The 57,671-nt window shown below is 68.4% G+C and carries 53 protein-coding genes, 1 other RNA gene and 1 pseudogene (1 of these 55 running past the window's edge); 28 read left to right on the forward strand and 27 right to left on the reverse strand.

The window, feature by feature from the left end:
* Together rarD and OVA31_RS01040 are read right to left on the reverse strand one after the other, a co-directional pair.
* On the reverse strand, positions 1-688 hold the 5' portion of the coding sequence (gene rarD, locus OVA31_RS01035; RefSeq protein ID WP_267629296.1) for an EamA family transporter RarD. Its footprint begins 263 nt before the window's first position; only the first 688 of its 951 coding nucleotides appear in the window; the start codon lies at positions 686-688; its stop codon lies off the left edge, out of view.
* 6 nt (positions 689-694) lie between these two features.
* Entirely contained in the window at positions 695-1,786 is a 1,092-nt protein-coding gene (locus tag OVA31_RS01040) for a glycerate kinase (RefSeq protein ID WP_267629297.1), read from the reverse strand.
* Positions 1,787-1,892: 106 nt separating this feature from the next.
* On the opposite strand from OVA31_RS01040, the gene OVA31_RS01045 reads away from it, so the two are divergent.
* Genes OVA31_RS01045 through OVA31_RS01055 form a run of 3 tightly spaced genes read left to right on the forward strand, consistent with a single transcriptional unit; the run spans position 1,893 to position 5,147 of the window.
* Positions 1,893-2,585 carry a DUF3043 domain-containing protein gene (locus tag OVA31_RS01045; RefSeq protein ID WP_267629298.1) on the forward strand — a complete coding sequence of 231 codons (693 nt, stop codon included), beginning with the start codon at positions 1,893-1,895 and terminating at the stop codon, positions 2,583-2,585.
* A gap of 5 nt (positions 2,586-2,590) precedes the next feature.
* Entirely contained in the window at positions 2,591-4,357 is a 1,767-nt protein-coding gene (cobT, locus tag OVA31_RS01050; RefSeq protein WP_267629299.1) for a nicotinate-nucleotide--dimethylbenzimidazole phosphoribosyltransferase, read from the forward strand.
* A gap of 7 nt (positions 4,358-4,364) precedes the next feature.
* Positions 4,365-5,147 carry an adenosylcobinamide-GDP ribazoletransferase gene (locus tag OVA31_RS01055; RefSeq protein WP_267629300.1) on the forward strand — a complete coding sequence of 261 codons (783 nt, stop codon included), beginning with the start codon at positions 4,365-4,367 and terminating at the stop codon, positions 5,145-5,147.
* A 19-nt stretch (positions 5,148-5,166) separates the two neighbouring features.
* On the opposite strand, the gene OVA31_RS01060 is transcribed toward OVA31_RS01055, so the two are convergent.
* Positions 5,167-6,273 carry a branched-chain amino acid aminotransferase gene (locus tag OVA31_RS01060; protein WP_164309240.1) on the reverse strand — a complete coding sequence of 369 codons (1,107 nt, stop codon included), beginning with the start codon at positions 6,271-6,273 and terminating at the stop codon, positions 5,167-5,169.
* A 100-nt stretch (positions 6,274-6,373) separates the two neighbouring features.
* Entirely contained in the window at positions 6,374-7,483 is a 1,110-nt protein-coding gene (gene gcvT / locus OVA31_RS01065) for a glycine cleavage system aminomethyltransferase GcvT (RefSeq protein WP_267629301.1), read from the reverse strand.
* A 96-nt stretch (positions 7,484-7,579) separates the two neighbouring features.
* Between gcvT and OVA31_RS01070 the strand changes: the two genes are divergently transcribed.
* Complete coding sequence (locus OVA31_RS01070) at positions 7,580-9,124, forward strand: leucyl aminopeptidase (protein ID WP_267629302.1); 1,545 nt, start codon at positions 7,580-7,582, stop codon at positions 9,122-9,124.
* Positions 9,125-9,140: 16 nt separating this feature from the next.
* Here the strand turns inward: OVA31_RS01070 and OVA31_RS24655 are convergent, their stop codons facing one another.
* Positions 9,141-9,437, reverse strand: coding sequence for a hypothetical protein (locus tag OVA31_RS24655; protein ID WP_324290226.1), 297 nt, complete (start codon positions 9,435-9,437; stop codon positions 9,141-9,143).
* Between OVA31_RS24655 and OVA31_RS01080 the strand changes: the two genes are divergently transcribed.
* From OVA31_RS01080 to OVA31_RS01105, 6 genes are all read left to right on the forward strand, one after another.
* Entirely contained in the window at positions 9,360-9,668 is a 309-nt protein-coding gene (locus tag OVA31_RS01080; protein ID WP_267629303.1) for a hypothetical protein, read from the forward strand. The two genes, OVA31_RS24655 and OVA31_RS01080, sit on opposite strands and share 78 nt — an antisense overlap.
* Before the next feature lie 165 nt (positions 9,669-9,833).
* Positions 9,834-11,606 (forward strand): 2-oxoglutarate dehydrogenase, E2 component, dihydrolipoamide succinyltransferase, encoded by a 1,773-nt coding sequence (sucB, locus tag OVA31_RS01085; RefSeq protein WP_267629304.1) that lies wholly within the window; start codon positions 9,834-9,836, stop codon positions 11,604-11,606.
* A gap of 6 nt (positions 11,607-11,612) precedes the next feature.
* On the forward strand, positions 11,613-12,497 hold the full coding sequence (locus tag OVA31_RS01090) for a TIGR01777 family oxidoreductase (RefSeq protein WP_267629305.1): 885 nt from the start codon (positions 11,613-11,615) through the stop codon (positions 12,495-12,497).
* Positions 12,490-13,194: a lipoyl(octanoyl) transferase LipB gene (lipB, locus tag OVA31_RS01095; protein WP_267629306.1), complete on the forward strand. Its 705-nt coding sequence runs from the start codon at positions 12,490-12,492 to the stop codon at positions 13,192-13,194. The genes OVA31_RS01090 and lipB overlap by 8 nt, the downstream gene beginning before the upstream one ends.
* The gene (gene lipA / locus OVA31_RS01100; RefSeq protein WP_190265455.1) at positions 13,191-14,225 is read left to right on the forward strand and encodes a lipoyl synthase; all 1,035 of its coding nucleotides are present in this window, start codon (positions 13,191-13,193) and stop codon (positions 14,223-14,225) included. Before lipB ends, lipA begins: the two co-directional genes overlap by 4 nt.
* Positions 14,226-14,276: 51 nt before the next feature.
* Positions 14,277-15,017 carry a DUF4191 domain-containing protein gene (locus tag OVA31_RS01105; protein ID WP_267629307.1) on the forward strand — a complete coding sequence of 247 codons (741 nt, stop codon included), beginning with the start codon at positions 14,277-14,279 and terminating at the stop codon, positions 15,015-15,017.
* A 14-nt stretch (positions 15,018-15,031) separates the two neighbouring features.
* Here OVA31_RS01105 and OVA31_RS01110 read toward each other — a convergent pair whose 3' ends face one another.
* Genes OVA31_RS01110 through OVA31_RS01130 form a run of 5 tightly spaced genes read right to left on the reverse strand, consistent with a single transcriptional unit; the run spans position 15,032 to position 20,074 of the window.
* On the reverse strand, positions 15,032-15,781 hold the full coding sequence (locus OVA31_RS01110; RefSeq protein WP_267629309.1) for a FadR/GntR family transcriptional regulator: 750 nt from the start codon (positions 15,779-15,781) through the stop codon (positions 15,032-15,034).
* Between the two features lie 7 nt (positions 15,782-15,788).
* The gene (locus tag OVA31_RS01115) at positions 15,789-16,574 is read right to left on the reverse strand and encodes a 3-oxoacyl-ACP reductase (protein WP_267629310.1); all 786 of its coding nucleotides are present in this window, start codon (positions 16,572-16,574) and stop codon (positions 15,789-15,791) included.
* Entirely contained in the window at positions 16,571-17,956 is a 1,386-nt protein-coding gene (locus OVA31_RS01120) for an aldehyde dehydrogenase family protein (protein WP_267629311.1), read from the reverse strand. Before OVA31_RS01120 ends, OVA31_RS01115 begins: the two co-directional genes overlap by 4 nt.
* Positions 17,953-18,669: a gamma-glutamyl-gamma-aminobutyrate hydrolase family protein gene (locus tag OVA31_RS01125; RefSeq protein ID WP_267631358.1), complete on the reverse strand. Its 717-nt coding sequence runs from the start codon at positions 18,667-18,669 to the stop codon at positions 17,953-17,955. Before OVA31_RS01125 ends, OVA31_RS01120 begins: the two co-directional genes overlap by 4 nt.
* A 43-nt stretch (positions 18,670-18,712) precedes the next feature.
* Positions 18,713-20,074, reverse strand: coding sequence for a glutamine synthetase family protein (locus OVA31_RS01130; protein ID WP_267629312.1), 1,362 nt, complete (start codon positions 20,072-20,074; stop codon positions 18,713-18,715).
* A gap of 220 nt (positions 20,075-20,294) precedes the next feature.
* On the opposite strand from OVA31_RS01130, the gene OVA31_RS01135 reads away from it, so the two are divergent.
* Complete coding sequence (locus OVA31_RS01135) at positions 20,295-21,839, forward strand: amino acid permease (protein ID WP_267629313.1); 1,545 nt, start codon at positions 20,295-20,297, stop codon at positions 21,837-21,839.
* A 187-nt stretch (positions 21,840-22,026) separates the two neighbouring features.
* Here OVA31_RS01135 and OVA31_RS01140 read toward each other — a convergent pair whose 3' ends face one another.
* Complete coding sequence (locus OVA31_RS01140) at positions 22,027-22,527, reverse strand: RDD family protein (protein WP_267629314.1); 501 nt, start codon at positions 22,525-22,527, stop codon at positions 22,027-22,029.
* 341 nt (positions 22,528-22,868) lie between these two features.
* Between OVA31_RS01140 and glnA (OVA31_RS01145) the strand changes: the two genes are divergently transcribed.
* From glnA (OVA31_RS01145) to OVA31_RS24735, 3 genes are all read left to right on the forward strand, one after another.
* Positions 22,869-24,302 carry a type I glutamate--ammonia ligase gene (glnA, locus tag OVA31_RS01145; protein WP_267629315.1) on the forward strand — a complete coding sequence of 478 codons (1,434 nt, stop codon included), beginning with the start codon at positions 22,869-22,871 and terminating at the stop codon, positions 24,300-24,302.
* Between the two features lie 154 nt (positions 24,303-24,456).
* Entirely contained in the window at positions 24,457-24,642 is a 186-nt protein-coding gene (locus tag OVA31_RS01150; protein ID WP_267629316.1) for a hypothetical protein, read from the forward strand.
* Between the two features lie 145 nt (positions 24,643-24,787).
* Positions 24,788-24,994, forward strand: a complete 207-nt coding sequence (locus tag OVA31_RS24735) for a GlsB/YeaQ/YmgE family stress response membrane protein (protein ID WP_420714184.1) — start codon at positions 24,788-24,790, stop codon at positions 24,992-24,994.
* On the opposite strand, the pseudogene OVA31_RS01155 reads toward OVA31_RS24735, so the two are convergent.
* A pseudogene (locus OVA31_RS01155) lies at positions 24,914-26,494 on the reverse strand (MFS transporter); the annotation flags it as partial. The gene OVA31_RS24735 and the pseudogene OVA31_RS01155 sit on opposite strands and share 81 nt — an antisense overlap.
* A gap of 103 nt (positions 26,495-26,597) precedes the next feature.
* Between OVA31_RS01155 and OVA31_RS01160 the strand changes: the two are divergent.
* Positions 26,598-27,344: a TetR/AcrR family transcriptional regulator C-terminal domain-containing protein gene (locus OVA31_RS01160; RefSeq protein WP_267629318.1), complete on the forward strand. Its 747-nt coding sequence runs from the start codon at positions 26,598-26,600 to the stop codon at positions 27,342-27,344.
* Positions 27,345-27,410: 66 nt separating this feature from the next.
* Positions 27,411-27,821, forward strand: coding sequence for a phage holin family protein (locus OVA31_RS01165; RefSeq protein ID WP_267629320.1), 411 nt, complete (start codon positions 27,411-27,413; stop codon positions 27,819-27,821).
* Between the two features lie 41 nt (positions 27,822-27,862).
* Here OVA31_RS01165 and OVA31_RS01170 read toward each other — a convergent pair whose 3' ends face one another.
* The 5 genes from OVA31_RS01170 to OVA31_RS01190 form a co-directional block, all read right to left on the reverse strand.
* Entirely contained in the window at positions 27,863-28,522 is a 660-nt protein-coding gene (locus OVA31_RS01170) for a heme oxygenase (biliverdin-producing) (protein ID WP_267629321.1), read from the reverse strand.
* Positions 28,519-29,466 (reverse strand): endonuclease/exonuclease/phosphatase family protein, encoded by a 948-nt coding sequence (locus OVA31_RS01175; RefSeq protein WP_420714185.1) that lies wholly within the window; start codon positions 29,464-29,466, stop codon positions 28,519-28,521. Before OVA31_RS01175 ends, OVA31_RS01170 begins: the two co-directional genes overlap by 4 nt.
* Entirely contained in the window at positions 29,466-32,480 is a 3,015-nt protein-coding gene (locus OVA31_RS01180; RefSeq protein ID WP_267629322.1) for a bifunctional [glutamine synthetase] adenylyltransferase/[glutamine synthetase]-adenylyl-L-tyrosine phosphorylase, read from the reverse strand. The genes OVA31_RS01175 and OVA31_RS01180 overlap by 1 nt, the downstream gene beginning before the upstream one ends.
* Before the next feature lie 49 nt (positions 32,481-32,529).
* Entirely contained in the window at positions 32,530-33,870 is a 1,341-nt protein-coding gene (gene glnA, locus OVA31_RS01185) for a type I glutamate--ammonia ligase (protein ID WP_190265467.1), read from the reverse strand.
* An 84-nt stretch (positions 33,871-33,954) separates the two neighbouring features.
* Positions 33,955-35,481 (reverse strand): alpha/beta hydrolase, encoded by a 1,527-nt coding sequence (locus tag OVA31_RS01190; protein WP_267629323.1) that lies wholly within the window; start codon positions 35,479-35,481, stop codon positions 33,955-33,957.
* A 162-nt stretch (positions 35,482-35,643) separates the two neighbouring features.
* Here OVA31_RS01190 and panB point away from each other — a divergent pair, with 162 nt between their 5' ends.
* From panB to OVA31_RS01205, 3 genes are all read left to right on the forward strand, one after another.
* Complete coding sequence (panB, locus tag OVA31_RS01195) at positions 35,644-36,507, forward strand: 3-methyl-2-oxobutanoate hydroxymethyltransferase (RefSeq protein ID WP_267629324.1); 864 nt, start codon at positions 35,644-35,646, stop codon at positions 36,505-36,507.
* 29 nt (positions 36,508-36,536) lie between these two features.
* Positions 36,537-37,508, forward strand: coding sequence for a prolyl aminopeptidase (gene pip, locus OVA31_RS01200; RefSeq protein ID WP_267629325.1), 972 nt, complete (start codon positions 36,537-36,539; stop codon positions 37,506-37,508).
* 74 nt (positions 37,509-37,582) lie between these two features.
* The gene (locus tag OVA31_RS01205; RefSeq protein WP_267629326.1) at positions 37,583-39,079 is read left to right on the forward strand and encodes a CYTH and CHAD domain-containing protein; all 1,497 of its coding nucleotides are present in this window, start codon (positions 37,583-37,585) and stop codon (positions 39,077-39,079) included.
* A 181-nt stretch (positions 39,080-39,260) separates the two neighbouring features.
* Here the strand turns inward: OVA31_RS01205 and OVA31_RS01210 are convergent, their stop codons facing one another.
* The 6 genes from OVA31_RS01210 to cobC form a co-directional block, all read right to left on the reverse strand.
* Complete coding sequence (locus tag OVA31_RS01210; protein WP_267629327.1) at positions 39,261-40,730, reverse strand: RNB domain-containing ribonuclease; 1,470 nt, start codon at positions 40,728-40,730, stop codon at positions 39,261-39,263.
* Between the two features lie 17 nt (positions 40,731-40,747).
* Positions 40,748-41,183, reverse strand: an RNA gene (gene rnpB, locus OVA31_RS01215) — RNase P RNA component class A.
* Positions 41,184-41,218: 35 nt separating this feature from the next.
* A complete protein-coding gene (locus OVA31_RS01220; protein WP_267629328.1) occupies positions 41,219-41,887 on the reverse strand; it encodes a bifunctional RNase H/acid phosphatase in 669 nt (222 codons plus the stop codon).
* A complete protein-coding gene (locus OVA31_RS01225; protein ID WP_267629329.1) occupies positions 41,887-42,624 on the reverse strand; it encodes a zinc ribbon domain-containing protein in 738 nt (245 codons plus the stop codon). The genes OVA31_RS01220 and OVA31_RS01225 overlap by 1 nt, the downstream gene beginning before the upstream one ends.
* Before the next feature lie 145 nt (positions 42,625-42,769).
* Complete coding sequence (locus tag OVA31_RS01230) at positions 42,770-43,906, reverse strand: Nif3-like dinuclear metal center hexameric protein (protein ID WP_267629330.1); 1,137 nt, start codon at positions 43,904-43,906, stop codon at positions 42,770-42,772.
* Positions 43,906-44,958: an Rv2231c family pyridoxal phosphate-dependent protein CobC gene (cobC, locus tag OVA31_RS01235; protein ID WP_267629331.1), complete on the reverse strand. Its 1,053-nt coding sequence runs from the start codon at positions 44,956-44,958 to the stop codon at positions 43,906-43,908. Before cobC ends, OVA31_RS01230 begins: the two co-directional genes overlap by 1 nt.
* Positions 44,959-44,997: 39 nt before the next feature.
* On the opposite strand from cobC, the gene OVA31_RS01240 reads away from it, so the two are divergent.
* Complete coding sequence (locus OVA31_RS01240) at positions 44,998-45,705, forward strand: HAD hydrolase-like protein (protein WP_267631360.1); 708 nt, start codon at positions 44,998-45,000, stop codon at positions 45,703-45,705.
* Complete coding sequence (locus OVA31_RS01245) at positions 45,698-46,180, forward strand: low molecular weight protein-tyrosine-phosphatase (protein WP_267629332.1); 483 nt, start codon at positions 45,698-45,700, stop codon at positions 46,178-46,180. Before OVA31_RS01240 ends, OVA31_RS01245 begins: the two co-directional genes overlap by 8 nt.
* Before the next feature lie 22 nt (positions 46,181-46,202).
* Here OVA31_RS01245 and OVA31_RS01250 read toward each other — a convergent pair whose 3' ends face one another.
* Complete coding sequence (locus OVA31_RS01250) at positions 46,203-47,204, reverse strand: zinc-binding metallopeptidase family protein (protein ID WP_267629333.1); 1,002 nt, start codon at positions 47,202-47,204, stop codon at positions 46,203-46,205.
* Between the two features lie 82 nt (positions 47,205-47,286).
* On the opposite strand from OVA31_RS01250, the gene OVA31_RS01255 reads away from it, so the two are divergent.
* Positions 47,287-48,261, forward strand: a complete 975-nt coding sequence (locus OVA31_RS01255) for an SURF1 family protein (protein WP_267629334.1) — start codon at positions 47,287-47,289, stop codon at positions 48,259-48,261.
* Here OVA31_RS01255 and OVA31_RS01260 read toward each other — a convergent pair.
* Complete coding sequence (locus OVA31_RS01260; RefSeq protein WP_420714127.1) at positions 48,239-49,219, reverse strand: cobalamin biosynthesis protein; 981 nt, start codon at positions 49,217-49,219, stop codon at positions 48,239-48,241. The two genes, OVA31_RS01255 and OVA31_RS01260, sit on opposite strands and share 23 nt — an antisense overlap.
* 61 nt (positions 49,220-49,280) lie before the next feature.
* Between OVA31_RS01260 and OVA31_RS01265 the strand changes: the two genes are divergently transcribed.
* The gene (locus tag OVA31_RS01265; RefSeq protein ID WP_267629335.1) at positions 49,281-50,087 is read left to right on the forward strand and encodes a spermidine synthase; all 807 of its coding nucleotides are present in this window, start codon (positions 49,281-49,283) and stop codon (positions 50,085-50,087) included.
* A 177-nt stretch (positions 50,088-50,264) separates the two neighbouring features.
* Positions 50,265-51,455, forward strand: a complete 1,191-nt coding sequence (locus OVA31_RS01270; RefSeq protein WP_267629336.1) for a winged helix DNA-binding domain-containing protein — start codon at positions 50,265-50,267, stop codon at positions 51,453-51,455.
* A gap of 34 nt (positions 51,456-51,489) precedes the next feature.
* Here OVA31_RS01270 and OVA31_RS01275 read toward each other — a convergent pair whose 3' ends face one another.
* Both OVA31_RS01275 and OVA31_RS01280 read right to left on the reverse strand, forming a co-directional pair.
* Positions 51,490-52,317, reverse strand: coding sequence for a maleylpyruvate isomerase family mycothiol-dependent enzyme (locus OVA31_RS01275; RefSeq protein WP_267629337.1), 828 nt, complete (start codon positions 52,315-52,317; stop codon positions 51,490-51,492).
* 59 nt (positions 52,318-52,376) lie between these two features.
* Positions 52,377-53,708 carry a family 1 glycosylhydrolase gene (locus OVA31_RS01280; protein ID WP_420714186.1) on the reverse strand — a complete coding sequence of 444 codons (1,332 nt, stop codon included), beginning with the start codon at positions 53,706-53,708 and terminating at the stop codon, positions 52,377-52,379.
* Positions 53,709-53,827: 119 nt separating this feature from the next.
* On the opposite strand from OVA31_RS01280, the gene OVA31_RS01285 reads away from it, so the two are divergent.
* The 4 genes from OVA31_RS01285 to OVA31_RS01300 are packed head-to-tail and all read left to right on the forward strand — an operon-like array spanning position 53,828 to position 57,550.
* Positions 53,828-54,820, forward strand: coding sequence for an alpha/beta hydrolase family esterase (locus OVA31_RS01285; RefSeq protein ID WP_267629339.1), 993 nt, complete (start codon positions 53,828-53,830; stop codon positions 54,818-54,820).
* A gap of 28 nt (positions 54,821-54,848) precedes the next feature.
* A complete protein-coding gene (locus OVA31_RS01290) occupies positions 54,849-55,727 on the forward strand; it encodes an aldo/keto reductase (RefSeq protein ID WP_267629340.1) in 879 nt (292 codons plus the stop codon).
* A 57-nt stretch (positions 55,728-55,784) separates the two neighbouring features.
* Complete coding sequence (locus tag OVA31_RS01295; protein WP_267629341.1) at positions 55,785-56,771, forward strand: helix-turn-helix transcriptional regulator; 987 nt, start codon at positions 55,785-55,787, stop codon at positions 56,769-56,771.
* Between the two features lie 5 nt (positions 56,772-56,776).
* Complete coding sequence (locus OVA31_RS01300; protein WP_267629342.1) at positions 56,777-57,550, forward strand: putative protein N(5)-glutamine methyltransferase; 774 nt, start codon at positions 56,777-56,779, stop codon at positions 57,548-57,550.
* Positions 57,551-57,671: the final 121 nt, after the last annotated feature.

A 57,671-nucleotide genomic window follows, 5' to 3' on the forward strand; every position in this document is an offset into this window, starting at 1 on the left:
TCACGCCTGCCAGGGCGAGCAGCACAGCATGTCCGGGGCCCGCGGAACCCATCGTCAGACCGGTGGTCAGGCCGACGACGACCAACTGGCCGACCGCGAGCGGAGCCAGCCACAGCGATTCCAGCGTCAATCCGCTCGTCACGTCGACCGACGGCCCGATGTGCTTCTTGACCAGTCCGTACAGCCCGAAGGAGAACGCCACGCCGAGCGCCAGCGACGGAAACGCCCCGTAGCCCACGACGATCACCAGCGTCGCCGCCACCGCCAGCCCCACGGCGAGCCATTGCATGGGCCGCAGCCGCTCGCGCAGCACGACGACCCCGAGCAAGACCGTGACGATCGGGTTGATGAAATATCCGAGACTCATCTCGATCACGTGCCCGGTGAGGGTGGCGATCAGGAAGATCTGCCAGTTGAGGTAAATCAGCAGGCCCGCCACCGCGGTCCAGACCACCAGGCGCCGGTCGGCCATGACCGCCCGCAGTCGCGGCCAACCGCCGACGACGGGGACCAGCACCGCATAGAACGCCAGGGACAACAGAATCCGCCAGGCCACCACCTCCCACGGGCCCGTCGGCTCCAGCAGCAGGAAGTAGAGCGGCAGGAACCCCCACAACGCGTAGGCGCCCACGGCATACGCCGCGCCGGACATCCCGAGAGTGCGCAGGCCGCCCTCCTGCCCGGTCACCGACCGTCACGCACCGCGGACCCCCGCCGACTCGTCGTCTCCGGCCCAGTCCGCCGCCACCTGCTGCGCCAACCGTGACAACTGATTCGCCGCGTCGGTCATCGCCACCTCGACCGACCCCGCCACATCGACGATCGCGTATGCGGCCGCGATCCCGGCCGCCGCGATCTCCTCGGGTGGCAGAGCCACCTGGCCGGCGAAGACGAGGGTCGGGACACCGGCAGCGGCCGCCGATGCGGTGAGCGCGGCGACGACCTTGCCCCGCAACGTCTGGGTGTCGAATCTGCCCTCGCCGGTGATCACCAGCTGCGAGGACGCCACATCGGCGTCTCGTCCGGTGGCCTCGGACACCACGGTGGCCCCGGAGACCCGGGTACCGCCCAACGCCAGGAGAGCCGCGCCGAGGCCGCCCGCGGCGCCCGCACCCGGTTCGTCGGAGACGTCACGTCCGGCCATCCCGGCCAGCACCCGTGACCACTGCGTCATCCGTTCTTCCAATCGCAGGACGGTGGTCGGATCGGCCCCCTTCTGCGGTCCGAACACCGCGACCGCGCCGAGGTCGCCGAGCAGGGGGTTCTCCACATCGGATGCGACGACCAGCTCGACGCCGTCGAACCTTTCGGCGGCCTCACCGGGGCCACCCAGCGCATCGATCAGGCCCCGACCCCCGTCGTTGGTCGCGGAGCCGCCGAGGCCGACGACGATCCGCCGGGCACCCGCCGCGAGCGCCTCGGCGACCAGGAACCCGACTCCTGTGGTGTCGGCCGCCAGCGCTGTACGCGGGGTGGGCCGGCCACCGAGCTGGTGCAGGCCACATGCCTGCGCACACTCGATATACGCCGCCGGTTCGGGCCCGCGATCGTCGAACAGCCAGGTCGCGCTCACCGACGCACCGAGCGGGCCGGGGACCTCCGCGGTCCGCATCGACCCGAACCGCGAGGCCAGGACGTCGACGAAACCGGGGCCGCCGTCGGACTGCGGCGCCTTCTGGACCACGTCCATCGGGCGCGTCGCCGACCACCCGCGGGCGATCGCCTCGGCCGCCGCCACTGCGGACAGGGTGTCCCCGAACGAGTCCGGCGCGATCAGGATCTGCATGTCGACCTCACCGATCCGTCATCCGCCGGCAGCGCGCTCGTCCCATGGGCGAAGTATAGGGAGGTCGGAGAACCTCGGCAGCGCGGAATCACCTAGGCTCGAAGGTGTGAAGTTGCCATGGAAGTCAGATGACGACGCGACCGCTGAGAGCGCCGACACCGAGGTGTCCACCGCCCCGGATGACGAGTCGTCCGCCAGCGCGAGCAACGGCTCCAAGGGCACCGCGTACACGGCGGCCAAAGGCCGCGCGACACCGTCGCGGCGAGAGGCCGAGGGCCGCCGCCGCGGTCCGGTCGCGCCCCCGCCGACCACGCGGTCCGAGGCGCGCGCACGCAAGAAAGAGCTGAAGTCGAGCATGTCGCGCGAGGACAAGCGCAAGCTCTCCGACGATCGTCGCTCGCAACGCACCGAACAGCGCGAGAAGATGATGGCGGGCGACGAGCGCTATCTGATGCCCCGCGACAAGGGGCCTGCCAAGCGGTTCACCCGCGACATCGTGGACTCTCGTCGCAACTTCGCCGGGCTGTTCATGCCCTTCGCGGTGGTGCTGATCGTGGTGATGTTCGTGCCGCAGATCGCAGTGTTCGCCAACATGCTGCTGTTGGTCTTCGTGGTCTTCATGGCAATCGACGCGTTCATCCTCGGCCGCCTCGTGAATCGGCGTGTACGCGAACGCTTCCCCGACGTCGATCCGTCGCAGACCGGGTTCCGTCTGGGCTGGTATTCATTCACCCGCGCCATGCAGCTCCGCATGATGCGCGCTCCCAAGCCGCAGGTGTCGCCGGGCGACGAGGTCTGATACCGGTGGGATCTCGGGGCACCCGCACACTCATCCTCGGCGGAGTGCGGTCGGGTAAATCCGGCCATGGGGAATCTCTGCTGCTCGACTGTCCGTCAGTGCGTTACCTGGCGACCGGTCCGACCACCTCGTCGGACGCCGACTGGGTCGCCCGCCTGACCGCACATCGTGCTCGCCGCGACGACCGGTACACCACCGTCGAGACGATCGACGTTGCCGCGGCGCTGCGATCCGACCAGACCCCGACGTTGCTCGACGACCTCGGGAACTGGCTCGCCGCGCAGCTCGACGCAATCGGCGGGTGGGGTGACGCGCCGGTCGATCTCACCTCCGTCCGCACCGAGATCTGCTCTGCCATCACGGATTTCACCGGCGAACTGGTCATCATCAGCCCGGAGGTCGGGTTGTCCGTGGTTCCTCCGACTCCGGCAGGCCGCCGTTTCCAGGATGAGTTGGGCGCCCTCAACGAAGCCGTCGCGGCGGTCTGCGACCGCGTCGTCCTGACGGTCGCCGGCCGTGTGCTCGACCTCCCGGCAGCACCGGCGACGCCCACGCCCACCTCGACAGCAACCGATCCCACGCCGACAGCAACCGTCCTGTCGTCGACAGCAACCGATCCCGCGCCGACGGCACCAGAGGAGCCGGTCGCGGCGGCCACCCTGGCGCCGACGACGGGTGAACCGGTTGACCCGACCGACGCCGAGAACTTCCCGCCGGTCGAGCCGCCGGATATCGCCACGGCCGCGGAAGCGCGCGCACGACACCTCGATCTCACCAAACCGCCGGGCTCGCTCGGGCGCCTCGAGGAGCTCGGGGTCTGGCTTGCCTCATGCCAGGGCGCCTGTCCCCCACGCCAACTGACCGCACCGCGAGTGGTGGTGTTCGCCGGCGACCACGGCGTCGCACAGTCCGGGGTGTCGGCGTTCCCGCCCGAGGTGACGGCCCAGATGGTGGCCAACATCGCCTCCGGCGGTGCCGCGGTCAACGTCCTCGCCCGGCGTGCCGGCGCCACGGTGCAGGTCATCGACATGTCCGTCGACGCCGATACCGCACCCGAGGTCTCCCGCTACAAGGTGCGGCGCAGCAGCGGAGACCTGCGCATCACCGATGCCATCACGGTCGCCGAGGCACGGGAGGCTCTCGCGGCCGGCCGGGCAATCGCCGACGAGCTCGTCGACTCGGGGGCCGACCTTCTCATCGGCGGCGAGATGGGGATCGGCAACACCACTCCGGCGACCGTGCTGATCGGCACCTTGACACGGCGTGAGCCGGTCGAGATCATCGGGCGCGGAACAGGTATCGACGACGCCGGGTGGATTCGCAAGACGGCGGCCATCCGTGACGGCATGCGCCGGGCGCGACGTCACGTGCACGACCCGCTCTCGTTGCTCGCCGCCGTCGCGGGCGCCGACCTCACCGCGCTTGCCGGGTTCCTCGCACAAGCGGCCGTGCGCCGGACCCCGGTGATCCTCGACGGCATGGTCGTCACCGCCGCGGCGATGGTCGCCAACGAGCTCGCCCCGGGTGCGACGCGCTGGTGGGTCGCAGGCCATCGCTCCGTCGAACCCGCGCACACCGTCGCTCTGGAACACCTCGATCTCGAGCCGGTTCTCGACCTGTCGATGCGCCTCGGCGAGGGCAGCGGAGCTCTCACCGCGCTGCCGATCGTCGCGTCGTCGGTCGACATCCTGACGTCGATGGCGACCTTCGCCGAAGCAGGCGTCAGTGACAAGGACGAACCGGCCGGCGCCTTGGCCGCCGACAGATCCTGATCGTCGAGTGTCGACGCACACGCCGCTGCGGGCCGTCCATGTCGCACTCAGCTGGCTGACGGTGCTCCCGGTCCCCCAGCCCCGCGTGACCATGGACCGCGCGGTCGGCGGAGCCGTGATGAGCGCGGTCCCCGTGGTCGGCGCGGTTCTCGGGGCGCTGGCCGCCGGGGTGGCGGCACTCCTGTCTGTCACCGACCTGCCCGACACATTGATCGGTGCCATCGTGGTCGTCGTGCTGGCCCTGCTCACGCGTGGCATGCACCTCGACGGCCTGGCCGACACGGCCGACGGACTCGGCTGTTACGGACCGCCGGAGCGGGTCGCCGAGGTGATGCGTAGTGGGTCGGCCGGACCTTTCGGCGTGGCCACGATCGTTGCGGTGATGCTCATCCAGTCGGTCGGCTTCGGCGCCCTGGCCGGCGAACACCGTTGGTACGACATCGGTTTCGCCATCGCCCTCGGACGGCTGGTCGCGGTGGTCGGGGCCAGGCGCGGCCTGCCCGCGGCGCATCCCGAAGGCTTCGGCGCGCTCGTCGCGAACAGCCAGCGCATGTCGGTCGCGGTGTGGGGCGGACTCGCGATCGTCGGCGCGCTCGCCACCGGCTGGGGAGCCGACGGGTTCTCCGCCGGGCAGGCCGTCCAGTCGGTGATCGTGGCCGGTGCCGTCACCGCGTTCGGGTGGTGGTTCACCCGGCACTGCGCCCGCCGGATCGGCGGCATCAGCGGCGACATCCTGGGTGCGGGTATCGAACTGGGGGTGACACTCTCGGTGGTCGGCCTGCTCGTCTGAGCGAGACACGCCAACCGGTCTACCGGCGGTAGAGCTCGGTCATCCAGCCGTGCGTGTCGGCGAAGGTGCCGCGCTGGATCCCGGTCAACGTGTCACGCAACGCCTGGGTCACCTCGCCCGCCGAACCGTCGCCGATCATGTAGTCCTCGGTGTCGCCCTTCACCCGACCGACGGGTGTGATGACGGCCGCGGTCCCACAGGCGAAGACCTCGGTGATGTCGCCCGTGGCCACACCCTTCCGCAGTTCGTCGGTCGTGATGCGACGTTCCTCGACGGCGAAGCCCGCGTCGGTTGCCAACTGCAGCAAGGACTCCCGGGTGATACCGGGCAGCAACGAACCGCTCAGCTCCGGGGTCACGAGCCGCGCGTCCGCGCCGGACCCGAACACGAAGAACAGATTCATGCCGCCCATCTCCTCGATGTAGCGGCGCTCGATGGCGTCGAGCCAGACGACCTGGTCGCAGCCGTGCTGGGTGGCCTGCGCCTGCGCGAGGAAGGCGGCCGCGTAGTTGCCACCGCATTTGGCGAATCCGGTACCGCCCGGCGCCGCGCGCACGTACTCGGTGGAGAGCCAGACGCTGACCGGCTTGATGCCGCCCGAGAAATACGCCCCGGCCGGTGACGCGATGACCGAGTAGATGTACTGATTCGACGGCGCGTTGACGCCGAGGCCGGCCTGCGACGCGAACATGAACGGACGCAGATAGAGGGCCTCCTCGCCGCCGGCGGCGGGCACCCACTCGTTGTCGGCGTCGAGGAGCACCCGCAATGACGCGATGAAGTCCTCGACGGGCAGCGGGGGCATCGCCAAACGCTCGGCGGAACGTTGCATCCGCAGGCCGTTGGCCTCCGGCCGGAATGCGGCGATCGAGCCGTCGGGCTGACGGTAGGCCTTGAGCCCCTCGAAGACCTCCTGGCCGTAGTGCAGCACCATCGCCGACGGATCGAGCGCGATCGGGGCGTAGGGGCGGACCTGCGCGTTGTGCCACCCGCGATCCACGTCGTAGTCGACCATCACCATGTTGTCGGTGAAGAATTTGCCGAAACCGGGGGCGGAGAGGATCTCCGACCGACGATTCTCCGACACCGGGTGGGGATGCTCGGTACGCGTGAACTGCAAGGTCATTGGCCAATCGTACCGCCGCACCGCAAACGGGTTGTCGCCCGCCGTCACCGTCGTGACGCGGCCCGGGTCCGCGGGGTTGGCGGCCGGGCCGACCCCGAGGTCAGACGTGCGGCGTCACGAACGGCGGCGCGACGACCTCGCACGCCAGCGCCCGCCCGCGGACGTCCACCACCACTTCGTCCCCGACGGCGATCCCGGCATCGGTGGCCAGCAGCGCGAGCGCGATGCCCTGCTTGAGCGTCGGCGAGAAGGTCCCTGATGTGCACGTGCCGATCTGTGCGCCGCCGGGCCCCGCCAGCACCGCGCACTCCGCCCGCGGTACACCGCGCCCGATCGCCTTCAGTCCGTGGAGCCTGCGGACCGGGCCGGCGGCCTTCTCCGCGATGAGCGACTCACGGCCGAAGAACTCGGGCTTCTTCCAGCCGACCGCCCAGCCCGACCGGGCCTGCACGGGCGTGATGTCGGTGCTCAGCTCGTGTCCGTGCAGCGCGTAGCCCATCTCGGTCCGCAGGGTGTCGCGGGCACCAAGACCCGCGGGCTGACCGCCGAGTTCGGTGACCGCCGCCAACAGCGCGTCGAACACCGGCCCGGCGTCGTCCCAGCGCGGGAGGAGTTCGTACCCGCGCTCCCCCGTGTACCCGGTCCGGCACACGCGCACCGGCAGCGTTCCTGCCTCGGTCGCCAACTCTGCGTCGGTGAAGGCCATGTACTCCATCTCGGTGGGCAGGCCGACGAGCGCCAGGGCGTCGGGGGCCTTCGGCCCCTGCACAGCGAACACGGCGTATTCGCGATGGCGATCCGTCACGGTGACACCCTGGGGTGCCGCCGAGACCAGTCGTTCGACCACGCTCGCGGTGTTCGCCGCATTCGGGATCAGGAACACCTCGTCGTCGCTCACCAGATAGGTGATGAGGTCGTCGACGACACCGCCGGATTCGTTGCAGCACAGCGTATATTGCGCCTTGCCCGGTGCGATCTTGGCGAGGTCGTTGGTCAAGGTGCGATTCACGAGGTCCGCCGCCCCCGGACCCGCGACGACGGCCTTCCCGAGATGGCTCACGTCGAAGATGCCGACGCTCTCGCGGACGGCGGTGTGCTCGGCGACGGTTCCCGCATAGGAGACGGGCATGTCCCAGCCACCGAAGGCGGCGAAGGTGGCGCCGAGAGCACCATGGCGGTCGGCGATCGGGCCCGCAAGGAGTTCACTCATGGACACCTACCGTACTGGGCCGAAGCGACGTGACCGCGAAGCCGCACGCCCCGTCGCCCTCCGTCGCACCCGCAGGCCCTGTGGCAGAGTTGTGCCGTGAGCAAGAACGAGACGACTGACCGCGTACGCGGCCCGGAACTGGAGTTGGCGACCACCCTCGACAAGGCCGACAAGGCCCTGGTGATCGGCCTGATCAAACCCGAGAACAGTGAGAAGGAGGGCGGCGGCACCGACGCCGAGCCCACCCTGGTGATCGGCGACGGGATCTTCGACGACGCGCAGGCCGAGTTCGTCGGCGCGGCCGCCCGCCGCCTCGGCGCGACCGGCTCGCACGGCGAGATCACCCGGCTACCGGCACCCGAGGGCCTCGATGTCGACATCATCGTCGCGGTCGGGCTCGGCACCACCGACAACCTCGATGACCCGGAACAGATCCGGCAGGCCGCCGGGATCGCGGCGCGTGAACTCGACGGCCACCCGCAGGCGGCCACCACCTTGTCGGCAGTGAACCTGGGCGCCGCGGCCGAGGGATTCTTCCTGGGCGCGTACCGATTCGACACGTTCCGGTCGGAGAAGACACGTCCCAAGAAGTCGCTCCCGACGACGATCACGCTGCTCGTCGACGACAAGAGTCGAACGGCCAAGGCCGAGTTGGCCCACGCGGCCGCGGTGGCCGATTCGGTGGCCATCGCCCGCGACTTCGTGAACACCCCGCCGAGTCACCTCTATCCCGAAGAGTTCGCCGAGCGCGCCCGTGTGCTCGGCAGCGCCGTCGGCCTCAAGGTCGAGGTGCTCGACGACACCGCGCTGGAGAAGGCCGGATACGGCGGCATCATCGGCGTCGGCAAGGGCTCGTCGCGTCTGCCGCGGCTGGTGCGTCTCGTCCACACCGGCAAGAAGGACGCCAAGAGGGTGGCGCTCGTCGGCAAGGGCATCACCTTCGACACCGGCGGCATCTCCATCAAGCCGGCGGCCAACATGGACCACATGACCTCGGACATGGGTGGCGCGGCCGCAGTCATCGCGGCCACCATCCTGGCCGCGCGACTCGATCTCGACGTCTCGGTGACGGCGACCGTGCCGATGGCGGAGAACATGCCCTCGGCAACCGCGCAGCGACCGGGCGACGTCCTCACCCAGTACGGCGGCACCACCGTCGAGGTGCTCAACACCGACGCCGAGGGCCGACTGATCCTGGCCGACGCGATCGTGCGGGCCTGTGAGGACGAACCCGATTACCTCATCGACACCGCAACGCTGACCGGTGCGCAGATGGTCGCCCTGGGGGCGCGCACCCCGGGCGTGATGGGCACCGACGAGTTCCGTGATCGCGTCGCGGCGTTGTCGCGCGAAGTCGGCGAGAACGGTTGGGCGATGCCGCTGCCCGCCGAGTTGCGTGGTGACCTCAAGTCGCGGGTGGCCGACCTGGCGAATGTGACCAACCACCGCAACGGCGGCATGTTGTCGGCCGGACTGTTCCTCAAGGAGTTCGTCGCCGAGTCCGTCGGATGGGCCCACATCGACATCGCGGGTCCGGCGTTCAACACGTCCGGCCCGTGGGGCTACACGACCAAGGGCGGCACCGGCGTGCCGGTCCGCACCATCGCCCGGGTCCTCGAGGACATCGCCGACCGCGGCTGAGCACACCGCGGGTCGATCAGGGTTGATCTGGTCGCGGACCCGTGACCGTGCGCTGGGCGCCGAGGACGATTGCGAGCGCGAGCCGCTCGGCGTCCTCGGTGCCGGGCTCCGCGGTGTAGATCAGGATCCGGATGTCGTCGGCGGCGACGATCATGGTGTCGCAGTCGAGTGTGATCAAGCCGACGTCCGGGTGGTCGATCGTCTTTCGCCTCCCGGGATCCGGTCGAGCCGGCCCGTGCCGCTGACCCCGTGCCGCGGCCCCCCGACGTCGACGGCCCGCGAGGCGGCAGGCGTCGCCTACTCCGACTCCCAGATCGGCCGCGCGATCGAACGGATCCCGGGCGTCTCGTCCCCCAGGAGGTCCGGTCCGGCACTCGCGTCGATCGTCCTCGATGACCGCTGGGCACGCCTCGAGGACGGCGCGTTCGTGGTCGTCGATGCCGAACGCGACGTGAAACCCTTCGCGACCGATCCGGCCCGCGAGGCGAGGTTATGGGAGGCCACAACAGAACTCCTGAACGCCGCCGAGCGGGCCGGCGCATGACGCGCAGCAAATGTCCGGGCACACCCGGTCCGTGTGACGCGTGCCGGGTAGGGTAGCTCAGGGACGGACGGCTCACCCGCCACAGCCCGTCTCCGTGCACCGACGGCGCACACACCGCGGCGCGCAGACCTAGTGACCACACGTCGAGTTCAGGAGTCAACAACGATGGCCTTCTCCGTCCAGATGCCCGCCCTGGGTGAAAGTGTCACCGAAGGGACAGTCACCCGGTGGCTGAAGGAGGAGGGCGACACCGTCGAGGCCGACGAGCCATTGCTCGAGGTGTCCACGGACAAAGTCGACACCGAGATCCCCGCCCCCACTTCGGGTGTGCTGACGAAGATCGTCGCCCAGGAAGACGACGTCGTCGAGGTCGGCGGCGAACTCGCGCTCATCGGTGAGGCCGGCGAGCAGTCCGGTGGCGACAGTGGCGCCGACTCGAGCGGTGGCGACGAGCCGACCGACGCAGGCGAGCCCGAGCAGGCCGACGAGGCCCCGTCGACCGACGCGGAAGCACCGGCCGAGAAGCCTTCGGGAGAATCGACGAAGGGTGGCGGCTCCGCCGAGGGCACCGACGTGGTGATGCCCGAACTCGGCGAGTCGGTCACCGAGGGAACCGTGACCAACTGGCTCAAGGCCGTGGGTGACGAGGTCGCCGCCGACGAGCCGCTCCTCGAGGTGTCGACGGACAAGGTCGACACCGAGATCCCGTCGCCGGTCGCCGGCACCTTGCTCGAGATCGTCGCCGAGGAGGACGACGTCATCGAGGTCGGTGGCAAACTCGCCGTGATCGGGGACGCATCGGCCGCGCCGAGCCAGAAGTCTGCCCCGGAACCAGAAGCCGAGAAGGCACCCGAGCCGGAGCCCGAACCAGAACCCGCGCCCGAGCCGGAGCCGGAGCCGGCGAAGCCTGCATCGGCCCCCGAGCCCGCACCGGCCGCGCAGTCCGAGAAGCCGGCCTCGTCCGAGCCCAAGACGGTCGAGTCGACCCCGTATGTGACACCGCTGGTGCGAAAGCTGGCTGCGGAGAACGACATCGACCTGAACAGCATCAAGGGCACCGGTGTCGGCGGCCGCATCCGCAAGCAGGACGTGCTGGCCGCGGCCGATGCCGCGAAGGCTCCTGCCGAGACGGCTGCGCCCGCCGCGTCGGCTCCGGCTGCCCCGCAGGCACCCGCCGCGTCGGCGGCGCCGGAGGTCAAGCCCGAGCTGGCCGCACTGCGTGGAACCACACAGAAGATCAATCGGATCCGGCAGATCACCGCCAAGAAGACCCGGGAATCGCTGCAGACCAGCGCACAGCTCACCCAGGTCTTCGAGGTCGACATGACCAAGATCGTGACGCTGCGCAAGCAGGCGAAGGAGTCGTTCAAGGCGTCCGAGGGTGTCAATCTCACCTTCCTGCCGTTCATCGCGAAGGCCGTCGTCGAGGCACTCAAGGCGCACCCGAATGTCAACGCGTCGATCGACGAGGACAAGAAAGAGATCACCTACTACGACAAGGTGCATCTCGGCATCGCGGTCGACACCGAGCAGGGCCTGCTGTCGCCGGTGATCCACAATGCCGACGACCTGTCGATCGCCGGGCTCGCCCGTGCGATCGCCGACATCGCAGGCCGTGCCCGGACCAACAAGCTCAAGCCCGACGAGCTGGCAGGCGGCACGTTCACCATCACCAACATCGGCAGCCAGGGCGCGCTGTTCGACACCCCGATCCTGGTGCCGCCGCAGGCGGCGATGCTCGGTACGGGCGCCATCGTGAAGCGCCCGGTGGTCATCTCCGGTGACGACGGTTCGGAGTCGATCGCGGTGCGGTCGATGTCGTATCTGCCGCTCACCTACGATCACCGCCTGATCGACGGTGCGGACGCGGGCCGCTTCCTCACGACAGTGAAGAAACGCCTCGAGCAAGCCGCGTTCGCCGCAGATCTCGGCCTCTAGGACGCGATGCGGGTAGCCGTCGCCGGCTCGCAGGGGTTGATCGGCTCCGCGGTGGTGTCCGCGTTGCGCAACGCCGGCCACACCGTGGTCCGGCTGGTCCGTCGCGAGGCCCTGTCCGATGACGAGTTCTCCTGGGACCCCGAGACTTTCGGGGTCCCCGAGGAGAGCCTGCGGGACGTGGACGCGGTGATCGGCCTCGGCGGGGTCGGCGTCGGCGACCACCGCTGGACCGGGCGTTTCAAGCAGGAACTCCGGGATTCCCGCATCACCCCGACCGAGGTGCTCGCCGAAGCGGTCGCGCGGGCCGGCGTGCCGACCTTCATCAGCGCCTCGGCGAGCGGCTTCTACGGTGACACCGGAGATCGGGCGGCCGACGAATCCGCTGCCGCCGGAGAAGGATTCCTCGCCGGACTGGTCACCGACTGGGAACACGCGGCGACCGCGAACGCCGGTAACGACACCCGCGTGGTGTTGTTGCGCACTGCGCCGGTGCTCTCACGCAGGGGCGGATTGTTGTCCCGCCTGCAGCCGGTCTTCTGGCTCGGGCTGGGTGGGGCCATCGGTGACGGCACCCAGTACTTCTCATGGATCAGCCTGCCGGACGAGGTCCGCGCCATCGCGTTCCTGCTGGAGTCGACGATCAGCGGGCCGGTCAATCTGTCCGCGCCCGGGGCCGTGCCGTTCGCCGAGTTCGCATCCGCTCTCGGCCGCGCAATGCACCGGCCGACCGTGCTCAAGGTGCCGGCGTTCGCGGCCAGACGTGTCGGCGGAGAGATGGCCGAGGAAATGATTCTGTTCAGTCAGCGCGTTGTACCAGGTGTGCTGACCGACAACGGCTTCTCGTTCACCCATCCACAGATCGACGACGCCCTGGAGTACACCCGTGCGTGACCGATCCATCCGCAGCTCCGCGGCACCGATCGAGGTGCGCCATCTGGGCACGCTCGACTACCGGGCGGCCTACGACCTGCAGCACCGGCTCGCCGCCGACCGCGCCGACGGCACGCTCGACCACGACGTCCTGCTGCTGCTCGAACATCCGTCCACGTACACCGCGGGCAAACGCACCGAGGACTCCGACCGGCCCACCGACGGCTCGCTGGTGATCGACGTGGACCGCGGTGGCCGCATCACCTGGCACGGGCCGGGACAGCTGGTGGGGTATCCGATCGTCCGTCTCGCCGAACCACTGGACGTGGTCGAGTACGTCCGCCGGCTCGAGGAGGCACTGATCACGGTGTGCGCCGACCTCGGCGTGACCACGGGGCGGGTCGACGGCAGGTCCGGTGTGTGGGTGACCGACCACAGCGGAGAACGCAAACTCGGGCAGATCGGCATCCGGGTGGCACGTGGCGTTGCGCTGCACGGCTTCGCCCTGAACATCGACCCGGACATGTCGGCGTTCGAGTCGATCGTGCCGTGCGGCATCGCCGATGCCGGCGTGACCTCGCTGAGCCGCGAACTCGAACGGCCGATCACCGTCGGCGAGGCACTCGCACCGGTCGCCGCGGCCGTGCAGTCGGCACTCGACGACGACCACCGCGCACTCGATGCACGAACAACCGCAAGCGTAGGATCTGTGCAGTGACCGCGTCTCCCATCACCCCCTCAGACCCCGCCCCCAACGGCCGCAAGCTGCTGCGCCTCGAGGTGCGGAACGCGCAGACTCCCATCGAGCGCAAGCCGAAGTGGATCAAGACGCGCGCGACGATGGGCCCTGAGTACACCGAACTCAAGGGCCTCGTGAAGCGCGAGGGTCTGCACACGGTGTGCGAGGAAGCGGGCTGCCCCAACATCTACGAATGCTGGGAGGATCGCGAGGCCACGTTCTTGATCGGTGGCGAACAGTGCACGCGCCGTTGCGATTTCTGCCAGATCGACACCGGCAAGCCCGCCGAGCTCGACCGCGACGAGCCGCGCCGGGTCGCCGAGAGCGTGCAGGCGATGGGCTTGCGCTACTCGACCATCACGGGCGTCGCCCGCGACGACCTGCCGGACGAGGGCGCCTGGCTCTACGCCGAGACCGTCCGCGCCATCCACCGGCTCAACCCGGGCACCGGTGTGGAGAATCTCATCCCTGATTTCCACGCCAAGCCGGATCTGTTGGCCGAGGTGTTCGAGGCCCGGCCCGAGGTACTGGCCCACAATCTGGAAACGGTGCCGCGGATCTTCAAGCGCATCCGCCCGGCGTTCCGCTACGAGCGCTCCCTCGACGTCATCACCCAGGCCCGCGACTTCGGCCTGGTGACCAAGTCGAACCTCATCCTCGGCATGGGTGAGACACCCGAAGAAGTGCAGAGCGCCATCGTCGATCTGCACGAGGCCGGCTGCGACATCCTGACCATCACGCAGTACCTGCGTCCCTCGCCGCGTCACCACCCCGTCGAACGGTGGGTGAAGCCCGAAGAGTTCGTCGACCACTCCGAGTTCGCGACGGAGGTCGGGTTCGCGGGCGTCATGGCGGGCCCGCTGGTGCGCTCCTCGTACCGCGCCGGACGTCTGTACGCCCAGGCCATGGCTCGTCACGGTCGGGAACTCGCCCCGGCGATGGCCCACCTGGCCGACGGCGGCTCGGCCAGCCAGGAGGCCACGAGCCTGCTGGAACGACTCGCGCGATAGAGATCGACCGCCGGGTCCGACGCCCGAAACCTGCGACGTAAACTGGTCAGCATGGCAAAGGCGCAAGACAAAGAGGCGAAGGCCGAAGCGAAGAAGGCCCGCAGGCAGGCGTCCCGGGAACGCTACAAGCAGCTGTGGCAGGCCTTCCAGATGCAGCGCAAGGAAGACAAACGGCTGATCCCGTACATGGCCGGGCTGTTCGTCCTGATAGTCGCGGTCTTCGTGGTCCTCGGCCTGATCTTCGGTTCGGTCTGGCTGCTGCTTCCGCTGGGCATCGTCCTCGGTCTGCTCGCCGCCTTCATCCTGTTCGGACGGCGCGTACAACGCACCGTCTACACCAAGGCCGAGGGGCAGGCGGGTGCCGCCGGCTGGGCGCTGGGCAACATGCGTGGCCAGTGGCGGGTCAAGCAGGCCGTCTCGGGCAACGCCCACCTCGACGCTGTCCACCGGGTGATCGGCAAACCCGGTGTGATCCTCGTCGGCGAAGGGTCACCGACGCGCGTCAAAACCCTGCTCGCGCAGGAGAAGAAGAAGGTCGCCCGAGTGGTCGGCGACACACCGATCTACGAGATCGTGGTGGGCAACGACGACGGTCTGGTCCCGCTGAGCAAGCTGGAAAAGCACATCAACAAGCTGCCGCGGAACATCGACGGCAAGCGGATCGATGCCCTCGAGGGTCGTCTCGCCGCGCTGGGCGGTCGCAACCAGCAGGGCCCGGGTATGCCGAAGGGACCGGTACCCGGCAACGCGAAGGTCCGCGGGATGCAGCGTACGGCCCGGCGTCGCGGCTGAGCCCAACCGCACGGTCAATCCAGAAAGCCGTGCAGCAGGGTCGCCGTGCCCTCGATGTGAGCGCGCATCGCATTTGCCGCGCCGTCCGGATTGCCCGTCAGGATGGCGATCACGATCGCCTCGTGTTGCTCATCGGAATGCGCGATGTTCGGTTCGAGTTGCGGGATGCGGTCGAGTAGCCGATTGATCCGCATCCGGTTGTCGGCGACCATCCCCACCAGCGACGGCGCCCCCGCCGCCTCCGCTATCGCCAGGTGCAGTCGCGAGTCGAGCCGGCGGTAGTCGTCGTCGGTGGCGCCCCGGATGTCGGTCAGGCGAGTCCACAGCGCCTCGCGTTCGGTGGCCGAGAAGGTACGTCCGGCGGCCATCCGGGCCGCGCCCGCCTCGAGGATCTCCCGAAGCCGGAGTACGTCGTCGAGCTCGGCGCGGCTGACCGGCTCGTCGTCCCCCGCAGGCCCGACGGTGTGGTCCACCGCACCGGGCGCCGGCAGTACGTCGGTGAGGAATGTGCCGCCGTAGCGCCCCCGCTTGGACACCAGGAATCCGGCGTCGGCCAGCGCCTTGATCGCCTCCCGGACGGTGTCCCGGCTGACCCCGAGACGCACGGCGAGTTCCCGCTCGGGCGGGATCGACTCCCCCGGCTCGAACACTCCGAGTCGGATCAGCTGTAGCAACCGCCCCACGGTCTCTTCGAACGCGTTCGCCGGGCGCACCGGCGCCAGCAGTGCGTCCGCGAGTTGTTCGGAACGGGCCGGGATGGTCATCGCATTCCTATAGGGGTGTCACGTACGCCGAGCTGATGCCGCCGTCGACCAGGAACGTCGACGCCGTGATGAACGACGCGTCGTCGCTGGCGAGGAACGCGACCGCGGCGGCGAGCTCCTCGGGTTCGGCGAACCGCCCGACCGGGACGTGGATCAATCGTCGCGCCGCGCGTTCGGGATCTTTGGCGAAGAGTTCCTTGAGCAGCGGGGTGTTCACCGGACCGGGACACAGTGCATTGACCCTGATGCCCTGTCGGGCGTACTGCACACCGAGCTCGCGTGACATCGCCAGCACACCGCCCTTGGAGGCGGTGTAGGAGATCTGTGAGGTGGCCGATCCCATCACGGCGACGAACGATGCGGTGTTGATGATCGATCCCCGACCGGCCGGACCCATGTGGCGCAACGCCGCGCGGCAGGAGAAGTAGACCGACGTCAGGTTCACCTGCTGGACCCGATCCCAGGCATCGAGTTCGGTCGTCTCGATGAGATCGTCGTCGGGTGGCGATATACCCGCGTTGTTGAAGGCGATGTCGACCGAGCCGTAACGCTGTGCCGCCGTGTCGAACAGCGCGTCCACCTGGCCCTGGTCTGCGACGTCGACGTCGACGAACAGACCGTCGACCTCGTCGGCCGCCTGCCGGCCTGCGTCGCGGTCCAGATCACCGATGACGATCGTCGCGCCCTCCGCCCGCATCCGGCGGGCCGAGGCCAGACCGATCCCGCCTGCCCCACCGGTGACCACGGCGACCTTGCCGGACAGACGCTGGGTCAGATCGACTGTGCTGCTCATGATGTCCCTCCTGCCTGTGGGTCGGGTTCGACCGCGATGAAGACGTTCTTGGTCTCGGTGAAGGCCGAGGGCGCGTCGGGACCGAGTTCTCGTCCGATGCCCGACTGCTTGTAACCGCCGAACGGTGTCGAATACCGCACCGCCGAATGCGAATTCACGGACAGATTCCCCGCGGCCACCGCACGCGAGACCCGCATCGCCCGCGACAGGTTCTCGGTCCAGATCGACCCGGACAATCCGTACGGGGAATCGTTGGCCATCGCGACGGCCTGGACCTCGTCGTCGAACGCCTGGACCGTGACCACCGGCCCGAAGATCTCCTCACGCACACTGCGATCATCCGGTTGCGGCGTCAACACCGTCGGCGGGAACCAGAATCCGGGCCCGTCGGGAGCGGTGCCACGGAAGGCGACCGGAGCGCCTTCCGGCACGTAGGACGCGACCTTCTCCCAGTGCGGCCGCGCCACGAGCGGACCCATCTCGGTGCCGTCGGCGCGTGGATCTCCCACTCGTATCCCGGACACGGCTGGTTCGAGCCGTTCCATGAACTCGTCGTAGACGCTGCGCTGCACCAGGATTCGACTCCGAGCACAGCAGTCCTGGCCGGCGTTGTCGAAGACCCCGTACGGTGCGGTCGCCGCGGCACGGGCCACGTCGGAGTCGGCGAACACGATGTTGGCGCTCTTGCCACCGAGCTCGAGGGTGACCTGTTTGACCGATTGCGCAGCCTGTTCCATCACGCGCCTGCCGGTACGTGTGGACCCGGTGAAGACGACCTTGCCGATGCCTGGATGGCCGATGATGGCCTCTCCGACCACATCACCGCGACCGGGCAACACCTGCAGCAGGCCTTCCGGCAGACCGGATTCGACCGCGAGTTCGGCGAGACGGATCGAGGTGAGCGGCGTCCATTCGGCCGGTTTCACGATCACCGCGTTCCCGGCCGCCAGCGCCGGCCCGAAGCCCCAGGAGGCGATCGTCATCGGAAAGTTCCAGGGCGTGATCACGCCGACCACGCCGATGGGCTCGGCAAAGGTGATGTCGATTCCGCCCGACACCGGGATCTGGCTGCCGGCCAATCGTTCTGGTGTCGCCGCGTAGAAGGTCAGGACGTCGCGCACATGGTCGACCTCCCACATCGCCTGTCCGAGCGGGTGACCGGAGTTCGCGACCTCGAGATCGGCGAGTTCCCGGCGGTGCGCCTCCACAGCGGCTGCGAACGCGCGCAGGGCCATGCCACGCGAAGCCGGGGTCGCCCCGGCCCAGGACCGTTGCGCGCGCTGGGCATCGGTCACCGCCCGGTCGACCGCTGCCGCGTCGAGCATCTCGACGTCGGCGAACACCTCGGCCGTCGCCGGGTTGACGAGTTCCATCACTGTCATGCATCGACCTCCGATCGTCGGGTCATCCACACACGCCCGGCATCGACGATCGCCGCGAACAGACGCAGATCGTCCAGGCGCTCCTCCGGATGCCATTGCACCGCGAGGACAAACGGTTCCCCCGGGCGTTCCACCGCCTCGATCACCCCCTCGTCGTCACGTGCACACACCACGAGACCCTCGCCCACGCGGTCGATTGCCTGGTGGTGATAGCACTCCGCCGACGTCTGTTCGCCCATCAGCGACGCGAGCCGGGTTCCCGGCGTCACCGAGATCCTGGTCGTGGTGAACACCGCGTTGCCCGCCTGGTGCCGAGAATGTCCGAGGACATCCGGCAGGTGCTGATGCAACGTCCCGCCGAATGCCACGTTGACCAGCTGCGCGCCGCGACAGATGCCGAGAACCGGCGCACCGGCCCGCAGTGCGGCATCGAGCAGGGCGAACTCCCACGCATCGCGGTCCACCCGGGGTTCGTCGGTCTCCGGATGCGGCTGCCGGCCATAGGAACCCGGATCGAGGTCCTTGCCCCCCGTCAGTACCAGCGCGTCCAGCCCGTCGATGACCCGATCGGCCACCGCAGCGTCCACCGGTTGTGGGGGCAACAACGTGGCGATACCGCCGCACCGGGTCACACCGTCGAAGTAGACACGGGGCAGAAAGCTCGCGTGCACATCCCAGACTCCGGTCCGCGACGGTTCGAGGTACGTCGTCATCCCGACGACCGGCCCGGCCGCCGGACCTCTACGGTCCGTGGTCTCACAGTCGTTCAAAGCCACGCACCCTCTCCCAATCGGTCACGGCCGCACCGTACGCCGCCAGCTCCACCCGGGCGTTGTTGAGGTAGTGCTCGACGACGTCGGCACCGAACGCACGCGCGGCCAGCGCGGAGCCTGCGAACAGTTCGGCGGCTTCCGACAACGATGTCGGAAGCCGCTGCGTCGGCCCCAGATAGGCGTTACCCGTGGCGATCTCGGGCAACGGCAGCTCGCGGTCGATGCCGTCGAGACCACCCGCGATGAGGGCGGCGACCGCCAGATACTGATTGACGTCGCCGCCGGGAGCCCGGCATTCGACCCGCATACCCGGGCCGTGCCCGACCACCCGCAGGGCGCAGGTGCGATTGTCCAGTCCCCACGCGATCGCCGTCGGCGCGAAACTTCCGTCGACAAAACGCTTGTAGGAGTTGATGTTCGGGGCATACAGGAGCGTGAGTTCCCGCAACGACGCGATGATGCCCGCGATGAAGTGGCCGAACATCGGCGACATCCCGTTCGCGGCGTCGTCGTCGGCGAAGACCGGGGTGCCGTCCGGATCCCGCAACGAGATGTGGATGTGACAGCTGTTGCCCTCACGCTCGTCGAACTTGGCCATGAAGGTCAGGCTCTTGCCGTGCCGGTCGGCGATCTCCTTTGCGCCGTTGCGATAGATCGTGTGGTTGTCACAGGTGACCAGCGCATGGTCGTAGCGGAACGCGATCTCCTGCTGGCCGAGATTGCATTCGCCCTTGACCCCCTCGCAATACATCCCCGCGCCGCTCATCCCCCGCCGGATGTCGCGCAGCAGTGGCTCCATCCGAGTCGATGCGAGCATGGCGTAGTCGACGTTGTAATCGGTCGCGGGTGTCAGCTCGTGATAGCGCTTGGCCCACGCCTCGCGGTAAGTGTTGTCGAACACCATGAACTCCAGCTCGGTTCCGACGAAAGGCACCAGCCCGCGCTCATCGAGCCGATCGAGCTGTCGCCGGAGGATGTTGCGAGGCGCCACCGTCACCGGCGAACCGGTGGTCGTGTTCAGATCCGCCAGGACCAGCGCGGTTCCCGGTAACCAGGGCACCCGACGCAGCGTCGAGGGGTCCGGGGTCATCACCATGTCGCCGTACCCGGTGTCCCAGCTCGACATCGCGTAGCCGTCGACGGTGTTCATCTCCACGTCGACGGCCAGCAGATAGTCACAGCATTCCGACCCGTGTGCGGCCACGTCGTCGAGAAACAGGCGCGCGGAGATCCGCTTGCCGGTGAGCCGTCCCTGCATGTCCGGGAACGCCACGATCACCGTGTCGATCTCGTCGGCCGCGACGAGCTCCTGAAGATCGGTCAGGTCCAGCATGCCGTCGGTCATCCGTACTCCTCTGTGCGCGCTCGCGACCGGACTCTCCTGCGCCGGTCAGCCACAGTCAACCATTGGACGATCGCCCAACTCTCCGTCACCGCCCGATTTAACCCGATTGTTTCGTTTAAAGGTGGGTGGACCGACCATTGAGGTCCTATTCTGCCTTATCAGTTGCTCGGGCGTCCCGCCCCGCACACACGATCCGGTCTGAGTGAGAGCGAGCACCGCGATGGCAGATGTCCCGAACAACCCGGCGATGAAATCGGCGGGCGCCACCTACACCCACGCCGAGGATGGCTATTTCGAGAAGCGTCAACTCAAACGCAGCGCCGGCTTCTGGGGTATCTGGGGTATCGGGATCGCCGCGGTGATCTCGGGCGACTTCTCCGGCTGGAACTACGGGATCGGCCAGGCGGGCTGGGGCGGGCTCGGCATCGCCGCGCTGATCATCGTCGTCATGTACTTCGGCATGCTGTTCTCGATCGGCGAGATGTCGGCGGCCATGCCCCACACCGGTGGCGCATATTCGTTCGCGCGTGCGGCGATGGGCCCGTGGGGTGGATTCGTCACGGGCTTCGCCGAGACCATCGAGTATGTGTTCACCACCGGCGTCGTGGTCTATTTCTCCGCCTCCTACGCCGACGCCATCACTGACGACCTGTTCGGCCTCAGCATGCCTGCGTGGGTCTGGTGGATCATCCTCTACGCGATCTTCATCGCGCTGAACTCCTGGGGAGCCGAGGCGTCGTTCAAGTTCGCGATCGTGGTGGCCGTCGTGTCGATCGGCATCCTGGTGCTCTTCGCCATCCTCGCGTTCGCCAATGGCGCAGTCGATTTCGGCAAGCTCCTCGACATCGACCCGGACAGCTCCAAGGCGGGTTCGAGTGACTTCCTGCCGTTCGGCGTGATGGGCATCCTCTACGCACTGCCGTTCGCCATGTGGTTCTTCCTGGGCATAGAAGAACTCCCGCTGGCCGCCGAGGAGGCCCACGAACCCACCCGCGACATCCCGCGTGCGGGCATCTGGGGCATGGTGACCCTCGTCGGGTGCGCGGCCATCGTCTTCTTCCTCAACCCGGCGGTGACCGGGTCCGCCGCGCTGGGCGACTCCGGGGAGCCACTGCTCGACGGATTCCGCGCTTTCCTGCCGTCGGGCTGGGCGTCGGTGTTGTCGGCGTTCGCGCTGATCGGATTGCTGGCGAGCCTGCAGGGCATCATGTACGCCTACGGCCGCAACCTCTACTCGCTGAGTCGGGCCGGCTACTACCCGAAGGTGCTCTCGCTCACCGGGTCCCGCCAGACGCCGTACGTCGCCCTCATCGCAGGCGCCGTCGTCGGCTTCATCGCATTGCTGGTCATCGAATACTGGATCTCCGGCGCCGGCGCGATCGTGCTGAACATCGCGGTGTGGGGCGCGGTGCTGGCGTACATGCTGCAGATGGTCTCGTTCGTCCTGCTGCGCCGGAAGTACCCGAACGCCCGCCGCCCCTACAAGAGCCCGGCGGGCATCACCGGCGCGGTGATCGCGTTCGTCATCGCGGCCATCACCTTCATCGGCGTACTCATCAACCCGGATTACCGCGACGCGGTGATCGCGATCGTCGTGTTCTACGCGATCGGGTTGCTCATCTTCGGGCTGTACGGACGCCACCGACTGGTCCTGTCACCCGAGGAGGAGTACGCGGTCACGGGCGGCCTGCACGGATTCGACCCCGAGCAGGAAGGTCTCGGCGGAACCATCGAGGACGAGATCCTGAAGGGTCGCACCGACTGACCGGTGCACCCCGGGATTCGCGAACCTGCTCAGCCCTCCCCTCGAAAAGCGCCCCCGAAAAGCGCCCTGCGCAGCGGGCCCATCGACATATCGTCGACGGCGACCCACTGTCGGGTGCTTTCGGGGGCGCTTTTCGAGGGAGTTTCGAGGCGGCGCGGGCACATCACAGATGCGGCGCCGCGCCCCGTCAGCGGGTCCGGACCAATGCCGTCCCGGTGGCGCGATCGTGCATGGCCCGGCCGTTGTAGTCGTTGATCACCGCGGGGACCAGGAACACGATGAGCACCTGCCTGCCGAGCGTCCGCAGGATGCCGACGGCCGCGAACGGGACCTTGCCGGTTGCTTCCGCCTCCGCGCGGTCGGGACCGAAGTCGACCCGGGCGACCCGGAGTCCGAGCGCGAACTGACCCGGGGTGAAGCCGAAGAAGGTGACCGCGACCACCCCGAGGACGAACCAGACGCCGAGCACGGTCGTCCCCAGCGTCGGGGAACCGAAGGACACGAACAGCAAGGAGATCCCGCCTGCCAGCAACCAGTCGACGAGCAGGGCCGCGGTGCGTTGCCAGCCGCCGGCGAGTGCGCCTGGCCCGGATTCGGGGAGACCGAGGTCTTGACCTCGATACTCGACGTCGGCACCGCTGGGCCCGACGGGCGGGCCCGACAGCCAGGATCCGGTGGCCCTGCCCATCACCGGCCCCCCGGCTCGCCGCGCTGCGTGCTGTCTGTACTCGCCTGACCCATGCCCGCCATGGTAGTCGCGGCAGTTCACCGGCCCGCCATCGTCCACCCTGGGCCGATGTTTCAGGGGTATCGATGGTGCTCTGTCGGCGGACATGGCATCGTTGCGATCCGGGACGATAGTGCGTCGCCCGAGCATCGACCGCGTGTAACACAGGAGAAACACGGCCTTGACGCGCGGGCAACTTCGCGTCCATACGGTTCTGGCTGAGATCCGCTGCTGCAACTCGGCGGCGGGTGAGGCGGTCCAGGTGATCTGGCCACCCGAACAAGTTAAGGAGTCACCGCACGGTGTACAGCAGCAAAGAAGAACTTCTCGAGGGCATCAAGAAAGAGGGCGTCGAGTACGTCGACATCCGTTTCTGCGACCTGCCCGGTGTGATGCAGCACTTCTCGATCCCGGCCTCGGCGTTCACCGAGGACGTGTTCGAGGACGGGCTGGCGTTCGACGGTTCGTCGGTCCGCGGCTTCCAGTCGATCGACGAGTCCGACATGATGCTGCTGCCCGACCCGGCCACCGCGCGGATCGATCCCTTCCGCCACGCCAAGACGATGAACATCAGCTTCTTCGTCCACGACCCGTTCACCCGCGAGGCCTACAGCCGCGACCCGCGTAACGTCGCGCGCAAGGCCGAGGACTACCTGGCCTCCACCGGTATCGCCGACACCTGCTTCTTCGGCGCCGAGGCCGAGTTCTACATCTTCGACGGCGTCTCCTTCGACTCGCAGATGAACGGCACCTTCTACGAGGTCGAGTCGGAGTCGGGCTGGTGGAACACCGGCTCACCCACCGATCCGGACGGCAGCCCGAACCTCGGCTACAAGGTCCGACCGAAGGGCGGCTACTTCCCCGTCGCGCCGTACGACCACTACGTCGACCTGCGCGATGAGATGTCGACCAACCTGAGCAACGCCGGTTTCGAGCTCGAGCGCGGCCACCACGAGGTGGGCACCGGCGGTCAGGCCGAGATCAACTACAAGTTCAACACCCTGCTGCATGCGGCCGACGATGTGTTGCTCTTCAAATACATCATCAAGAACACCGCGTACGCGAACGGCAAGACCGTCACCTTCATGCCGAAACCGCTCTTCGGCGACAACGGCTCGGGCATGCACGCCCACCAGTCGCTGTGGAAGGACGGCAAGCCGCTGTTCCACGACGAGGCCGGCTACGCGGGTCTCTCGGACCTGGCGCGCTACTACATCGGCGGCATCCTGCACCACGCGCCGTCGCTGCTGGCCTTCACCAACCCGACGGTGAACTCCTACAAGCGTCTGGTCCCGGGCTACGAGGCCCCGATCAATCTGGTCTACAGCCAGCGCAACCGCAGCGCCTGCGTGCGCATCCCGATCACCGGCAACAACCCGAAGGCCAAGCGCCTCGAGTTCCGTTGCCCGGACAGCTCGGGCAACCCGTACCTGGCGTTCGCCGCGATGATGATGGCCGGACTCGACGGCATCAAGAACAAGATCGAGCCGCACGAGCCCGTCGACAAGGACCTCTACGAGCTCCCGCCGGAGGAGGCCAAGGGCATCCCGCAGGCACCGACCTCGCTGGGCGCGGTCATCGACAAGCTCGAAGAGGATCACGAATACCTCACCGCCGGTGGCGTGTTCACCGAGGATCTCATCGAGACCTGGATCGCACTCAAGCGTGAGAACGAGATCGAGCCGGTGCAGATCCGTCCGCACCCGTACGAGTTCGCGCTCTACTACGACTGCTGAGCGGTTCTCCGACCGAACAGTCACCCGAAGGGCGGCCGGGATGTCCCGGCCGCCCTTCGGCGTCTGTGGGTGGCAGTGTTCACATCGGTGATTGGTGTCACGTTCAGGCCTTTGTACCCTGCCGTTTCACATCATTTGGCTTTACTTTGAAACCATGACTCGCACCAGATTTGTCGAAGACCTCGCCCCCGGGGACCGCATCAGTGTCGACGGCCTGCGCGCCGTGGTCCGGACCACCACCCCGACGGGCACCGATCAGCACCTCGTCGAACTCGTGAACAGTTCGGACGACCGGGACGCCATCGTCCTCGGACTGGGCACCAAGGTCGAGATCCTCTAGAACCATCCCCGAGGCGTCCCGTCGCGGACTAGTCTGCGGACAGGAGGTCGCCATGGACATCGGAAGCCTGATCGCGGCGTTGCTGCTCGGATTCGTCTGCGGAGCCATCGCCCGGGCGCTCGTGCCGAACGACGCCTTCAAGAGCATGAGCGGATGGCAGTCGTGGCTCGCCTCGACGCTCCTCGGCCTGCTCGGTGCGCTCCTCGGCTATTGGGTCTTCACCGGTCTGTTCGGTATCGGCGACGACGACAAGTTCGACTGGGGCGGCATCATCGGCGCCCTGATCGGCTCGATCATCGTCGTCGCGATCGGTTCGGCCATCATCAAGCGATCCCGCGCGCCGCGCGCCTGACTCGCCGCCCACCGCATCGGGCGCCCGCTCGCCGGAGCGCGTCCGCAGTCCCCAGCCGGCCAGTACCGCCGAGCACACCAGGATGACCGCACCCGTCCACGCGGCCACCACGAGCCCGTCGACAAAGGCGCGCCGCGCAGCATCGAGCACCGTCGCGCCCTGTCCCGCGGGCAGGTGCGGCACCGCAGCCACCGCGCCCGCCAGACTCCGCGACGCCTCTCCCCCGGCCAGGTCCGCCGGGAATCCCAGTCGGAACACCGCATTCACCACGCTGCCGAGGACCGCGATGCCCAGCGCTCCCCCGAGCTCGCTCGAGGTCTCGAGCAGTCCCGAGGTCGCACCCGCACGATCGGCCGGTGCCACCCCCACCACGTAGTCGGCGATCATCGACGTGGCCGCGACGATCCCCGATGCCAGCAATGTGGCGCCGATCAGCACCATCGCCAGCGAGTGAACCCCCGTAAAGGCGCCCAGGACCGCGAAACCCGCTGCACCGGTGCACAATCCGCCGACGATCACCGCAGGCCGACCGGTCCGTGCGGCGACGACCGCGGTCAACGGCGCCACCGCTCCGACCGCCACCGAGGGCGCGAGACTCCAGAGGGCCGCGCGCAGCGGCGAGTACCCCAGCACCGATTGCAGATACTGCGTCATCAGGATCGAGTTGCCCAGGAGCGCGAACATGCAGATGAGGTTGGTCCAGATCGAGGTGGCGAATCGGCGCTCCCCGAGAAGCCCGAGGTCGACCATCGGATCGTCGATGCGGCGTTGCCTGCTCACGAAGATCGCGCCCACCACCAGGCCTGCCGCGAGCATCGCGACCCGTGAGACCGACCATCCGTCGGCCGCCATATTCTTGATAGCCGCGACCACGGGCAGCATCGCGCCGAGCACCAGGAGGCCGCTGAGGACATCGACCCGCCGACTCGGCGTCGCGGTGCCGCCGGGCAGCACCAGGGGCGCCGCCAGCATCAGCACCACCATGATCGGCACGTTGATCAGGAAGACCGACCCCCACCAGACGTGTTCGAGCAGCAGACCGCTGACGATCGGCCCGACCGCCACCCCGCCGGCGAGCACCGCGTTCCAGGTGGCCACCGCCTTGGCACGTTGGGCGGCGTCGTCGAAGATGTGACGGATCATCGCGAGGGTCGACGGCATCAATGTCGCACCCGCCACGGCCAGCAGGGCCCGCGCACCGATCAGCATCTCCGCCGACGTCGCGAACGCCGCGGCCAACGATGCCGCACTGAAGGCCGCGGCACCGATCATCAGCAACCGGCGATGGCCGATCCGGTCGGCCAGTGAGCCCATCGACAGCAACAGCCCGGCCAGCACGAAGCCGTAGATGTCGAAGATCCACAGCTGCTGTTCCGGAGTCGGCGACAGATCGGCCGCGATGTACGGGACGGCGAAGAACAAGACCGAGACATCCATCGACACGATGAGCATCGGCAGACACAGGACGAGCAGGCCGAGCCACGGGGATCGCCGGTTCATGACGACACCACCACCTTTCTGTGTACAACATCGACTGTTTATTTGGTACGCAGATGTTATGCCCATAACTGTGTACTTGGCAAGCAGTTAGTACGATGGCGGAATGACCTCGACGGACGGCACCGCGCAACCCGCGATCCCGCGCTACCTGGCACTGCTGTGGGGCCGCGAGGACCCCACCCCGCGGCGCGGTCCGCGCCCGACACTCAGCGTGCGCGACATCGGTGTCGCGGCCGTGGCGATCGCCGACGAACACGGTGTCGAGGCGGCGTCGATGAAGGCGATCGCGGCCGCACTCGGCCTCACCACCATGTCGCTGTACCGGTACGTCGACAGCAAGGACGACGTCGTCGAGGTGATGGTCGACACCGCCTACGGCCCCGCAGACCCGGACCTGACGTCGACCGGCACGTGGCGTGAGCGGCTCACCGCGTGGGCCCTCGCGGCCGCGACCGGGCTCCGCGACCGCCCCTGGCTCGCCGCGATCCCGCTCCGCAGGCCCCCGGCGGGGCCGAATGTGCTGTCCTGGACCGATTCCGGGGTTCGGGCATTCGCCGAGACCGGCCTCACGGGCCAACAGAAGCTGAGCGCATTGCTGCTGGTGGACGGATTCGTCCGGCAACATGTGCGCCAGGCGAGTCAGATGGGGATGCTCGACGGATCCGACGTCAGCGTCGGTAGCAGTTACGAGGCGATGGTCGCCGAGTTCGTCGACGAGGACCGATTACCGAACCTGGCTGCGGTCATCGCCGGTGAAGGTCATGACGACGACGACTTCTTCACCGCCGAACTGACCTTCGGGCTCGGAGTCATCCTCGACGGCCTCGACGCGCTCATCGGATCGGTCTGAACGCCGACCCCGACGACACGGCGCAACCACGCCCGGGATCGGTCATCATGAGCTTACGATTGGCAGATGATCCGCATAATCATCCGTACGCTCGTCTACTTGATCTCCGCCGCCCTCGGGCTGCTGGTGGCGACGTGGATCCTCGATGACATGCACGTCCACGCAGGCGGATTCCTCCTCGCGGTCGTGATCTTCGCTGCCGCCCAACTCATCCTCAGCCCGTTCATCGTGAAGTTCGTCCGGCGCAACGCCGAGGCGTTTCTCGGCGGAGTCGGGCTGGTGTCGACCTTCGTGGCCCTGCTGCTCGCAAATCTGCTCGGCAGTGACGGCATCGAGATCCACGGCATCCCGACCTGGATCGGGGCGACGGTGATCACCTGGCTGGTGACCGCAGTCGGCACGCTCCTCGTGCCCTTCTTCCTGGCGAAGGCCGGCATCGAGCGCGCCCGCGAGAACCGGGCGGACTCCGCCCGCTAGCGCACCGTCGGTTACCGGCGCGCCTGCCGACGTGGTCGGGATCAGCCGGCGAGTTCGGCGAACAGCCGTTCGTTGTGCCCGAACGCGGCGACCGCCTCGGCGATGAGGGACGCGACCTGCTGGTCGTCGAGCGGTAGGTCGTCGAGGGTCTCCCGATAGGAATCCTTGTACCGCTTGAGTTTCCCGATCTCGTCGAAGGCGTAGAAGCTCAGCGCGTCCTCGGCGATGCCGTAGTGCAGTTTCATGCGGCTGCGGATGACCTGACCGCCACTCAGATCCCCGAGATAGCGCGTGTAGTGGTGAGCCACGAATCGAGGCGGGTCGTCGCGGGTGGCCTCGATCGCGGCCACGTACGCAGACACTCCGGGTAGCGGCCGGAGGGTCGCCGGATCGACGCCGAGGATCGCGAGGTCGGCGGCGAGCCGAGGGAGACGGCGTAGTCGCTCGTCGACGACGGGTCCCGCCACCGCGTCGCCGGACAGGGTGTCCGCGACGGATTCCAGCGCCCGGTAGACGAAATAGAGCTGGGAGGCCATCCGCCTATATCCCCCTGCGTCGAGCCGGCCCGACATCAGGTCGTCGACGAAGACGGCCCGCTCCGCACGGTCGTGTGCCTCTGCGGTGGCGGCACGGAGGCTCTCGGACAGCAACGGCCGCGGCTCGGCCTGCGCGGCGCGGCCGGTCTCTTCGAAAGGGGTCATGTTGGCACCAGTGTTACCACCACTGCGCGATGATCGGAACCCGGCAGGTCGAAGGTCCGCAACGACGTCGCGACGAATCCGCGGCTGATGACGTGATCGATGGCGATCACCGGGCGACCACCGAAGCGGTCGGTCGGATACGTCGGCCGGAACCCGGCACCCGCCTGATCCGTGGCGTCGACGATCCCGCCGCGCAACAGATTGCGGTAACCGGCATGGTCCCAGGTCGCGTTGAAGTCTCCCGCCGCGATCATCCGGCCCGGCGGCAGTGCACGCAGATACGCCCCGAGGAGGTCGAGATCGCTACGCCAGACGTTCGTTCGTCCCGGCAGCGGTGCGCCCGGGTGCACCGCGAGCACCCGGGTGCGCGCTGCACCCGGCAGGTCGCTCACGGCGGTGAGGTTGTGCAGTGCGGTGCCCTCGATGTCGTCCTGACCAGACAGCGGGGTGCGACTGAACATGGCGGTACCGACCGCCGTGGGGCCCGGCAGCGCGAAGGTGAACGGCAGCTGACGACCGATCGGGCTCGCCCGCAGCCGCGCCAACGCGTCCGGCGTCACCTCCTGCACCGATACGACGTCCGCGTCGACGGCGGCGACCTCCCTGGCCAACGCGTCCACATCGGCGCCACCGAACAGCATGTTCGCGGTGACAACGGTGACCGGATGACCCGCAGGGGCATCCTGGGCCCGCGCCAACGGCACCTGCGTGTAGCAGAGCGCCGCCGATACCAGGATCGCGAGTGTCAGCAGAATCCATCGCCGGGTGGCCGCGAAGATCACCAGTGCCGACACCGCGGCGACGAGCGCGAAGGGAACCGCGCTGGTCAGGTACAGGCTGAGTTGCCCGCGTGACGGAGAATGGTGCAGCCAGACAGCTACCGCGGCAGCGGCGAGCAGAACCCATCCGGCAAGCATCAGGACGAACCGGATGAGTCGGCCGATCACGCCCCGAACACCTTGCGCACCACGGTCTTCGCCCGACGGGTGATGCGCAGATAGTTCTCCAGGAACTCCGCCGCCTGATCCTCGGGCCAGCCGGCCGCATAGGCGACGGCCCGCAACTGTCTGCCCGGCGCGGGGAGCTGATCGACCGGCTTGCCACGGACCAGTACCAGGGCGTTGCGCGCATTGGTCGCGGTCAGCCAGGCTTCCTTCAGGAGCGATACGTCGTTCTCCCCCAACAACTCTGCGGCGCCGATGGCGTCGAGGGACTGCAAGGTGGACGTGTTGTGCAACGACGGGTAACTGTGGGCGTACCGCAACTGGATGAGCTGCACGGTCCATTCGATGTCCGCGAGCCCGCCACGACCCAGTTTGGTGTGGGTCGCCGGATCGGCACCACGCGGCAACCGCTCGGAATCGACGCGGGCCTTGATCCGCCGGATCTCCTTGACCGCCTCACCCGACACCCCGCCCTCGGGGTAGCGGATGCGATCGGCCATGTGCAGGAAGTCGATTCCGAGCTGATCGTCGCCTGCGACCTGATGTGCCCGAAGCAACGCCTGGATCTCCCACGGCTGCGCCCACTGGTCGTAGTAGGCCGCGTACGCGGCGAGCGTTCGCACCACCGGGCCGTTGCGCCCCTCCGGGCGCAGGCCGGTGTCCACTTCCAGCGGCGGATCCTCGCTGGGCGATCCCAGCATCGAGCGGACCTTCTCCGCGATCGTCTGCGACCAGCGGACCGCAGACGCCTCGTCGACATCGGGCTCCGGCTCGCAGACGAACAGCACGTCCGCGTCGGATCCGTATCCGAGTTCGCCGCCGCCCAAACGGCCCATGCCGATCACCGCGATGCGGGCGGGAGCCGGGGTCCCGCGGTCACGCTCCGACTCGGCGATCACGACGGTGAGGGCGGCGTTGAGGACCGATGCCCACACCGACGACAGCGCCGCGCACACCGCAGGCACGTCCATCATGCCGAGGATGTCGGCGGAGGCCACCCGGGCGAGTTCGAAGCGCCGGTGCGACCGGGCCGCGGCCACCGCACGTTTGAGATCCGGCTGGCGCACCGTCGACGCGATGAGTCCGCGGGCGACATCCTCGGGCTGCACCTCACACAGCTTGGGACCGTTGGCACCATCCGAATAGAGATGGATCACCTCGGGTGACCGCATCAGCAGGTTGGCGATGTACTCCGACGTCCCCAGCACGTGCATCAGCCGCTCGGCGACGACGCCGTCGTCGCGCAACAGCCGGATGAACCACTCCTCTTTGTCCATCACGTCGCACAGTCGGCGATAGTTCAGCAGGCCTGCATCGGGGTCCGGGGTGTTCCCGATCCACTCGAGCAGCGACGGCAGGATCAGCAGCTGGATCTGCCCACGACGACCGGCCGCGGATGCCAGTGCGCGGATATGGCTCAGTGCGCGTTCGGGTTTCGCATATCCGAGAGCCGACAGTCGACGTTCGGCCGACTTGTCGGAGAGCGTCAGCTCGTCGGTGTTGAAGCGCGTGGCCGCGTCGAGCAGCGGGCGGTAGAAGAGCTTCTCGTGCAACCTGCGGATGCGTGACTTGTGGCGCTTGAGCTCCTCCCGCAGCACACCGGTCGCATCCCGGTCGCCCTCCTGACGAATGTGCGCGGCCCGGGCGAGCCAGCGCATGTTCCCCTCGTCCTCGAAGGCCGGCAGGAGGTGGGTCCGCGACAGCCGCTGCAGCTGCAGCCGATGTTCCAGCGCACGCAGGAACTGGTAGGAGGCGGTGAGATTCGCACCGTCGTCGCGACCGACATAGCCGCCGGCCGTCAGCGCACTCAGTGCATCGACGGTCGCCTTGACGCGGATCTCCTCGTCGACTCGGCCGTGCACCATCTGCAGGAGCTGGACGGCGAACTCGACGTCGCGCAGGCTCCCACTGCCGAGCTTGAGGTTGCGCTCGCGCAGTTCCTCCGGGACGAGTGACTCGACGCGGCGACGCATCGCCTGGGTCTCCGGCACGAAGTCCTCGCGCTCGGCCGCCGTCCACACCATCGGGCTGACCGCGGCCAGGTATTCGTCGGCGAGTCCCATGTCGCCGGTCATCGCGCGCGCCTTGAGCAAGGCCTGGAATTCCCACGTCTTGGCCCAGCGGCGGTAGTACGCGACATGCGACTCGAGGGTGCGGGTCAGCGCGCCTGCCTTCCCTTCCGGCCGTAGCGCGGCGTCGACCTCGAAGAAGGCCAACGATCCGACCCGCATCACCTCGCCGGCGATCCGCGCGGCCACTCCGTCCGCGGGTTCACTGACGAACACGACGTCGACATCGCTGACGTAGTTCAGCTCACGCGCACCACATTTGCCCATCGCGATGATCGCCAGCCGCACCGAGAGCGGATCGTCGCCGCACACCTCGGCGACGGCCACCGCCAGTGCCGCGGTGAGGGCCGCATCCGCGAGATCCGAGAGGAACCCGCCGACCTCGGGCAGATAGATCACCGGCTCGTCTTGGACGGTCGGCGCGACGTCGTGGGCCGCCAACTGCAGCAACAGATTCCGATAGGCGGTCCGCAACGCGACCACGGACTTGGGGCCGGTGACCGCCGCACGATAGACCTTGTTGCCCGCCTCGAGCGCGCCCGGCTCCGGGGAGGCACCGACCGACGCCAGCATGCGTTCGTTCATCTCGTCGACCGACGGCAGCGTCGAGCCGATCAGCAGGCGCCAGCTCGACGGTTCGGCCACCATGTGATCGCCGAGTGCGTCGGAGGCCCCGAGGACCGCGAACAGCCGTCCACGAAATCCCGTGTCGGTGCGGATCCGATCGTCGGCCTCGGCCCAATCGTCGGCACCGGCCGCACCCTTGAGACGGATCAGCGCCCGGAGGGCGAGATCGGCGTCGGGCGCACGAGACAGGGCCCACAGCACATCGACCGAATCGTCGTTGTCCCACCCCAGTTCGGCGAGGTGACCCGGGGCGGTGGTCTCGAGCAGCCCGAGACGCCCGGCACTGGGTACGCGGCCACGGCCGCGAAGGGAAGTCACACTCCAAAAGGTAGCGGGCGCTACCGGTCAGGTGTGCACCAGGGCACAACTACAGCGGCAGGTAGTTCTTCAGCTCGTACGGCGTGACCAGGCTGCGGTAACTCGTCCACTCCGCCCACTTGTTGCGGAGGAAGTAATCGAAGACGTGTTCTCCGAGTGCCTCGGCCACCAACTCCGACTTCTCCATCTCCACGAGCGCATCGGCGAGGCTGCCGGGCAGCTCCCGGTAGCCCATCGCTCGCCGCTCGGCCGGGGTTAGTGCCCACACGTCGTCCTCGGCCTCGTCGGGCAGCTCGTAACCCTCCTCGATGCCCTTCAGCCCGGCGGCCAAGAGCACTGCAAACGTCAGGTATGGATTGCACGCGGAGTCGGGGCTGCGGACCTCGATGCGCCGCGACGACGCCTTGTTCGGCGTGTACAGCGGCAGGCGGATCAGGGCAGACCGATTGGCACCGCCCCAGGTGGCCGCGGTCGGCGCCTCGCCGCCGTGGATGAGGCGCTTGTAGGAGTTCACCCACTGGTTGGTGACCGCGCTGATCTCACTGGCGTGGTGCAGGATCCCGGCGATGAAGCTCTTTCCGGTGCTCGACAGCTGCATCGGGTCGTCGGGGTTGTGGAAGGCGTTGGTATCGCCCTCGAAGAGGCTCATGTGGGTGTGCATCGCCGAGCCGGGGTGCTCGCTGAACGGCTTGGGCATGAAGGTCGCCCAGGTCCCCTCGTCGATGGCGACCTCTTTGATGACGTAGCGGAAGGTCATCACGTTGTCGGCCATGGACAGCGCATCCGCGTACCGCAGGTCGATCTCCTGCTGACCGGGCGCACCCTCGTGATGGGAGAACTCGACCGAGATCCCCATCGACTCCAGTGCCTCGATGGCGTGGCGGCGGAAGTTGGGTGCCGCGTCGTGTACGGCCTGGTCGAAGTAGCCACCCGAATCGGCAGGCGTCGGCACGCTGCCGTCGAGCGGCGCGTCCTTGAGGAGGAAGAACTCGATCTCCGGATGGACGTAGCAACTGAAGCCCTGATCGGCCGCCTTGTTGAGCTGACGTCGCAGGACATGACGAGAGTCCGCCCAGCTCGGAGTACCGTCCGGCATCGCGATGTCGCAGAACATCCGAGCCGAGTGATGACGACCGGTGGAGGTCGTCCACGGCAGGATCTGAAAGGTCGACGGATCCGGCTTGGCGACCGTGTCCGCCTCGGAGACGCGGGAGAATCCCTCGATGGCCGAGCCGTCGAAACCGATACCCTCGGCGAAGGCTCCCTCGAGTTCGGCGGGTGCGATCGCCACGGATTTGAGGTAGCCGAGAACGTCGGTGAACCACAGCCTCACGAATCGGATGTCGCGCTCTTCGAGGGTCCGCAGCACGAATTCCTTTTGGCGATCCATGCCCCGGACATTAGAAGTAGCCTGTTAAATCCGTGTTACATGTTCAAGTCGAACTCAGCATCCTGCGGTTTTGTCGAACAAATCTCAGCATCCGAGAGTCGCGTGCGGCACTGTGAGATCGGAGACGTACCGGGTCACAGCGCCGTCCACGCACTCGTCACCGCGGAAAACCGAGGTGTGCCCCAGTCGGTCGACGCTGATGAGCGCAGCGCCGGTCCGTCGCGCGACCGCCATCGCCGTCGGGTACGGAGTTGCGGGGTCACCGGTGGACGCCACCACGAGGGCGCGTGGGGCCCCAGCGCCCGGCATGCCGTCGTCCGGCGGGCCGCCACCGGCGCGGACCGAGGGCACCCAGAACTCACAGATCCCCAGCGGCCCGCGTCCGCTGCCGCGCCCGTCGTCGCGAAACGGTGCCGCGCTGCGTGCGCGGCGGTCCAACTCGTCGTACCGCGCGCGGTCGGGCACTCTCGGGTCGTCGGCACAGGTGATCGCGGTGAAGGCGTCCTGCGTCGCGTCGTAGCGGCCGTCGTCGTCGCGGCCCTCGAGGGAGTCGGCGAGCCGCATCATCTCGGTGCCGTCACCCGCCGCGAGGGCGATCAGCGCCGCCCGCAGGCCGTCCCATCCGGATCGCTGATACAGCGCGGCCACCGTGGCGGTCTCGGCATCCTCGGCCGACAGGGTCCGCCCACCCGCCTGCGCCGGATCGGCGAGCAGCGGAGCGAGCATCGCCCGATAGCGCGCGACCGCCCCTTCGGCACGATCGCCCAATGGACAGCCGGGCCGGTGCACGCAATCCGCGGCGAAGGCATCGAAGGCTTGCTGGAATCCCCTGCGCTGATCGATCGATGCGTCGATCGGGTCCTTCACGGGATCGACCATGCCGTCGAGGACGAGCGCCCGCAGCCGCGACGGATACCGCGCCGCGTATTCGAGACCGAGGCGGGTGCCGTAGGAGTATCCGAGAAAGTCGATCGCGTCCTCACCGAGCGCGGTACGGATCCGATCCAGGTCGCCGGCCACGAAGTCGGTACCGACTCGCGACAGGACGTCCGCACCGACGCGCTCGCGGCACTCCTGCGCCATCGTTGCCTGGTATCGCTCCACCCGCGCAATGCCGGCCGCCGATCGATCGCCATGGTCCATCGCACGCTCGGTGTCGCGTTCGGCGTCGGTTCGGCAGCGGATGGCCGGCCGCGATGCGCCCACGCCGCGCGGATCGAAGGAGACGATGTCGTGGGTGTCCGCGAGCGCCGAGGTTGCCAGGTTCGCGGACGAGTCGACGAGATCATCCACGCCGGAGCCGCCGGGACCGCCCGGGTTGATCACCAGCGTCCCCGCCTTGGGTCCCGCGGCGCCCAGGCGCGCGACCGCGAGGGAGATCGTGCCCAGGCCGGGATCGCGGGGGTCGAGCGGAACCGACAACCGCCCACACGACACCCGCCCGGAGACAGATCCGGGGATCGCGGCGCTCGCCACGCCGTCGTCGGGACCGCAGGCATGCCAGTCGATCCCGGACCCGGACGACAGGAGACCGCACCCGCCCAACGCGAGCATCGCGACCACCGCGACGACGACCACCCGTCGCACCACGCTCCGGCCGATGATCGCCATGCCGTGATCGTACGGTCCCGACCGTGCCCGCCCGCGCCGGTCGTGTGAGGAAAACCACAGGTCATGGGCATTCAACCGTGCGCGCACCGGTGCCACAATGGATGGCGTCCAGCCCAACCCGGGTACCTGCTTGGCAGGACTCGAGGCAGAAAAGAGACAATGATGTCCGATTCTTCGGTGTATGGCGCATCCGATTCCTCCGCGTCTGATTCCGCCGCGTCCGCTCCCCGTCGCCGCGCCACGCGCGTGCACCATCTGGCCCAGATGAAGACCGACGGCGAAAAGTGGTCCATGCTGACCTGCTACGACTACTCCACTGCCCGCATTTTCGACGCCGCGGAGATCCCGGTGCTGCTCGTCGGCGACTCGGCGGCGAATGTCGTGCTCGGCTACGACACCACCATCCCGGTGACCGTCGACGAACTGATCCCGCTGATCCGAGCGGTGGTACGTGGCGCCCCGCACGCGCTCGTCGTCGCCGACCTGCCGTTCGGCAGCTATGAGGCGAGCCCCCAGCAGGCCCTCGAATCGGCCGTGAAGGTGTTCAAGGAGACCGGCGCCCACGCCATCAAGATCGAGGGCGGTGAGCGCGTCGCCGATCAGATCGCCGCGCTGACCGCAGCCGGAATCCCGGTGATGGCACACATCGGCTTCACCCCACAGAGCGTGAACGGCCTCGGCGGCTACCGGGTCCAGGGCCGCGGCGACGCGGGCGACCAACTCGTCGAGGATGCCATCGCGGTTCAGGAGGCCGGCGCGTTCGCCATGGTGATGGAGATGGTGCCCGCCGATCTGGCAGGCCAGATCACCCGCAAGCTCACCATCCCGACCGTGGGTATCGGCGCCGGCAACGAGACCGACGCCCAGGTCCTCGTCTGGCAGGACATGGCCGGCCTCACACACGGCAAAACCGCCAAGTTCGTCAAGCGCTTCGGCGATGTCGGAACCGAACTACGTTCCGCGGCAGAGCAATACGCCGACGAAGTCCGGCGCGGAACCTTCCCTGCACCCGAACACAGCTACTGACGGGAGCGGTCGCGCATAGGGTTGTGACCATGCGCGACTTCTACCCGAGCATCGAACCGTACGACCAGGGCCATCTCGACGTCGGCGACGGCCAGCAGATCTATTGGGAGACCTCCGGCAACGCCGACGGCAAGCCAGTCGTGTTCGTGCACGGCGGCCCCGGAGGTGGCACCGCCCCTGATCAGCGACGGTTCTTCGACCCGGCGCGGTACCGGATCGTGCTCTTCGACCAACGCGGATGCGGTAAGTCGCGCCCCCACATCGCCGACGGCGCCGACCTGTCGACGAACACCACCGGGCACCTGATCGCGGACATGGAGTTGCTGCGCACCCACCTCGGTATCGACCGATGGCAGGTGTTCGGCGGCTCGTGGGGCTCGACCCTCGGCCTCGCCTACGCGCAGGCGCATCCCGAGCGGGTCACCGAGCTGGTCCTGCGCGGCATCTTTCTGCTACGACGCAGCGAGATCGACTGGTACTACAACGGCGGCGCGGCCAACATCTACCCCGACCTCTGGGAGTCCTATCTGGCGCCCATCCCCGACGCCGAGCGGGACGGTGACCTGGTTGCCGCCTACCACCGCCTGCTCACCTCCCCGGATCGATCCGTCGCCCAGGCGGCTGCGAGCGCGTGGACCGGCTGGGAGCAGGCGACCAGCCACCTGCTGCCCCGCACACCCGGCGACGTCCAGGACGACGCCGACAAACCCCGTTTCGACCTCGCATTCGCGACCATCGAGAACCACTACTTCGTCAACAGCGGGTTCCTCGAGGACAGCCAATTGCTGGCCCACATCGACCGGCTCGCCGACATCCCGGGCGTGATCGTCCAGGGGCGCTACGACGTCGTCTGCCCCGCGCGCAGTGCCTGGGATCTCCACCGCGCGTGGCCGAGTGCGCAGTTGCACATCGTCGACGACGCCGGGCATGCATCGTTCGAACCGGGCATCAAGCATCACCTGATCACCGCGACCGACGGTTTCGCGAATCGGGCATTCTGAGCCCGGCCTAGACTGCACAGACACAGCACTCGTCGGGCGCGCGCATCGACCGCGCCCAGGGACAGGAGGACCGGGTGGCGGCATCCGAGCAGCTCGAAGTGGAACTGAAGTTCGATGTGGATGCGGGACACACTGCACCCGATCTCCGAGTCCTGCCCGGCGTCATCGGTGCGACGGAACCCGAGACGTTCAACCTCGATGCGACCTACTTCGACACCGAGAACCTCGACCTGGCCGGCAACCGGATCACCTTGCGTCGCCGCACCGGTGGCCACGACGCCGGATGGCACCTCAAGCGCCCGGCCGGTGCGCCTGGCACGCGCCGGGAGCTCCAGCTCGGCTTCGACGAGGCGCCCGCCGACGGCGAGGTTCCGACGGAGCTCATCTCCCCGGTGGTGGCTCTGACCCGGACCCGCAGGCTGACCCCGGTCGCTGCCGTGTCCACCACACGAACCGTGACGACGCTGCTCGGGGCCGACGGGCAGCCCGTCGCCGAGTTCGCCGAGGATCTGGTCACCGCCCAATCGTTGCTGCCCGGTGGACATTTCCAGGAGTGGGCCGAGTGGGAGTTCGAACTCCTCGGCAACGATCCGCACCCGCGCCTGCTCAAGACCGCGGAGAAGACCTTGCGTGCCGCGGGCGGTCGCGAACCGTCGTCGGCGTCCAAGCTCGCACGTGCGATCGGTTCCACTCCGACCGTGGTCGAACCGCACCTCGGCAAGCGACCGACTGCGCTGGAACTCGTTGTCACCGACATCGCCATCCATCGCAACTCGCTCATCACCCAGGACCCGCTCGTGCGCACCGACGCCGACGACGCGGTGCATCAGATGCGGGTGGCCTGCCGACGGCTCCGCAGCGTGTTCTCCGGATTCCCGACCGTTCTCGACGCCGAGCGCACCGACCACCTCGGTGGTGAGTTGAAGCTGCTCGCGCGGATCCTCGGTGATGCCCGGGATTCGGAAGTGCAGCTGGCGCTCGACGAGAACCTCCTGAGAGCCGAGAACGCCTCGGAGTCGCTGATCGCCGAGCTCGCCGGCACGGAGACCGCCATCCACGAGCGGGCGATCAAGGCCGCGCACGCCGCGATGGATTCCGACCGGTACTTCGCCCTTCTCGACGCGATCGACGAGCTCATCGCGTCACCACCGCCCGGGCCCGACGCCGACCTCGACGCGACAATCGCCGTGGACCGCGCCATTGCCAAGAGCCGCAAGAAGATCCGCAAGGAGCAGAGCGTGCTGTCGAGCCTGACGGAAGGCTCCGAGGAGTGGGCGGAACAACTGCACACCATTCGCAAACGCGCCAAGCGGCTGCGCTACAGCACCGATGCTGCCGAGCCTCTCGACAAGAAGCGTTATCGCAAGGTGGCCACGATCGCCAAGCGAGTCCAGTCCGCACTCGGCGACTACAACGACAGCCGGATCAACCGCGCCCGGGTTGCCGAGATCGCCGGCTCCGGAAAGCTCTCCGGATCCGACATGTTCGTGCTCGGACGCATCGATGCCCGACAACAGGCCGACGGTGAGCGCGCCATCGACGCCTACCGCAAGGCCGCCAAGGATCTCTGAACCCTGCGTCGAGCGGGCGCAGTTTCCCGGCGAGTGGGCCCAGATTCCCGCCGATCGTGCGCAGCCGTCGTCGCGCGCCGTTCGCTGCGCACGATCAACGCGATTCTGCGCACGATCGACGGGAAACTGCGCACGATCGACGGACGGTGGCGACGCAACACCGCACCACCGGATGCGGCGTTCACCCGCCGGCGGGGACGAACAGCACCTTCCGGGCCGACGGGTCGGCGACCGTGAGGACCACCGAGATCCTGCGGCCCTGCGCCGGGTCTCCGTCGCAGGGGGCGATCACCGCGGGATCGGTGAGGAAGACCTGTGCGGCTCGATGTTCGGTCGCCGCGTGCAGGACAACGGCGTCAAAAGTCTCCCCCACCCGGCCCGCGAGTACGACCGCCTCGGTCAGGTCGATACTCGCGCGGTCGGCCGACGAGGCGAGGGAATCCGCCGCGCGCAGGATCTTCGGAAGAGTCGGCAACGCCCGGGACACCCAGTCCGGCACCGGGTTCCCGGCGGTGACGGCAAGGCATGCCTCCGTCGCGAAGCGATCGCCGAGCCGTCGCAATGGTGCCGTCACGTGGGCGTAGAGGCCGGCAATCGCCGCGTGGCGTAGCCGGTCGGGAGAGGGAGCCTCGCGCACATCGCCGTCGCCACTGCTCCCCAGCGCCAGATAGTCGGCGCCCCGCATCAGTGTCGCGCCCACCGACATCAACGCAAGGGTCGCCGGTTCGTCCCTGGGCAGCCCCGCGAGGAACTGACCGGGCGTCGCGTCCGCTGGCCAGTCGACGTCCAACGATGTCGCCGCCGCGCGCAGCGCTGCCACCGCACGAGGATCCGCGGGCGGCAGGGTGCGCAGCAGACCGATCCCGGCATCGGCCATGATCTGCCCGGCGCACATTCCGGTGAGCAACGACAGCTGCGAGTTCCACAGGTCCGCCGGGGTGTGCGGGGCGAGCCGTAGGGTCCATCCGGCGCCGGGAGCGGAGCGAGCGGGCCGACTCTCACCTCCGCCGTCCCGCACGACTTCCTGATCGGGCAGATCGAGCTCGACCGCACCACGATCAAGGGCGACTCTATGACGCAGTTCGCCGAAGGCGGGCAGCGCCTCGATCGACGGATGCAACCGCCCCGCCGCGGCATCGGCCGACACCCCGGCATAGTCGAGCTTCGCGACCGAACGCACCGTGGCACGGCCGACCGACACGTCGCCGGGTTCACCGTCGGCGCCGACTCGGATGGTCCACAGGACGCACGGGCGGGTCTGGTCGGGCAGCAGCGATCCCGCTCCCTCCGACAACGACCGCGGATGAAGAGGGACCGAGCAGTCCGGGAAATAGACGGTCGTACCGCGGCGCCGACTCTCCGCGTCCAGCGCTCCCTCCGGTTCGATCAGAGCCGCGACGTCGGCGATCGCGTAGTTCACCACGAAACCGTCGCCATCGGCGACGATGTGCACCGCCTGGTCGAGATCCATCGAGGTCGGCGGATCGATCGTGACGAACGGGAGGTCGGTCCGGTCCTCGCGATCGGCGACGAACCGATCGACGGGATGATCTGCCTCCGCCTGCGCGGTCGCGCCGTAGTCCTCGCTGATGCCGAGTTCGTTCCGCACCGCGTCGAAGTCGAGGTCGGGGGCGGACAGTTTGCGCTGCACGTCACCGACTGTAGGGGCGAACGAGCCGGCGTGTAAGCCGGATCCTGTGCCCGGTCTCGCGGTTCTCACCACGAGGCGGGCGGCGACCATCCATCTGGGTACTCCGTCGCCGGGTACCTCGAGCGGCCCACCCGCGGGCTCGGGCGAGCAGCCCTCGAACACCCGCGCACCCGCACTCCCGGTTGCCCGGGGTGCGAGCTTCGGCCTTGCTCCGGGTGGGGTTTACCTAGCCGACGCGGTCACCCGTGTCGCTGGTGCGCTCTTACCGCACCGTTTCACCCTTACCGCCCCGACGGATCGGCGCGGCGGTCTGTTCTCTGTGGCACTGTCCCGCGGGTCACCCCGGGTTGCCGTTGACAACCACCCTGCTCTGTGGAGTCCGGACTTTCCTCGGCGGGCGGCGCACCCAGAGATCTGGGCCGTTCCGACCGCCGCGGCCGCCCGGCCGACTCGTTCGCAAACACAGGATAGCGGGCCACGGTCACGAGTCAGTCGAGGTGGCCGGTGTCGTTCACCAGTCGCACGACGGACCCGCCGTCGGGATAGAACTCCGCGATGGACAGCGATGCCAGATCCAGATGCAGCCGGAACAAGAGTTCGGGCCCGGTGGCGAGCGCGTCCCGGAGCATCGTCTTGATCGGGGTGACATGCGAGACGACGAGCACGGTGGTTCCCGGATAATGCTGCAGCACAGCATCTCTGGTTGTGGCTATCCGTTCGGATACCTGGGCGAAACTCTCACCGCCGGGCGGTGCGACCGTGGTGTCGCCGAGCCATCGGGCGTGCAGCTCGGGATCGCGCTGGGCGGCCTCGGTGAAGGTCAGGCCCTCCCAGGCACCGAAGTCCGTCTCGATGAATCCGTCGTCGATGTCGACGGCGACCCCCAGCCGCTCAGCGACCGCCTCCGCAGTCGACCGTGCACGCTGCAGCGGCGACGAGATCACCGCGGCGATCTCGGTACTCTCGCCGAGTCGTTGCGCCGCAGCCGCCGCCTGCCGACGGCCGAGGTCGGTCAACTCAGGGTTCCCGCGCCCTGAGTAGCGTCGCTCCACCGACAGCTCTGTCTGCCCGTGCCGCAGCAACAGGATCCGGGTCGGCTGGGCCCGCTGGCCCTGCCACGTCGGCGCCCGGCCGGCAGATCGCGCAGCCGTCGCCATCAGATGCCCGATTCGGCCGTCCGGACGAGGACTGCGCCGCATTCCTCACAACGGACCACCTCGTCGGCGGGTTTCGCCGCGATCGAGGCGATGGTGCCGCGATCCAGCTCCATCCGGCAGGCACCGCATCGGCGGGCCCTCAGCAAGCCCGCACCGATCCGACCGGTCGCGCGCTGCTTCTCGTACACGGCAAGGAGTTCCGGTGTGATCTCGGCTGCGATCGATTCCCGCCGCGCCACGACGGCGTCGTGATCGGCCGCGATCGCCGATAATGCCGTGTTCCGGCGCTCTCGGGTGGACCCGACCTCGCTGTCCAGGTGTTCGATGGTCGCGGCGGCACGCTGCTGTTCGGCGGTGAGCGCCTCCTGCTGCTCCATGACGCCGAGCAGATCGTCCTCGAGCGACGCCCGACGACGGGCCAGGCCGGACAACTCGTGCTGCAGTTCGGAGAGCGCCTTGGGGGCGAGCCCGCCCGCGGTCAGCTGGGCGGAATCCTTGGCCTCCCGGGATGCCATCCCGGTCACCTCGCTGTCGATCCGCCGGTACTCGCGGGTCAGGTCCTCGGCAGAGATCTCGGCGCGGACCAGATCGTCGCGCGCGGATTCGATCCGCTGGTCCAACTCGGCGATCTCGGCGTCCTCGGGCAAGTGGGTCCGACGGTGATCCAGCCGAGCGAGTTCGGCGTCGGCGTCGGCCAGGTCGAGGAGATGTCGCTGGATTCCCGCGTCGACCTTCACTGTGCAAACCTCCGCGATACGCGCACACGATGTGCTCTCGTCACCAATTCCTCATCCCTCTGCTGTTCTCGTGCCCGATCGCCGCCGACGGCGGCAGATGGGTGCCCCACACGGTACGCGCCCGGTCACGGCCGGGACCACCGCCTCACGACCGGCGGACGACGGTGAACGGGTCGGTCGGCTCGCGGTACACCGCGACGGCGACACCGAGCGACTCCGACAGCAGGGTCGCGGCCTGCCCACACCACGGGAACTCGGTCGCCCAGTGCCCGGCGTCGACGAGAGCAGGCCCGCCGCGGCGGCGGCTTTCGTCGGCCGGGTGGTGCCTCAGATCCCCGGTCAGGTACACGTCGGCACCGACCGCGGTCACCGTGTCGAGCAGCGAATCGCCCGCACCTCCACACACCGCCACCAACTCGACACGCGCATCGGGATCACCTGCGACCCGCACCCCGGACGGGCTGCCCAGATACTCCGCCGTGCGTTCGGCGAACTCTCGCACCGTCGTCGGGGTGGCGAGTCGCCCGAAGCGTCCGAGACCCATGTCTCCTGCGGTCTGGGCCAATTCGAGAATGTCGAACGCCGGTTCCTCGTACGGATGTGCACCCCGCAATGCCGCGAGAACAGCGGCCCGCAGCCCCCGCGGCGCGACCATCTCGATCCGGTCCTCATCGACGCGGGTGCGCTCCCCGATGACCCCGATGGCCGGATTGGCCGCGTCCTGAGCCTCGAATTGACCGGTACCGACCACCGACCACGAACAGTCGCGGTACTCCCCGATCGCACCGGCGCCGACCGCGAACATCGCCTCACTCACCTGCTCGGCGTTGCCCTCAGGCACCATCACAACCCATTTGTCCAAGGGGGCAGTGGGTTTCGGGTCTATCGGAACGGTGTCGACGAGACCCAGGAGTTCGGCGAGCGCATCGGACACCCCGGGCCGTGCGCTGTCGGCGTTGGTGTGCGCGGTGAACAGCGCGATCCCCGAACGGATCAGCCGATGGATCAGCCGCCCCTTGACGGTATCCGCCGCAACAGAATCCACCCCGCGCAGCAGCAGCGGATGGTGGGCGACCACCATCTGTGCACCCGATTCGACGGCCATGTCCACCACGCCGTCGGTGACGTCGACGCACACCAGGACCGATCCGACGGGCTCGGTCGGATCCCCGCAGACGGGGCCCACCGAGTCCCAGGGCTCGGCGAGCCGTCGGGGGTACGCGCGATCGAGCACCTCGATCACGTCCGCACCCGTCACGTTCGTTGCGCCTGGGATGGTCATCAGCCGAACTCCTCTCGTACTTCGTCGATGGCCGCGATCAACGACCGGGTGGTCTCCGCGTCGCGTACCGCGAGCCGCAGGTGCCGGTCGCCGAGCCCCACGAAGTTGGCTGCGCTCCGGACGGCGAAACCCTTGTCGCGCAGTCGGCTCTTGATCTCGAGCGCATCGGGCATCGCGGTCAGCACAAACGATGCGCTCGGTGCCGCGCAGACCTCGATCCCCGCAGCGGTCAACTGCGCCACCATCTCCGCCCGGTCTGCCGCGATCATCTCCGCCTGCTCGCGCGCATACCGCTGCCCCTCGGGGCCGACGCATTCGGTCAGTGCGGTGAGCGCAAGGGTCCCGAGCGGCCACGGACGACGGCCGACGGTGAGCCGTGCGATGACGGCAGGCGCGGCGAGAAGATAGCCGGCACGTAGACCGGCCAGTCCGAATGTCTTTGTCACGCTTCGGATGACGACCACGTCGTCGGCGCGGTTGCCGGCGATCGACGCGGGCTCACCCTGTCGGGTCCCGGGATCGAGGGTGATGTCGGCGAATGCTTCGTCGACCACCACCAGCCGTCCCGGCCTCCGCAGGCGCTCGATGGCGGACACCGGATGCAACACCGACGTCGGGTTGGTGGGGTTGCCCAGCACCACCAGATCCGCGTCGTCGGGCACCGCGTCAGGCACCAATTCCCACGGCGGCGGCAGGACCACGTCGGTGATCGATACGCCCGCGGACCGCAGGGCGAGTTCGGGTTCGGTGAACGACGGCTGGATCAGGGCGGCATGCCTCGGCGCCAGGCGCGGCATCAACTCGAATCCCTCGGCGGCACCGGACAGCAGGAGCACCTCGTCGTGCGACCTGTCGTGCGCCGCCGCGATGGCGGTAATCGCCTTCTCCTGATCGGAGATCGACGGATACTGCGCAAGGTCGCCGATCCGGCGTGCGAGCGCATCACAGATGAACTCCGGCGGGCCACTTCGCACGTTGACCGCGAAGTCGACCAGGCCGGGTTCGGCGTCGGCATCGCCATGACGATGCCGTGCGAACAGCCCCGATGTCATAAATCACCAGCCTACGTGCACGATGGAACGGTGACCGACATGCCTGAGTCCGCCGATGTCCTGCCCACCCGACCGGATCCCGCAGACCCGGCCACCGTCCTGCTCGTCGATCTCGACGGCACGATCACCGACAGCTTCGCGGGTATCGCCAACAGTTTCCGGCATGCACTGGCCGCGGTCGGCGCCCCCGAACCCGATCCCGAGGTGGTCGCCGGCATCGCCGGGCCGCCGATGATCGACACCCTCACGGCGATCGGCCTCGACCAGGAGACCGCCGATGCCGCCATGCGCGCCTATCGCCTGCGGTACACGGATGTCGGCTGGTTGGAGAACTCCGTCTTCGACGGTATGCCCGCCCTGCTCGAAGATCTGGCCTCGAGCGGACGCACGATCGCCGTGGCGACCTCGAAAAACGAGGGCACCGCCCGAGCCATCCTCGATCACTTCGGGCTGGCCCATCATTTCCGGTTCATCGCGGGTGCCAGCGATGACGGCACCCGTCGCGCGAAGTCGGATGTAATCGCGCATGCCCTGGCCCAATTGGGGATCCCGGCGGACGCCGACACGCATGTGACCGATGCCCCGGTGGTGATGCTCGGTGACCGAGCCCACGACGTCGAGGGCGCAGCGTTGTTCGGTATACCGGCGATCCTCGTGCGGTGGGGCTACGCTCTGGATGGGGAGGACGACTCGGCGGCATGGACGGTCGGGTCGATCGCACATCTGCGTGAGGTACTTGGTGTCTGAGCAACTACACGTGTGTTTCGTGTGCACCGGCAACATCTGCCGGTCGCCCATGGCACAGAACATCTTCCGCTCGGCGCTCGACGACGCCGGGCTATCGGACCGCGTCCGGGTGACCAGCTGCGGCACGAGCGGGTGGCACACCGGCGAGCCCGCAGACAATCGTGCGCGCACAGAGCTGCTGGCCCACGGCTACTCCGATGCGCATGTCGCCGCTCAGCTCTCCCCCGTCCATTTCGACGCCGACCTCCTGGTGGCGATGGACGCGGGGCACGTCCGCGAACTCGAGCGCAAGCGTCTCGGTGACCGCGTACGACTGCTGCGCAGCTTCGACCCCAGTGCCGGACCCGACGACCTCGACCTCAACGATCCCTTCTACGGGACCGGTGAGGACTTCGCGATCACCCGCGAACAGATCGAGAGCGCGGTCCCGGGACTGTTGGCGTGGGTGCACGCCACGCTCGAGGAGTCCGCGTAGGCCGTCGTGGGCCTGCGGCGGCTCAGGCCGGCAGGACGACGTTGTGGACGAACCTGATCTTCTCGAGGACCCGTTCCGGCAGGACGAACGGGTAGAGATCGGGATGCCCCATCGAGCGGTTGATCTGGTTCAGCGCCCAGGTGAGCGGTAGCCACCACTCCACCAGCTGATCGAAGCCGACGTCACCGGGCAGCACACTGTCGAGCGTCGAACCGGAGGGTGCCATCGCGAACGCCGCCGCGGTGTCCAGGGTGTCGCGGATGTGCAGATAGTGCGCGAAGGTCTCGGCGAAGTCCTCCGCGGGGTGCATGGTCGCGTACGACGACACGAAGTTCTGCTGCCACCCCGTCGGCGCGCCCTCGGAGTAGTGGCGGTCCAGTGCCGCCTGGTAGTCCTCGTCGGGATCGCCGAACAGCTCCTCGAACGACTGACGGACCGTGTCGTCGACCAGGACGGTCTGGTAGTAGTGGCCGATCTCGTGCCGAAAGTGGCCCAGCACGGTGCGATAAGGCTCATCGAGTTCCACGCGCATCTGCTCACGGTGCACGTCGTCGCCCTCAGCGAGGTCGAGGGTGATCACACCGCTCGCATGCCCCGTGGTCACCGGCTGCGTGGCGCTCGAGAGGAGGTCGAACGCGAGCCCCGTCTCGGGCTCCTCCTCGCGCCCGCGAATCGGCAGGCCCAACTCGTCGAGTTCGAGCACCACCCGGCGCTTGGCCGTCTCCGCTCTGCCGAACTCCGCCATCGCGTCGATGTCGTCGTCGCCCGGGCGCGTCCGGGTGAGTCGGCACGAGGCGCACAGGGTCGGCACCCCGGACCATGGCACCAGCCAGTTACACTGTGCCACTTTGTTGTTCGTGCACCGCTCGAGGAGCTGTCCGTCGACTTCGACGCGGCCGTCGTCGTCGAGCACATAGATGGTGCGTGTCGGGAGCCAGAATCCCAGTGCGCTCTTGCAGTGCAGACACAAGCTGTTCTCGAAGGAAAGACGCTGGCCGCACTTTCGGCAGAGGAAATCTCGCATTTCGTCCACGCTACCCTGAGCCGCCCTGTTTGCGGTGGTGGCCGCGGATGGGCGGCGACGGCGGCTCGGTACCGTTGGGGGTGTGCGCGTGGTTCGGATGTTCCTACGCCCCGGGTGGATCGCCCTGGGCTTGGTCGTCATCGCGTTCGCGGTCCTCTGCTTCACCCTTCTCGCCCCGTGGCAGCTCGGTAAGAACACCGCCACCGAGGAGCGCAACGACCTGATCAAGTCCGCGATGTCCACGCCATCGGTGGCGTTGGGCTCACTCGCACCTCCGGGACCGGCGTTCAAGCCAACCACGGAATGGCGCGAGGTGACCGTGACGGGTCACTACCTCACCGACCGCGAGGTGCTGGTCCGATTGCGTTCGGTGGACGAGCGACCCGCCGTCGAGGTCCTCACCCCGTTCGCCGCGACCGACGGCTCCCGAGTCGTGCTCGTCGACCGGGGATTCGTGCGACCGGACCAGGGTGCGGTGCCCGCCGTTCCCACCGCGCCGAGCGGCGAGACAACCATCACCGCACGCATCCGCGCGGGCGAGGGCACCAGTCCGGGCCGCGGCGCCCACCAGGAGGGTGGCACGCGGGCCGTCTACACGATCGATCCGGCCGAGGTGGGCCGGGCCGTCGACACCACGCTCGACCCGTTCTATCTCCAGCTCTCCCCCGACCAACCCGGCTCGCTGGGAGAGATCCCGCTTCCGCAGCTTGAATCCGGCCCCTACCTGTCCTACGGGCTGCAGTGGCTGGCCTTCGGCATCATGGCCCCCCTCGGTGCCGGGTACTTCATCTACTCCGAGATCCGCCAGCGCCGGCGCAGCGCCGCGGTCGCCGCGTCCACCGTCGAGCACTCAGACGGGGTACCGCCCGTCGCTCCCGCGGCCGAGGACGCCGAGCCGGCAGCGCCGCGGAACCGCCGGGCGCGCGTCCGCGCCGACCTCCGTGAGGCGGGCGCCGCGTCGGGGGCCCGACAACGCGGTCAGATCGGCTCCGGTCCTGATGCCGAAGACGCGTCGGCCGACGTGCGCGCCAAACTCAGCGACCGCTACGGCGGCTGACCAGGAACACGGCCGTCGCCGCCCCGACGGCCGCCGCGGTCTGGACACGGCGTGACAGGACGACCGCGGCACGAAGGTCAGACGTCCTGGGCGCGGGCCCGTCCCCCAGCAACGGCCGCTGCTCGACACCGTAGTGATATTCGGTGCGCCCACCCAGCGTGACCCCGAGCGCGCCCGCGAACGTGGCCTCCACCACGCCGGCGTTGGGACTCGGATGTGCAGCCGCGTCACGACGCCAGGCCCGCAGGGACCCTGCGGGGGCCCGGCCCAGCACGACGGTCAGTGCTCCGGTGAGCCGCGCAGGCGCCAGATTCGCGAGGTCGTCGAGACGCGCTGCGGCCCAGCCGAACCGCCGATACCGGTCGTCACGGTGACCGACCATCGCATCGAGTGTGTTGACCACGCGATAGGCGATCAGGCCGGGTAGTCCGGCACATGCCGCCCAGACCAGTGGCGCAACCGTGGCGTCGGACGTGTTCTCGGCAATCGATTCGAGAGCGGCACGGACGATCCCAGCCTCGTCGAGGGCCTCGGGATCTCGTCCGCAGAGGCTCGGGACCAGCTGTCGCGCGCGCTGGACGTCGTCGGCGTCGAGCGCATCGGCCATCGCGTCACCCACCCGGATGAGCGTGGTGCCACCGAGCACCGACCAGGTGGCGAGTGCGGTGACGACAGTCCTGGTCCGATTCGCGGGCACCCGGCCGACCAGCTCTCCGACCGCCCAGCCTGCGCCGACGCACACGCCTGCGAAGACCGCCCCGGCCGGGCGATTGTCCCGGTAGAGCACCCGCTCGGCGGCCCCCGCCGCGTGTCCGATCCCGGCCACGGGGTGCCATCGCCGCGGATCGCCGAGCACGCGGTCGGCGACGAAGCCTGCCAGGAGACCGAGCGCGACCCCCGCATCGCGGTGGCGGGTCGGCGACGAACCATGACGACGGATACTGATGCGGCCGGACACGGAGGCGATCGTATCCGCGGCCGAGCCGACATCGCGTACGGCCCGCATAGACTCACCGGCGATGGCCAGAACCCGCCCAGAACCCGTCGCCGGGACGCACCCGATCGACACCGGGGTCGCCGAGCTGTCCCGCGATCCCATCGCGGGCGGTTGGCTGCTCACGATCAACGGTGCCCAGAGCTCACACATCCACCCCGACCCAGCGGTTCTCGACTTCGAGTACATGCGCCAGATGGCCGCGGTGATCGCCGACCGGTACGGCGCCGATGCGTCGTTACGCGTCCTGCACCTCGGTGCCGCCGCGTGCGCCCTGCCGCGGTATCTCGCGGATCGTCAGCACGCCACGCGCCAGGTCGCCGTCGAGGTCGATGCCGAGCTGGCCAGGCTCGCCCGCGAGTGGTTCGACCTCCCGCGAGCGCCGCGGCTACGAATCCGCGTGGGTGACGGCCGCGAAGTCTTGGCCGGCCTCACCGAGCAGACACGCGATGTGATCATCCGGGATGCGTTCGCCGCCGCGCGCACACCACGGCACCTGACAACGCTGGAGTTCACCGAACAGGTCCGTCGAGTCCTCGCGCCCGGCGGGCTCTACCTCGCCAACTGCGGCGATGGCCGCGACCTCGCTCTGGCACGCGCCGAGGTCGCCACCGCCGCCTCCGTCTTCCGGCACGTCGCCCTCGTTGCGGATGCTGCGATGCTCAAGGGGCGCCGCACCGGAAACATCGTGTTGGTCGCCGCCGACAGCCCGATCGAGGACACCCCGGAACTCGTCCGCGCGCTGCTCAGCGATCCCCAACCGGCGAAGATCCTGACCGGCCGACGGGCCCGCGAGTTCGCCTCCGGCGCGGTCATCCGGGACGAGACCTGAGCGACGCCGCGGCCCCGCAACGTCATCGCATCGCGGAAGCGACCTGGTCGTTTGTCCCGGTCGTCATCCGGCCGGACGACAAGGGATTTCCTCCCGTGAAGTGCCACGTCCGGACAGCGGATGCGGATCGAACATGCGTTCGCAAACGTACGCCTCTCGGCGCGATAGGGTGGGGCCGTGGCGGAGAGGGTTTCGGCCGACGAGGTGATCGCCTATCGCCTGGCCGCGCACGGGCTGACCGAACGGCTGGATGACGACGGAACGCTCGAGGCCGCCGGACGCTGTGCCATCCAGAACAGCCCACCCGGATCGGCACTGTTGGCGCTGCACGCGCGAGTCCGGTCAGTTGCCGCAGATCGCGTGGACACGCTGGTCGCCGACGACAAGAGCCTGCTGCAGACGTGGTCCCTGAGGGGTGCGCCGTTCTACTTCCCCACCGTGGATGCGGCGGTGTTCACCACCGGCGTGCTGCCCCCGGCAGAGGACTCGCTGCGTCATTTCATCGTCGGCGTGGAGCAGTCCGTCGACCGTCTCGGGATGACCGTGACGGATGCGGTCGATCTGTGCGGCGCCGAGATCGGCGACGTACTCGCCGGACGTCGGCTCGCCATCACCGAACTCGGAGCGGAACTCGCCCATCGGATCGGGTGTCGCCTGCCGCCGAAGCAACGCACTGTCTGGGACGCGGAGGGCCCGCACGCCCAGGGCCAACCGGTCGGCGAAGCCGTTGTCCATTTCTGTCTCCGGATCCTCACCCTGCAGCAAGTCGTGTGCCTGACTCGACGCGACGGCAACAAGGCGCCGTTCGCACTGGTCGACGACTGGATCGGTCGACCCGTTCCCGACACCGACCCGCAGACCGCCCGCGCCGAGCTGCTGCGGCGCTACCTCCGCTGCTACGGACCGTCGACCCGCGCCCACTTCGCCGGCTGGCTGGGCATCAGGGCCGGTGACGTGGACCCATGGTGGGACCTCGTCGCCGACGAGATGACACCGGTCGACTTCGGCGGACCTGCATGGATTCTCACCGACGATCGCGACGCATTGAGGTCACCACCGGACGCCGCAGGGGTGCGGCTCCTGCCACCCCGGGACCCCTACACCCAGATGCGAGATCGCGAGACGATCGTCGAGAGGCGGTATCACCGCGACGTGTGGAAAAACGTCGGCGAGCCGGGCATGGTCCTCGTCGACGGCACCATCGCCGGCGCCTGGAGACCGCGCAAGCGCGGCCGCACCCTGACCCTCACGATCAGCACGTTCGCCGCGTTGCCGGCCCGTCACCAGCGATCTCTCCAGCACGAAGCCGAAGCGATCGCGCCGTTGCGAGGGGCAGACGCCGCCGCGGTCGAATTCGACACCTGGTGACGCCGTGCACAGCCCGCTGCCGGGGCCGACGGCCTCAGACGACGTAGTCGAGGTTGTCGAGGATCGCCGTACCGATCGTCCGGTCACCGTCGACGGTCACCCGTCCGGGGTCGGCCGTGCGCCGCCCGCCGGCCAGTCGGGCGAGTTCGCGCGCGTCGAGTGTGAGTACGACGTCGGCGGACTCGTCACCGGCGGCGAACTCGTCGACGGCCACCGCGCGATCGCCCACCTCGATGCGAATCGCGCGTGAGACCACGCCGCCGATCCGCATGAGCACCGAGGTGCCCTTCGGCGTGGCGGCCCGCTTACCCACCACGAACGGCAGGGACGCGGCGATCTCATCGAGTGCGAGCTCCGCGGGAACCGCATCGGTCGGGGCCGAACCGTCGGTGCTGTCGCGGATGTCGATCTCGTGCATCCAGCAGTCGAAGACTCGGATCCGCATGAATCTCCCGTAGCTTTCCGGGCCGGCGGGGGTGACCGAGTCGGCGTCGAACTCCTCCTGGGTCATCTGGGTCAGCATGTCGGTCCGGACCGCGACGATCTCGCGATAGGCGGCCATCACCTCACCTCGCGACGAGCCACGGAAGTGGTCGAGCCACCTCTCGTTGAGTTCGCCGATCGGGTTGCGCACATGGTCGAGGGCGCCGACGTCACGACGCGGTTCCACCTCACGCCCGGCGAGCATGCTCTCGGTGCCGATCACGTGGGCGACGACGTCGGCCATCGACCAGCCCGGCAGCACCGAGGGCGCCGACCACTGGTCGTCGGAGAGCGCGGTCGCAAGCGCGTCGAGCGTCGCCCATTGGGCGGTCAACGCGGTGACGACGGATGCGATGGGCAGTGAGGTCTTGGCGGCCACGGCCATCCTCCTAGGGTCTCGGTCGATCGGACGGCGAGTGGGCTGACGCCGTTCGCGGATCAATGCACGGGATCGACGCAACTGGCCGGTGCGGCGACGAGCGAACAGTACTCGGCCGGACGCGTCGGACGGTAACCCGTCGGCACGCCGTTGTCGGCGGTGATGCGTCGATAGGCGGCCACCGCGTCGGTCGGCCGGCGCGTCAATGTGTGGTCCGACTTCACCTTCACCGTGTAGAGACCGAATCTCGGTGTGTAGCTTCCCCATTCAAAGTTGTCGGTCAGACTCCAATAGTTGTACCCGATCACGTTCACGCCGTCGCCGCGAGCCCGCTGCAGCCAGTAGACGAGATCACGCAGGTGATCGCCGCGGCGATAGCCATCCGCTCGGGCGGCGCCGTCGCGGGTGGGCATGCCGGACTCGACGACGTAAAGCGGCTTGCCGGGATATCTGCGGCTGTAGTGCCGCAGTGCGTAGTACAGACCGTCGGCCGACACGGGCGCCAGCCAACTCTCATCGGTCAGAGCGTGCCAGGCACCGGTGTTCGCGGGTGAGATCGAGTAGTAGTAATCGATCCCGATGAAGTCAAGGGTGTCGGCGACGCGATCGACGAACTGCGTGTCGAGCACGGGTTCGACCGTCGGGACGTAGGCGACGTTGGACGACACCATCGCGGCGGCATCACGGCGATGGATGTAGCGGTAGATCTCGCGGTGCACCCGGATGAGGCGATCGAGCATGGCCGGGACGTCGGGCGCCGCGATCGCGCCGGTCTTGAGTTCGTTCGTCACATAGACGGTCGGCTCGTTGATGGTGATCCAGATCGGACGAAAGTGGCTGTAGCGGTCGACCACGCGGCGGGCGTTGCGCAGCCAGAGCGCCGGGGTCTCGGGGTTCGCCCAGCCGCCACGGTCGGCCACCCAGCCCGGATACACCCAGTGATCGAGGGTGATCATCGGCCGCATCCCGGCGGCGACGATCGCGGCGATCATCGCGTCGTAATAGGCGATCTCGGTACGGTCGAGCACACCCGGCCGGGGCTCGATGCGCGCCCATTCGATGCCGACGCGATACACCTTGACCCCGAGTGCCTTCGCCAGTGCGATGTCGCCGCGATAGCGGTGCCGGAAATCCACCGAGGTGCCGACCCGATCATGCGTCGCACCCGAGGCGACGTAACGCCGCCAGTTGCTGTCCGGCGAGAAACCCTCGCTCTGGAACCCCGATGACGAGACACCCCAGTCGAAGTCGCGGGGCAACGCCGCCGGTGCAGACGATCCGGCGCCCGGTGCCGGCGCGCCGAGCGCGACAGGGATCTCCGGCGCGGCGATCGCGATGATCGTGGCGATCACCACAGCGATCAGGACGGCCGGGCGGGGACGATGACCCATCGGGGTGTCGGCGGTGAGCACGCGCTCAGGATGTCAGATCACATGCGCCGAGGTACGGATTTTGCGCGCCCGGACCACTTCCCGCCACCTGTCGGATGCCCGACAACTACAGTGATGCGGTGCACGACAACCCCCGCACTCGTCGACGGCGCCGCACCTTCGTCTGGAGCGTTCTCGTGGCCGTCGTGACGATGGTCGGTGCCGGCGCAGGGTGGGTCCCAGGAGTCACGGGTCAGGCCTCGGCGTCTCCCATCGATCCGCGACCGGCCGCCGGGTGCCCATCACTGCGAGCAGGCGACACCATCACCAGGTCGGTCACCGTACGCGGGGTGCACCGGACGTACCGGATTCACGTTCCGGCCGACCACACCGGCCGGCAGCGGCTGCCGTTGGTCCTCGCCTTCCACGGCCGCGCCGAGCGCGGTGCGACTTTCGAGCGCTACACCGGTCTGTCCTCGTTGCCCGCGATCACCGTGTACCCGGACGGACTGCGCGGCACCGACAACCGCACTGCCTGGCAGGGCGCGCCCTACTCGTCGCCGCGCGCCGACGACATCGCGTTCACGCGCGCCATCCTCGGCGCGGTGCGGACGAGCGCCTGCGTCGACCGGAATCGCACCTATGCCGTCGGACGATCCAATGGCGGCGGCCTGGTGGCGATGCTGGCCTGCCGGATGCCGCGGGAGTTCACCGGCTTCGCCACGATCAGCGCAGCGATCTACACCCGCACCTTGCAGGGATGTTCGCACGGTCCGCCGATCTCGCTGGTCGACTTCCACGGCACTGCCGACGGCGTCATCCATTACGGCGGCGGGACCAGATTCCACGCACGCTATCTCTCGACACCGGCCTGGTTGCGGACCTGGTCCACCCGGGCCGGGTGTGCCGACACCACGGTGACGATCCCGCTGAACTCCGTCGTCGATCGTGTTTCGTGGCCGTTCTGTGCGCAATCCGGTCACGCGATCGTGCACTACCGTATCCGCGGGGGAACCCACCGCTGGCCGGGTTCGATGGGGAACCGAGTGCTCGGAAGCTCCGCCGACACTGTGTCGGCAACACAGTTGTTGTGGCAGTTCTTCATGACTCACCCCCGGTACGGTTCGTCGTGATCGGATGCTTCCGGCCTAGCCTGGAGGCATGAGTACAGATCTCCCGACCATCGAGCTCTCCACCGGCGCCCTGATCCCCCAGCTCGGTCTCGGCGTGTGGCAGGCCGACGACCGGGACACCGAGCACGCGGTCGGGTACGCGATCGGCACCGCGGGCTACCGCCACATCGACACGGCGGCCGCCTACGACAACGAGGCGGCCGTGGGGCGCGGTATCGCGACGTCGGGAGTCGACCGTTCCGAGATCTTCGTGACCACCAAATTGTGGAATGCCGACCATGGTGCCGATCGGGCGCACGCGGCGATCGACGCCAGCCTCGACAGACTGGGCCTCGACCACGTCAACCTCTACCTCATCCACTGGCCGCTTCAGGACGCCGCACGGATGATCGAGACCTGGCGGGCGCTGATCGAGATCCGGGACTCCGGGAAGGCCACGTCGATCGGCGTCTCCAATTTCGAGCCCCACCATCTGACCGCGATCATCGATGCGACCGGGCAGGCACCGGCGGTCAACCAGGTGGAGCTGCATCCCCGTCTGGCGCAACGAGAACTCCGCGCGTTCTGCGCCGACCGTGGGATCGCGGTGGAGGCCTGGAGCCCGCTCGGCGGCAGCGGCGCAGGCTGGGGCGTGGATTCCATCCCGAACACCCTGCTCACCGACCCCACGGTGACCCGGGTCGCCGAACGCCACGGCCGCTCGACCGCCCAGGTGATGATCCGGTGGCACCTGCAGTCGGGCGTCATCGTGATACCGAAGTCGGTGCACGACGAGCGCATCTCCGCGAACATCGACGTCCTCGACTTCGAGCTCGACGACGACGACATGGCCGAGATCGCGACGCTCGACACCGGCGAACGGGTCGGCGCCCACCCCGACGAGCTGAACCTGGGCGCTCCCGACTAGGGCGACGCGTCGGCATTGAGGTCACCATCTGTCCGCAAAAGGCGGCAGGATGAATCCATGTTGGAAACGTCGGCCCGATTGCTGGCTCTGCTGACCTTGTTGCAGACGCGGCGCGACTGGTCGGGCGCGGATCTCGCCCGGCGCCTCGAGATCACCACCCGCACGGTCCGGCGGGACATCGACAAACTCCGTGAGCTCGGATATCCGGTCGACGCGACCGTCGGCGTCGGCGGCGGATACCGACTCGGCGCCGGTGCGGAGATGCCGCCGCTGCTGCTCGACGACCAGGAAGTCCTCGCCGTCGCCCTCGGGCTCAACGAGATCACCACCGGCTCGGTGGCCGACATGGCGGACGCGTCCGCCGGAGCTCTCACAAAACTGCGTCAGGTGATGCCGTCGCGTCTGCGCCACCGACTCGATGCCCTGACCATGGAGGCGGTCCCGCGTGAATCGAGGACCTCGGTGTCGGGGGACGTACTCACCGAGATCGCGACCGCGTGTCACCGCAGCGAACGCCTGCGATTCGACTACCGACGCGGCGACGGGGCGGAGAGTCGACGGGAGATCGAACCGTACCGGTTGGTGCGGAGCGGTCTGCGCTGGTACCTGGTCGGCTGGGACCTCGGCCGCGAGGATTGGCGGTCCTTCCGCGTCGATCGGATGGAACCCAAGACTCCCACTGGGCCGCGTTTCACTCCCCGCGAGCTGCCCGAGGGCGGGGCCACCGGCTATCTGACGCGCAGCCTCGGTGCGGTGTACCGGAAGGCGTCGGCGCGCGTGCGGATCCACGCGCCGATGGACGTGGTCGAACCCATGGTCGATGCGGCGTGGGGCACCATCGAGGCCGGCGACGATCAGGGCTGTGAACTGGTGCTGTTCAGCACGTCGTTGGTGAGCATCGCCCGCTGGCTGCGGGCGTTCGAGGCTGACTTCACCGTGCTGGGCCCGCCGGAGTTGGTGGACGAATGCCGGGAGGCGGCGCAGTATCACGACGACCTGGCCGCCCGCTATCGACGAGCGGCGGACGGGGCGGCATCGCGGTGATCGGGGTGTCCGTAGAAACCTTGTCCCACACAGTCTCCCGACTGCGAGACGCGGGCTGTGTGTTCGCCGAGGAGGAAGCAGAACTGCTCATCGGAGATGCCGGCGACGCCGCCGAACTGGAGGAACTGCTCGTGCGGCGGGTCGCGGGCGAACCGCTCGAGGTGGTACTCGGATGGATGACGTTCCGAGGCCTTCGGATCGAGGTCGATTCCGGCGTCTTCGTCCCCCGGCAACGGACCGCCTTCCTGGTCCGGCAGGCGCTGGCCGTCACGCAGCCGGGTTCGATCGTCGTGGACCTCTGCTGCGGCACCGGTGCGATCGGATTCGCGATCGCCACCGAGCTGCCCGGCATCGAACTCCATGCCTGCGACATCGACCCGGTCGCCGTCCGGTGCGCATCCCGCAATCTCTCGACCGTCGGCGGCGCGACGTGGTGCGGGGACCTCTTCGAACCCCTGCCCGATCGACTCCGCGGCGCCGTCGACGTCGTGGTGGTCAACGCGCCCTACGTGCCGACCGCCGAGATCGCGATGATGCCGCCCGAGGCCCGCGACCACGAGCCCCGACACACGCTCGACGGCGGTGGCGACGGTGTCGACGTCCATCGCCGGGTGGCCCGCTCCGTCGGACAGTGGCTGCGGCCCGGCGGGCACGTACTGATCGAGACGGGCGATGTGCAGTCCCGACTGACCGCCGAGGCGCTGGCGGAGGCCGGACTCGGGACGACGGTCGCGTCGTCGGAGCAGATGTGGGCGACGGTGGTGGTCGGGCAGGCCTGAACAACCGGATGCGCGTGGCAAATCCGGGAAATGAACGCAGTGCGCGCAAAGGGATTTGAACCCCTGACCGCTGGTGTGTAAGTTCCGCTATCTGCGGAAACATGCTTTACCGGGGGTTACC

Source organism: Gordonia sp. SL306, from assembly GCF_026625785.1.
Taxonomy (GTDB): domain Bacteria; phylum Actinomycetota; class Actinomycetes; order Mycobacteriales; family Mycobacteriaceae; genus Gordonia.

Coding starts and splice junctions, on each gene's coding strand:
- OVA31_RS01040 (WP_267629297.1), bottom strand. CDS start 1,786: ATGCAGATCCTGATCGCGCCGGACTCGTTCGGGGACACCCTGTCCGCA.
- OVA31_RS01060 (WP_164309240.1), bottom strand. CDS start 6,273: ATGACCTTGCAGTTCACGCGTACCGAGCATCCCCACCCGGTGTCGGAG.
- gcvT (WP_267629301.1), bottom strand. CDS start 7,483: ATGAGTGAACTCCTTGCGGGCCCGATCGCCGACCGCCATGGTGCTCTC.
- sucB (WP_267629304.1), top strand. CDS start 9,834: ATGGCCTTCTCCGTCCAGATGCCCGCCCTGGGTGAAAGTGTCACCGAA.
- OVA31_RS01090 (WP_267629305.1), top strand. CDS start 11,613: ATGCGGGTAGCCGTCGCCGGCTCGCAGGGGTTGATCGGCTCCGCGGTG.
- OVA31_RS01105 (WP_267629307.1), top strand. CDS start 14,277: ATGGCAAAGGCGCAAGACAAAGAGGCGAAGGCCGAAGCGAAGAAGGCC.
- OVA31_RS01110 (WP_267629309.1), bottom strand. CDS start 15,781: ATGACCATCCCGGCCCGTTCCGAACAACTCGCGGACGCACTGCTGGCG.
- OVA31_RS01115 (WP_267629310.1), bottom strand. CDS start 16,574: ATGAGCAGCACAGTCGATCTGACCCAGCGTCTGTCCGGCAAGGTCGCC.
- OVA31_RS01120 (WP_267629311.1), bottom strand. CDS start 17,956: ATGACAGTGATGGAACTCGTCAACCCGGCGACGGCCGAGGTGTTCGCC.
- OVA31_RS01125 (WP_267631358.1), bottom strand. CDS start 18,669: ATGACGACGTACCTCGAACCGTCGCGGACCGGAGTCTGGGATGTGCAC.
- OVA31_RS01130 (WP_267629312.1), bottom strand. CDS start 20,074: ATGACCGACGGCATGCTGGACCTGACCGATCTTCAGGAGCTCGTCGCG.
- OVA31_RS01135 (WP_267629313.1), top strand. CDS start 20,295: ATGGCAGATGTCCCGAACAACCCGGCGATGAAATCGGCGGGCGCCACC.
- OVA31_RS01140 (WP_267629314.1), bottom strand. CDS start 22,527: ATGGGCAGGGCCACCGGATCCTGGCTGTCGGGCCCGCCCGTCGGGCCC.
- OVA31_RS01150 (WP_267629316.1), top strand. CDS start 24,457: ATGACTCGCACCAGATTTGTCGAAGACCTCGCCCCCGGGGACCGCATC.
- OVA31_RS24735 (WP_420714184.1), top strand. CDS start 24,788: ATGAGCGGATGGCAGTCGTGGCTCGCCTCGACGCTCCTCGGCCTGCTC.
- OVA31_RS01160 (WP_267629318.1), top strand. CDS start 26,598: ATGACCTCGACGGACGGCACCGCGCAACCCGCGATCCCGCGCTACCTG.
- OVA31_RS01165 (WP_267629320.1), top strand. CDS start 27,411: ATGATCCGCATAATCATCCGTACGCTCGTCTACTTGATCTCCGCCGCC.
- OVA31_RS01170 (WP_267629321.1), bottom strand. CDS start 28,522: ATGACCCCTTTCGAAGAGACCGGCCGCGCCGCGCAGGCCGAGCCGCGG.
- glnA (WP_190265467.1), bottom strand. CDS start 33,870: ATGGATCGCCAAAAGGAATTCGTGCTGCGGACCCTCGAAGAGCGCGAC.
- OVA31_RS01190 (WP_267629323.1), bottom strand. CDS start 35,481: ATGGCGATCATCGGCCGGAGCGTGGTGCGACGGGTGGTCGTCGTCGCG.
- panB (WP_267629324.1), top strand. CDS start 35,644: ATGTCCGATTCTTCGGTGTATGGCGCATCCGATTCCTCCGCGTCTGAT.
- pip (WP_267629325.1), top strand. CDS start 36,537: ATGCGCGACTTCTACCCGAGCATCGAACCGTACGACCAGGGCCATCTC.
- OVA31_RS01220 (WP_267629328.1), bottom strand. CDS start 41,887: ATGGCGACGGCTGCGCGATCTGCCGGCCGGGCGCCGACGTGGCAGGGC.
- OVA31_RS01230 (WP_267629330.1), bottom strand. CDS start 43,906: ATGACCATCCCAGGCGCAACGAACGTGACGGGTGCGGACGTGATCGAG.
- cobC (WP_267629331.1), bottom strand. CDS start 44,958: ATGACATCGGGGCTGTTCGCACGGCATCGTCATGGCGATGCCGACGCC.
- OVA31_RS01240 (WP_267631360.1), top strand. CDS start 44,998: ATGCCTGAGTCCGCCGATGTCCTGCCCACCCGACCGGATCCCGCAGAC.
- OVA31_RS01250 (WP_267629333.1), bottom strand. CDS start 47,204: ATGCGAGATTTCCTCTGCCGAAAGTGCGGCCAGCGTCTTTCCTTCGAG.
- OVA31_RS01265 (WP_267629335.1), top strand. CDS start 49,281: ATGGCCAGAACCCGCCCAGAACCCGTCGCCGGGACGCACCCGATCGAC.
- OVA31_RS01280 (WP_420714186.1), bottom strand. CDS start 53,708: ATGGGTCATCGTCCCCGCCCGGCCGTCCTGATCGCTGTGGTGATCGCC.
- OVA31_RS01290 (WP_267629340.1), top strand. CDS start 54,849: ATGAGTACAGATCTCCCGACCATCGAGCTCTCCACCGGCGCCCTGATC.
- OVA31_RS01295 (WP_267629341.1), top strand. CDS start 55,785: ATGTTGGAAACGTCGGCCCGATTGCTGGCTCTGCTGACCTTGTTGCAG.